Raw genomic sequence first — 57,671 nt, forward strand, 5'->3', positions numbered from 1 at the left:
CGGCGGCGTTCCTGGTGGCGTGGGTCGGCCACTACGTCTTCGCGCGGCTGAAGCGGGCGTTCGCCGATGTCATCTGATACCGCCATCCGCGTCAGCGGCCTGTCCAAGCGCCATCAGCTCTACAACCAGCCTCTGGACCGGTTGCGCCAGCGCTTCGCCCGCGACGGCGCGCGCCATTACAAGGAAGTCGTGGCGCTCGACGGCCTCGATTTCGAGGTGCGGCGCGGCGAGACCGTCGGGGTGGTCGGCCGCAACGGGTCGGGCAAATCGACGCTGCTGCAGATCCTCAGCGGCACCCTGCGCCCCACCGCCGGACGGGCCGAGATCCACGGCCGCGTCTCGGCGCTGCTGGAGCTGGGGGCCGGCTTCAACGGCGACTTCACCGGCCGCGAGAACGTCTACATGAACGCGGCGATCATCGGCCTGACGCGCGAGGAGATCGACGCGCGCATCGAGCGGATCATCGCCTTCGCCGACATCGGCGACTTCATCGACCAGCCCGTGCGCGTCTACTCCAGCGGCATGTACATCCGCCTGGCCTTCTCCCTGGCCATCAGCGTCGATCCCGACATCCTGATCGTCGACGAGGCGCTGGCGGTGGGCGACGAGGCGTTCCAGGCCAAGTGCTTCGCCCGCATCAAGGAGTTCCAGAAGCAGGGCGGCACGCTGCTGTTCGTCAGCCACGACGCCGGGGCGGTACTCCAGTTCTGCAATCGCGCCCTGCTGCTCGACAGCGGTCGCCTGATCCTGTCGGGCAAGCCCAAGACGGTGATCACCCAGTACCAGCGCCTCCTGTACGCGCCCATGGAGCAACGGGACGCCATGCTGCAGGAGATCGCTGAGATCCAGGCCATGGAGGACGCCTCCGCCGAGGGCACGGCGGCCGCGCAGCGGGCGGAGCCGGCGTCGGCCGAGCGGGCGGTCACGGTTGCCGCCGCCCCGGCCGAGGGCGCCGCCCTCTACGATCCCAACCTGGTCTCCAAGGGCCGGCTGGAGTATCCGCCCAACGGCGCGCGCATCCTGGACCCGCGCATCGAGACGCCCGAGGGCGAGCGGGTGAACGTGTTGCGCCGCGGGCGGGAGTACGTGTTCCGCTACGCCGTGGCGTTCGACGCCGACGCCGACCAGGTGCTGTGGCTGATGGTGTTCCGCACGCTGCAGGGCTATGCCCTGGGCGGCCAGGGATCGCACCGGCTGTCGCGGTACGAGCCGCACGTGCCCGCCGGCACGGTGGCCGAGGTGTCGTTCCGCTTCACCTGCCGCCTGTTCGGTGGCACCTATCTGACCAACTGCGGCGTCACCGCCAGCCATTACGGCGAGCGGCAGTACCTGCACCGCGTCATCGACGCCGTGATGTTCCGCGTCGAGGTGGAGCCGGACATGCCGTCCGGCGGCCATGTCGATTTCGGCCTGGAACCGGCCGTCACGTTCCGGCGCGCCGAGGTGGCGCGGGCGGGGTAGAGGCCAAATGGCGCATTAACGACCTGCTAGCCATTGCGACGTAGGCTGGACGGTCGAATCCTTTCGAATCCGTCGCCAGCCGAGGCCCGTCCCTTGCCCGCCACCAGCAACACCGCCTCCCTGTCGCAACGACTCGCCAGCGCGCCGGCCGATTGGCACCGCGACGCCCTGGCCGAACTGGACGGCGCTTCGGTGCTGGTCACCGGCGGCACCGGGTCGTTCGGACGGCGCTTCGTGGAGACGATCCTGACCGCCGCCCGGCCGCGCCGGGTCATCATCTTCTCCCGCGACGAGTTCAAGCAGTACGAGATGCAGCAGCATCTCGGCCCGGAATGGGGCAGCCGGCTGCGCTTCTTCATCGGCGACGTGCGCGACCGGGAGCGGCTGGAGATGGCGATGCGCGACGTGGACCTGTGCGTCCACGCCGCCGCCCTGAAGCACGTCCCGGCGGCCGAATACAACCCCATGGAGTGCATCCACACCAACGTCTACGGGGCGGAGAACGTGGTGCGCGCCGCCCTGAACACCGGCGTGCGCAAGGTCGTCGCCCTGTCCACCGACAAGGCCGCCAACCCCATCAATCTCTACGGCGCCTCCAAGCTGGCCTCGGACAAGATCTTCATCGCCGCCAACAACCTGACCGGGTCGCTGGGCACCCGCTTCTCGGTGGTGCGCTACGGCAACGTGGTGGGGTCGCGGGGGTCGGTCCTGCCGTTCTTCCGCAAGCTGATCGACGACGGGGCGCAGACGCTGCCGATCACCGACGCGCGCATGACCCGCTTCTGGATCACGCTTCAGCACGGGGTGGAGTTCGTCATCTCCAGCTTCGCCCTGATGCAGGGGGGGGAGATCTTCGTGCCCAAGATCCCCAGCATGCGGATCGTCGACATGGCCCGCGCCATGGCGCCGCACCTGCCGCACCGGGTGGTCGGCATCCGTCCCGGGGAGAAGCTGCACGAGGTGATGATCACCGAGGACGATTCCCGCCAGACCTTCGAACTGGCCGACCGCTACGTCATCGAGCCCGCCTTCACCTTCTGGAGCCACGAGTCCTACGAGAAGCTCGGCGCCCGCCCGGTGCCGGACGGCTTCCGCTATGCCTCCGACACCAACACCGACTGGCTGGACGCCGACCGGCTGACCGCGCTGCTGGCCGGGACGCCATGACCGCCGGTGCTCCCTTCCTGCCCTACGGCCGCCAGAGCATCGACGACGACGACATCGCCGCCGTCGTCGCCGTGCTGCGCAGCGACTACCTGACGCAGGGCCCGATGGTGGAGGCGTTCGAAACCGCGCTCGCCGCCCGGGTCGGCGCCTCCCGGGCGGTCGCCTGCGCCAACGGCACGGCGGCGCTGAATCTGGCCTACCGGGCGGCGGGGCTCGGCCCCGGCGACGCCGTGGTGGTGCCGGCCATCACCTTCCTGGCGACCGCCAGCGCCGCCCGCCTCGCCGGTGCGGAGGTGGCCTTCGCCGACGTGGATCCCGACAGCGGACTGATGGGTCCGGACCACGCCCTGGCCGCCATGGCGCGGGCCGAGGCCGCCGGCCTGCGGGTGCGCGCCATCGCCCCCGTCCACCTCGCCGGGCAGGTCGGCCCCCTGGCGGCGCTGCGCACGCTGGCCGCGGAACGCGGGCTGACGGTGGTGGAAGACGCCTGCCACGCCATCGGCACCGCCTGGACCGACGGGGCGGGGCGCACCGTCGCGGTCGGCGCGGACGCACCCGGCGTCATCACCGTCTTCTCCTTCCACCCCGTCAAGACCATCGCGGCGGGGGAGGGCGGGGCGGTCACCACCGGCGACGCTGCCCTGGCGGAGCGCCTGCGCCGGCTGCGCAACCATGGCATGGAACGCGACCCGGCACGGCTGACGGTCCGCGACCTGGCGTGCGACGCGGACGGCACGCCGAACCCCTGGGTCTACGAAATGGCGGAGCCCGCCTTCAACGACCGCCTCAACGATCTGCAATCGGCCCTGGCGCTCAGCCAGTTGGGCAAGCTCGACGTCTTCACTGCGCGGCGCGCGGCGCTGATGGACGCCTACGCGCGCCATCTGGCGCCGCTGGCGCCGCTGGTGCGCCCGCTCGCCCGCACCCCCGGCTGCCGGCCGGCCTGGCACCTCTGCGTGGCCCTGGTGGACTTCGCCCGCGCCGGACGCCGGCGCAACGCCGTGATGGCCGACCTGCGCGCCGCCGGCATCGGCACCCAGGTCCATTACATCCCCGTCCACCGGCAGCCCTATTACCACAGCCGCTACGGCGCCCTGGCGTTGCCGGGGGCCGAAGACTACTACGCCCGGGCACTCACCCTGCCGCTGTTTCCCGCCATGGCCGACGGCGATCCGGAGCGGGTCGTGACGGAGTTGGGACGGGCGCTGGCACCGGCGGGTTCCGTTTGAATTGGCTTCGGCCAACGTCTAATGTGCCCGCGCCCTCCCGGGGGTCCTGCTTCGACAGATTGGATCGGTGAGCGCCGCGAGATGCCCAAGACAGTCCTGATCACCGGCGGTGCCGGCTTCATCGGGTCGGCGGTGATCCGCCACCTCATCGCCGACACCGACGCCCGCGTCGTCAACGTCGACAAGCTGACCTATGCGGCCAACCCCGCGTCGGTCGCCCATCTCGCCGACCATCCCCGCTACGCGTTCGAGCAGGCGGACATCTGCGACCAGCACCGCATGGCCCACCTGCTGGAGCAGCACCGCCCCGACGCGGTCATGCATCTGGCGGCGGAATCCCATGTGGACCGCTCCATCGACGGGCCGGGCGCCTTCATCATGACCAACGTGGTCGGCACCTACGCCCTGCTGGACGCCTGCCTGGCCTACTGGCGCACGCTGGACGACGCGGCGCGGGCGGCCTTCCGCTTCCACCACATCTCCACGGACGAGGTGTTCGGCTCGCTGGGCGAGACCGGCCATTTCGTCGAGACCACGCCCTACGACCCGTCCTCGCCCTATTCGGCCAGCAAGGCGTCGTCCGACCATCTGGTGCGCGCCTGGCACCGCACCTACGGCCTGCCGGTGGTGGTGTCGAACTGCTCCAACAACTACGGCCCCTGCCAGTTTCCCGAGAAGCTGATCCCGCTGATCATCCTCAACGCGCTGGAGGGCAAGCCGCTGCCGGTCTACGGCCGGGGGACCAACGTGCGCGACTGGCTGTATGTGGAGGACCACGCGCGCGCCCTCTGGCTGATCCTCAGCCGCGGCGTGCCGGGGGAATCCTATAACGTCGGCGGCAACAACGAGATGCGCAACATCGACGTGGTGCGCGCCATCTGCGCCATCCTCGACGAGGTGGCGCCGCCGCTGGCCGTCGGCCCGCGCGAGGGGCTGATCACCCACGTCACCGACCGGCCCGGCCACGACCACCGCTATGCCATCGACGCCGCCAAGATCCGTCGCGACCTGGGCTGGGAACCGCGGGAGACCTTCGAAACCGGTCTGCGCCGCACGGTCGACTGGTACCTCGCCAACCGCGCCTGGTGGCAGCCGCTGCGCGACGGGGTGTATCACGGCAACCGGCTGGGCCTGGCGGGATGACGGGAACTCCTTCGGACGAATAGGACGGTTGCCGGGCACCGCCCGGCTCAAACGATAAGAACACGAGGATCGAGCATGAAGGGGATCATTCTGGCCGGCGGTCTCGGCACGCGCCTGTACCCCGTGACCCACGTCGTGACCAAGCAGCTCCTGCCGGTCTACGACAAGCCGATGATCTACTATCCCCTGTCGACGCTGATGATGGCGGGCATCCGGGACATCCTGGTCATCTCCACACCCCACGACCGGCCGCTGTTCGAACAGCTTCTCGGCGACGGCAACCGCTGGGGCCTGCGCCTCAGCTACGCCATCCAGCCGGAGCCGGCGGGCATCGCCCAGGCCTTCCTGATCGGCAAGGACTTCATCGCCGGTGAGCCCTGCGCCCTGATCCTCGGCGACAACATCTATTTCGGCCACGGCCTGCCGGCCATGCTGCAGGAGGCGGCGGCGCGGCGTGAGGGCGCCACGGTGTTCGGCTATTACGTCAGCGACCCGGAACGCTACGGCGTCGCCACCTTCGACGCCAGCGGCCGTGCCATCGACATCGAGGAGAAGCCGCAGCGGCCCAAGTCCAACTGGGCCGTCACCGGCATCTATTTCTACGACCACCACGTCACCGCCTACGCCGAGGCGCTGAAGCCCTCGCCGCGCGGTGAGCTGGAGATCACCGACCTCAACCGCATCTACCTGGAGCAGGGCACCCTGCGGGTGGAGCGCATGGGCCGCGGCTTCGCCTGGCTGGACACCGGCACCCATGACAGCCTGTTGCAGGCGGGTCAGTTCGTGCAGACGGTGGAGGCCCGCCAGGGCCTGAAGATCGCCTGCCCCGAAGAGGTCGCCTACCAGATGGGCTACATCGACGCCGACCAGCTCACCCGCCTTGCCGAGCCGCTGCGCAAGAGCGGCTATGGCCAGTACCTGCTGAGCCTGGTGGACCGCTTCCCCCGCTGACCCCGGTGCATGCCTCGGTCCTCATCCCCGCCAAGAACGGCGGGGCGCTGTTCCGCCGGGTGCTGGAGACGGTGCGCACCCAGGCGACGCCCTGGCCGTTCGAGGTGGTGGTGGTCGACAGCGGCTCGACCGACGGCACGGCCGAGGCATGCCTGGGGGTGGAGGGTGTGCGCCTGCACCGCATCCCGCCGGCCGAGTTCGGCCACGGCCGCACCCGCAACCTGGGCATCGGTCTGGCCCGCGGCCGTTTTGTCGCCCTGTTGACCCAGGACGCCCTGCCGGCGAACGAGCGCTGGCTTGCCGAACTGCTCGCCCCCTTTGCCGACGAGTCCGTGGCCGGGGTCTTCGGCCGGCACGAGGCCCACGCAAATGCCGACCCCTTCACGGCCCGCGACATCGCCGCCTTCTTCGACGGACTGGCGGCCGGGCCGGCGGTGGTGGCGGTGCGCCCCGACGAGCGGGAACGGTGGGACCGCGACACCGCCTGGCGCCGGCGGCTGGGCTATTTCTCCAACAACAACTCGGCCCTGCGCCGCACCGCATGGGAGCGGGTGCCCTTCCCCGACGTGGAGTTCGCCGAGGACCAGGCCTGGGCCGCCCGGGCGTTGGAGGCGGGCTTCGCCAAGGCCTACGCCGACCGCGCCGTCGTCCGCCATTCCCACGACTACGGCTTCATCGAGCGGCTGACCCGCTGCTTCGACGAGGCCGCTGCCCTGCGCGCGCTAGACGGCCGCAAGATCGTGCCGACGCCCCTGCACGCGCTGGCCGGGCTCGGCGGGCGCATCGCGCTGGACCAGGCGTACGCCCTGCGCAGCGGTCTCTACCGCCGGGACCCGCTGGCGGCGCTGGTGCGCCCCGCCGACACGCTGGCGCGCCAGATCGGCTATTTCCTGGGAAGCCACGCCCCGCTGCTGCCGCAGCGCTGGCGCACCGGCCTGTCGCGCGACGCCGCCCTGCGACGGGCGTAGCCGCCGGCGGCGGAGCGGCTTACACTGCCCGGCGATGCGACCGAAGGGGAGGCGAGGGCGATGGGTGACGGCTTCACCGTGCGGCCGGCGACGGCCGGCGAGGTGGACTGGATGATCGGCCGTGCCGCGGCCGAGGGCTGGAACCCCGGCCACGGCGATGCCGCCGCCTTCCGCGTGCAGGACCCCGAGGGTTTCCTGGTAGGGGTGGAGGAGGACGGGGAGCCGGTCTCCTGCATCTCCGTCGTGAACTATGGCGACGCCTTCGCCTTCCTCGGCCTCTACATCGTCCGCGCCGACCGGCGGGGACGCGGTCTGGGCATGGCCACCTGGCGGGCCGGCATGGCCCGGGCCGGCGGCCGCACGGTCGGGCTGGACGGGGTGGTGGAACGGCAGGACGATTACCGTGCGTCGGGCTTCGTGTACGCCCACCGCAACGTCCGCTTCGGCGGCCGGGTCACGCCGCCGCCCGCGGAACCGGCCGGGGTGGTGCCGCTGGGCGACGTGCCGTTCGCGGCGGTGGCCGCCCTGGACGCCGCCTGCTTCCCGGCGGAGCGGGACGCCTTCCTGCGCCATTGGATCGCAGCACCCGGACACCACGCCCGCGGCCTGCTGCGCGACGGCCGGCTGGCCGGCTTCGCCGTCGCGCGGCCCTCCGTCGAGGGGCACAAGATCGGCCCGCTGTTCGCCGACGACCGGGCAGCGGCGGAGGCGCTGTTCGACTCCCTGGCGGCGGCGACGGCCGATGGCGGACCGCTGTTCCTGGACGTGCCGGAACCCAACGCCGCCGCGGTGGCGCTGGCACAGGGGCGCGGCCTGATCCCGGCCTTCGAGACGGCGCGGATGCACACCGGCCCGGTCCGCCCGGTGGCACTGGACCGTGTGTTCGGCATCACCAGCTTCGAACTGGGCTGACGGAGCGGAGCCGGGGCGGTAGAGTGCGGCCCGCCATCCTCGCCCCGGCAGCCCGGACCCGCCCATGTCGTTCTCCGAGAACCTCGCCCGCCTGCGCCTGATCGCGCGCCAGTCCGGTCCGCTGGGCGCGCTGCGCTTCGGGCTGCGCCACCTCCGCGAACGGGTCTGGCACGTGGACGTGGCGGCACGGTACGGCTTCGTCATGGCGTCGCCGTTCGGCGAGGCCCCGGTTGCCGACGATGATGCCTTTCGGCGCACGGTCAACTGGATCGTGCCGGTGTTCTTCCCCGGATCGGGCGGCCATTACACCGCATTCCGGCTGGTGCGCCACATGGAGCGCCACGGCTTCACCTGCCGGATCGCCATCAACGCCGACATGGGCTTCACCGACCGCGCCGCCGCCGCCGCGGCGATCGCCCGCCATTTCCTGCCGCTGGATGCCGAGGTGTACCTGCGCCCGGAGGACCTGCCGCCGGCGCAGACCACCGTCGCCACCGGCTGGCACACCGCGTACACGCTGCGGCGCTTCCGCGGCACGCGGCACAAGGTCTACATGGTGCAGGACTACGAGCCGTACTTCTATCCGCCCGGCAGCGAGTACGCGCTGGCCGAAGCCACGTACGGCTTCGGTTTCACCGGCATCACCGCCGGCGGCTGGCTGGCGGAGAAGCTGAACCGCGAACACGGCATGCGCACCCACGCTTTCGGTTTCTCGGCCGACCCCACCCTGTACCGCCCCGATGGGCCGGCCCCGGGGCGCCGCAACGGCGTGCGGCGGGTGCTGTTCTATGCCCGCCCCATCACGCCGCGCCGCGGCTTCGAACTGGGACTGCTGGCGCTGGCCGCCCTGTGCGCGCGCCGGCCGGATGTTGAGGTGGTGTTCGCCGGCTGGGACCTGAAGCGCTACCGAATCCCCTTCCGCCACGTCGACGCCGGCGTGGTGACCATGGACCGCTTGCCGGCCCTGTACCGGAGCTGCGACGCGGCGCTGGTCCTGTCCTTCACCAACCTGTCGCTGCTGCCGCTGGAGCTGATGGCCTGCGGCGTGCCCGTGGTGTCGAACCGCGGGCCGCAGGTGGAATGGCTGCTCGACCCCGCCAACGCCGCGCTGGCCCCGCCGACGGTGGAGGGGCTGGCCGATGCGGTGCAACGGGTGCTGGACGATCCCGAACACCGCGACGCCCTGGTCCTCGGCGGCCTCGCCCGCGCCGCCCGGGCCGAAGCGTCGGCCGAAGCGGAACTGGTGGCCGAAGTGCTGCGGGAGTTTGCCGGGACGGAGTGATGACCGCCACTTCGCACTTGAAATCGCCCGGGCGCTGCCCCTAAACACCGGCGTCGACGCCGCGGCGGGCCGGGCGGAGCGCCGTGACCGCCCCGACCTCCATTCGCCCCGACGGGAGCCACTCATGATCGATCTCGCCAAGGCCAGGATCCTCGTCACCGGAGCCGACGGCTTCATCGGCTCACACCTCGTGGAGGCGCTGGTGGCGGCGGGCAGCAACGTGCGCGCTTTCGTCCAGTACAACTCCTTCGGCCATTGGGGCTGGCTGGACCAGGCGCCGGAATCCGTCCGCTCCGCCATCGAGGTGGTCGCGGGCGATGTGCGCGACCCGACCTGCGTGCTCGACGCCATGCGGGGGTGCAACGTCGTCCTGCATCTCGCCGCCCTGATCGCCATCCCCTATTCCTATCGGGCGCCGGGCAGCTACGTGGACACCAACGTCACCGGCACGCTGAACGTGCTGGAGGCGGCGCGCGCGCTCGGTGTGGAACGGGTCGTTCACACCTCGACCAGCGAAGTGTACGGCACCGCCCGCTATGTTCCGATCGACGAGGAGCACCCGCTCCAGGCCCAGTCTCCCTACGCGGCATCCAAGATCGGGGCCGACCAGCTGGCGCTGTCGTATCAACGATCCTTCGACGTGCCGGTGGCGGTGATCCGGCCCTTCAACACCTATGGACCGCGTCAGTCGGCCCGCGCCGTGATCCCCACGATCATCACCCAGATCGCCGCCGGCGCCACGGTGATCCGCCTGGGCGCCCTGCACCCGACGCGGGACTTCTCGTTCGTGGCCGACACCGCCTCCGGTTTCATGGCGGTCGCCCGCGCCGATGCCGCCATCGGCCAGGTGACCAACATCGGCAGCGGCTTCGAGATCACGGTCGGCGACACCGCCCGCCTGATCGCCGAGTTGATGGACCGCGAGGTCCGCATCGAGCACGAGGATGCCCGCCTGCGCCCCGCCGCCAGCGAGGTCGAGCGGCTGTTCGCCGACATCCGCAGGGCCGGGGAAACGCTGGGCTGGACACCGGCGTACGGTGGTGCCGAAGGGTTCCGCCGCGGCCTGCAGCATACCATTGCCTGGTTCTCCGACCCGGCGAACCTGATGCGCTACCGTCAGGGTTACCAGGTCTGAAGGCGCCCGACGACGCACACTGCCGTGAAAGGCCCGCAACGCTCATGACGCAGTTCGATCCGGCCCCCGTCGTCGCCGCCCTCCGGTCCGTGACCTCACCGACCCGGCCGCTTCCCCTGCATGAACCGGTGTTCGCCGGCCGTGAGTGGGACTACGTGAAGGACTGCCTCGACACGGGATGGGTGTCCTCGGTCGGTGCCTACGTCGACCGTTTCGAGCGGATGCTGTCGCAGCGGGCCGGCGACGCCCACGCCGTGGCCGTGGTCAACGGTACGGCGGCGCTTCATGTGGCGCTGATGCTGGCCGGGGTGCGCACCGGTGACGAGGTGCTGGTGCCGGCCCTGACCTTCGTCGCCACGGCGAACGCCGTCGCCTATTGCGGCGCGCTGCCCCACTTCGTCGACAGCGGCCCGGCGACGCTCGGGCTCGATCCCGAGGCGCTCGCCGCCTGGCTGGACGAGACCGCGGAACGGCGTGACGGCGCCTGCGTCAACCGCCGCACCGGCCGGCGCATCGCCGCCGTGGTGCCGATGCACGTGTTCGGTCATCCCGTCGACATGGATGGGCTGGCCGCGGTCGCCGGCCCCCGCGGCATCCCGATTGTCGAGGACGCCGCCGAGTCCCTGGGCAGCCTCTGCCGCGGGCGGCCCACCGGCGGGCTGGGCACCATCGGCACGTTCAGTTTCAACGGCAACAAGATCATCACCGCCGGCGGCGGTGGCGCCATCATCACGGCCGATGCCGATCTGGCCCGCCGGGCCCGGCACCTGACCACCACCGCCAAGACGGCGCACCCCTGGGCGTACGAGCACGACTGCGTCGGTTTCAACTACCGCCTTCCCAACCTCAACGCGGCGCTGGGGTGCGCCCAGCTCGAACAGCTCGACGGCTTCATCGCCGCCAAGCGGTCGCTCGCCGCCGCCTACCGCGAGGCCCTGGCCGGCATCCCCGGCGTCACCTTCGTGGACGAGCCGGAAGGCTGCCGCAGCATCTACTGGCTGAACGCAGTGCTGGTCCCCGATGCGGCGGCCCGCGACGCGCTGCTGGCGGCGACCCACGCCGAAGGTCTGCTGACCCGTCCGGCCTGGGGCCTGATGCACCGCCAGCCCATGTACGACGGCTGCCCGCGGGCGCCGCTGCCGGTCGCGGAATCCCTGGCCGACCGCCTGGTCTGCCTGCCCAGCGGGGTGACCGCCGGCTCCGGGAGGAGCGCGTGAGTCCGCCCGTACGCCTCTGCGCCGTCAGCGGCAGCCGCGCCGATTTCGGCCTATACCGGTGGGTGCTGCACGAGCTTCACGAGGACCCCCGCTTCGCCGTCGAGGTGGCGGTCACCGGCATGCACCTGTCGCCCGAATTCGGCATGACCGTCCGCGACGTGGAGGCGAGCGGCATTCCCGTCGCCGCGCGGGTGGAAACCCTGCTGTCGAGCGACAGCGGCGTCGGCGTCGCCAAGGCGGTGGGGTTGGGGGTTCTGGGCTTCGCCGAATCCTGGCAACGTCACCGGCCCGACCTGGTGATGGTGCTGGGCGACCGGTTCGAGATGTTCGCCGCGGCCCAGACCGCCTTTCTGATGCGCATCCCCATCGTCCACCTGTGCGGCGGCGACGTCACCGAGGGCGCCTTCGACGATGCGATGCGGCATGCCATCTCAAAGATGGCGGCGGTGCATTTCACCACCAACGCCGAGGCCGGCGCACGGCTGGTGCGCATGGGGGAACCGCCGGAACGCGTGTTCACGGTGGGCAGTCCCGGCCTGGACCACCTCCACCGGACGCCGCGCCTTGACCGGGCCGCACTGGAAGAGGCGCTGGGCTTTGCGCTGCGGCCCCGCAACCTCCTGGTGACCTTCCACCCCGTGACGCTCGACCGGGTATCGTCGGCGCGACAGATGGAGGCGCTGCTCGACGCGTTGGACCGGCTGAGTCCCGAGGTCGGCCTGATCATCACGCTGCCGAACGCCGACACCGAGGGACGGGCACTGATCGCGCAGATCGAGGCATTCACCGTCGGGCGCGCGAACGCCATCGCCCGGCCCTCGCTGGGCTCTCGCACCTACCTGAGTGCGCTGGCGCTGGTGGACGCCGTCGTCGGCAACTCGTCAAGCGGCCTCTACGAAGCGCCGAGCTTCGGCACGCCGACCGTCAACATCGGCGATCGCCAGAAGGGCCGGCTCAAGGCCACCTCCGTCATCGACTGCCCGGCTGACCGCGACGCCATTGCCGCAGCCATCGGGGAAGCGTTGGCGCGGGGGCGCAGACCAACCGAAAACCCGTACGGTGATGGCCACACGGCACGGCGCATCCGCACCATCCTGGGCGACCTGATCGACCGCGGCGCCGATTCCGCACACCTCATCCGCAAGGGCCTCCATGATGGCTGAACGCATCCTGCTCCTGGGCGGCGGCGGACATGCGCGGGTCGTCGCCGACACCGCCCGCGCGATGGGTCTGGCGGTGGAAGGGATCGTCGCCCCGCATCCACCGAACCTCGACGGAGTGCCCTGGCTGGGCCCGGATTCCGTCGTGGACGCCTGTGCGCCCGACAGCGTCCTGCTGATCAACGGTGTCGGCGGCGTGCGCGCCCTGACGCCCGACTGTCCGCGGCGGCTCCTGTACCGGACCTACGCCGCCCGTGGCTTCCGCTTCGTCACGCTGGTCCACCCGTCCGCCGTCGTGGCACCCGGCGTGGTGCTGGAGGACGGCGCCCAGGTGTTCGCCGGCGCGGTGATCCAGCCCGGCTGCCGGATCGGTGCGAACGTTCTCATCAACACGCGGGCGGGCGTCGACCACGACTGCACCATCGCCGCCCACGCCCACATCGCCCCCGGTGCTACGCTGTGCGGCGGCGTGCGGGTGGAAGAGGGGGCGCTGGTCGGCGCGGGAGCCACACTCCTCCCCGGCGTCACCATCGGCACCGAGGCGATGGTGGCCGGCGGATCCGTGGTCACCCGGCCGGTCCGCGACGGCGCCACCGTTCACGGCGCGCCGGCGCGCGACTCCAAGGGGATCTGGCTGTGAGCGTCGTCGTCATCGCCGAAGCCGGCGTCAACCACAACGGCTCACCCGCCCGCGCGCTGGCGCTGGTGGAGGCGGCGGCGGACGCCGGGGCGGACGCCGTGAAGTTCCAGACCTTCCGCGCCGCGAAGCTGGCACGCCGGGGTGCTCCGAAGGCCGGCTACCAGACCGCGAACGGAGCCGCCGGCGACGACCAACTCGCCATGCTGACCGCGCTGGAATTGGACGCCGCCGCCCACCATGCCGTCGCGCGGCACTGCACGGCACTGGGGATCACCTTCCTGTCCAGCCCGTTCGACGAGGACAGCCTGCGCTTCCTCGTGGAAGACCTCGGCGTCGACCGGCTGAAGTTCGGGTCGGGGGAACTGACCAACGGCCCTCTGCTGCTGGCTGCGGCGCGGACCGGACGGCCGATGATCCTGTCCACCGGCATGGCCACGCTGGGGGAGGTGGAAGACGCCCTGGCGCTGCTCGCCTTCGGTTACGCGGCCCCGGCCGGCGCCGGGCCGGGCCGGGCGGCCTTTGCCGAGGCGTGGAACGATCCGGCGGCACGCGGGCTCCTGGCCGACCGGGTGACGCTCCTCCACTGCACCACCGAATACCCTTCGCCGCCGGACGATGCGAACCTGCGCGCCATGGACACTCTGCGCACCGCCTTCGGCTTGCCGGTCGGTTTCTCCGATCACACCGAGGGGACCGTGGTAGCCGCCGCCGCCGTCGCCCGCGGCGCCGTGATGGTGGAGAAGCACTTCACCCTCGACCGCACGCTGCCCGGCCCCGACCACAAGGCGTCTCTGGAACCCCCGGAATTGGCCGCCCTGGTTTCGGCGATCCGCACGGTGGAGCGTGCCCTCGGCGACGGCATCAAGACGCCGCGGCCGTCGGAACGCGCCAATATCCCGGTCGCCCGCAAGAGCCTGGTGGCGGCCCGCCCGATCGCCGCCGGCGAGATCCTCACCGGCGATGCGCTGACCGCCAAACGGCCGGGGACGGGCCGATCGCCCATGGACCTGTGGGATGCGCTGGGACGTCCCGCGGCGCGCGACTACGCCACGGACGATCCCCTGGAGTGACCGGCGGGCATCTCCGGCAAAGGTCATTGGCATGGCACCGGCCGGCCTGCTAATTAGGGCGCACCTAGCACCGACCGGCCGCCCCGCGGCCCCTGTCCGGCGGACCACTCACGTTCCATGACCGACATCACGGCTCTTCTGATCCCGGCCACGGCCAGCATTCTCGACGCGATCCGCTGCATCGACGGCGGCAGCCTCCAGATCGCCCTCGTCACCGACGGGGAACGGCGTCTGACAGGCACCGTCACCGACGGCGATGTCCGGCGCGCCATCCTGCGCGGCCTGCCGCTGACGGCGCCCGTCACGGAAGTGATGAACCGCACACCCCACAAGGCGCTGGCGGGCACCCGCGACACCGACCTGCTGCGCCTCATGCGCACCCACGAGATCCATCAGCTTCCGCTGGTGGACGGGGAGGGGAGGGTGTTGGGCATCCACACTCTCGACCAGATCCTCCAGAAGCCGCAGCACTCCAACCGGGTGGTGCTGATGGCCGGCGGACTGGGCAAGCGTCTGCACCCGCTGACCGAAAACCTGCCCAAGCCGATGATCGCCGTCGGCGGCAAGCCGCTTCTGGAAACGATCGTCGAGAACTTCGTCGAGCAGGGCTTCCACCGCTTCATCATCTCGCTGAACTACCGCGGTGACATGATCCGCGATTATTTCGGCAGCGGTCAGAAATGGGGCGTCGAGATCGAGTACGTCTACGAGGAACAGCGCATGGGCACCGCCGGCAGCCTCGCCCTGCTGCCGGAGCAGCCGGACGCACCGCTGATCGTCATGAACGGCGACATCCTCACCTCGATCAACTTCGTCCAGCTTCTGCGCTTCCACGAGAATTCGGCGGCGACCGCGACCATGGCGGTGTACGAACACAGCGTGCAGATCCCCTACGGCGTCGTCGAAGTGGACGGCCACCGCCTGGTGCGCATCACCGAGAAGCCGGAGTACCGGGCGTTCATCAACGCGGGCATCTATGTGCTCGACCCCGCCGCCCTCGACCACATCCCGCGTGCCACCTTCTTCGACATGCCATCCCTGTTCGAGACCCTGGGCACGGTGGGGCACGCCACGGCGGCGTTCCCGATCCGCGAATACTGGCTCGACATCGGCAACCCGCGCGACCTCGCCCGGGCGGAGGTGGAGTTCGACACCGTCTTCAGTTCCGTGGCCAGGGGCGGGGTATGACCGCCTGCTGCCTGGTCGTCGGGCAGGGGTCGATCGGCCGGCGCCACCGCAGCGTGCTGACGCGTCTGGGCTGCGCGGTCGAGGCGGTCAGCCGCCGCGGCGGCGCGGACTGCCATCCCGACCTGACGACCGGCCTGCGCGCCGCCACGCCTGACTGCGTGGTGGTGGCGACGGAAACCGCCGACCATGCCGCGACGCTGGGCGCCCTGGCCGTGGGGGGCTTCGCCGGCCGCGTGCTGGTGGAAAAGCCGCTGTTCGCGGTCCCCGCCGCCGTTCCCGTCAACCGCTTCGCCGCGCTGGCCGTCGCCTATCAGCTCCGCTTCCATCCCGTGCTGCAGCGCCTGCGCGACCGACTGGGCGGGGCACCGGTCCTGTCGGCGCAGTTCTACGTCGGCCAGCACCTGCCCGACTGGCGCCCCGGCCGTGATCACCGGGACAGCTACTCGGCGCGCGCGGCGCTGGGCGGCGGCGCCCTGCGCGACCTCAGCCACGAACTGGATCTGGCCGACTGGCTGTTCGGCCCGTGGCGTCGGGTGGCGGCGCTGGGGGGCACCTGGGGGGCGCTGGGCATCGACAGCGACGACACCTTCTCCCTGCTGGCCGAATTCGCGGGATGCCGCGCCGCGACGTTCCAGCTCAACTATCTCGACCGCCGCACCCGGCGCGAGATCGTGCTGAACACGGCGGAGCACACCCTGTGCGCCGACCTGATCGCCGGAACGGTGGCCGTCGACCGCGAGCCGCCGGAACGGATGACCGTCGACCGGGACGATGCCTACGCCGCCATGCACCGTGCCCTGCTGGAGGGGACCGGCGCGGCGGACCTGTGCGACGTCGCCTCCGCCCTGCGGACGGTCGCGCTGGTGGATGCCGCGGAGCGGGCGGCGCACAGCGGCGTGTGGGTGGCCAACGGGTGAGGTGAAGGCATGAAGCGGCTGTGTACCATCTGCGCCCGCGGCGGGTCCAAAGGCGTGCCCGGCAAGAACATCCGGCCGCTGGCCGGCCGTCCCCTGCTCGCCCACTCCCTCGTACAGGCGCGGGAGTCCGGCCTGTTCGACCGGATCGCCGTCAGCAGCGACGACCCCGCCATTCTGGAGGTCGCCCGGGAGTGGGGTGCCGACCAGCTCATCGAGCGGCCGGCCGACATGGCGACGGACACCGCCGGCAAGCTGCCGGCGATCCGCCACGCCGTGCTGGCGGCCGAAGCGGCCGCGGGCGGGCCGTTCGACACGCTGGTCGACCTGGACGCCACATCGCCGCTGCGCCTGCCCGAGGACATCCGGGGTGCGGTGGCGCTGCTGGAGGGCGGCGACGCCGACTGCGTGATCACCGCCGCGCCGGCCCGCCGCTCGCCCTATTTCAACCTGGTCGAAATCGACGGCGCCGGCATCGTCCGCCTGTCCAAGCCGCTGCCCGGCGAGGTCCTGCGGCGCCAGGACGCGCCGGCGTGCTTCGACATGAACGCCTCGATCTACGTCTGGCGCCGCGACCCGTTCGTCGACCGGCCGGCGATCTTCGGCGAGACCACGCGCCTTTTCGTGATGCCGCCCGAACGTTCGGTCGACATCGACGAACCCCTCGACTTCGACATCGTCGAACTGCTGATGCGCCGACGCGCGGAGCACCGGACATGACCACGCACGAGCCCCTTCCCGACTACCGCAACCTGTTCGACCTGACCGGCAAGACCGCCCTGGTGACCGGCGCCTGCGGCATTCTGGGCCGGCATTTCTGCGCCGGGCTCGCCGCCCACGGGGCCGGGGTGGCGGTCGTGGACCTGGACCGGGCGGCCTGCGACGGGCTGGCGGAGGCGCTGACCCGCCAGTTCGGTGTCCGGGCCGCGGGCTTCGCCTGCGACGTCGCCGATCCCGGCGCCGTCGCCGCGATGGTCGAGGCCGCCGTCGGCACCTTCGGCCGGATCGATGTGCTGCACAACAACGCCGCCTCGAAATCCGCCGACCTCGAAGCGTTCTTCGCCCCGATCGACCGCTTCTCGCTGGACACCTGGCGGGAGATCATGGCCGTCAACCTGGACGGCGCCTTCCTGGTCGCCCGCTCCGTCGGCAGCCACATGGCGCGCGCCGGCGGCGGCAGCATCATCCAGACCGCGTCCATCTACGGCGTCGTCGGGCCCGACCAGCGGATTTACGAAGGCTCCGAATACATGGGCCGCGCCATCAACACGCCGGCCGTCTACAGCGCGTCCAAGGCCGGCGTCATCGGCCTGACCCGCCACCTGGCCGCCCTGTGGGGGGCCGACGGTGTCCGCGTCAACACCCTGACGCCGGGCGGTGTGGAAAGCGGGCAGAACGAGACGTTCAAACAGCGCTACGGCGCCCGCATCCCGCTCGGCCGCATGGCGCGCGCCGCCGAAATGGTCGGTGCCCTGGTGTGGCTCGCCTCCGACGCCTCCGCCTACGTCACGGGACAGAACATCATCGTGGATGGTGGGCTCACGGCGTGGTAAAGGCACGCTGATGCAATCGTAGGACCGATCATGTTCAAGTTTCCCCGCCACAAGCCGATCGACCTCGCCCCCTTCGCCCCCGATGCCGCGGCGACGGACCCGAAGTATGGCCTGCCGCAGGAGATCCGGTTCTGCTCGCGCTGTGTCATTTCCAACCAGCGGCCGAATTCGGAGGTCGAATTCCGGCACACCGAGCAGACACGGAAAAAGACGATCCGGTTCGACGACGAGGGCGTGTGCGACGCTTGCCGGGTCGCCGAACGCAAGCATGACGAGATCGACTGGGAAGCCCGCGAGGCGGAACTGCGCGAACTGTGCGACCGCCACCGCAGCAAGGATGGCCGCTATGATTGCCTGGTGCCCGGGTCGGGCGGCAAGGACAGCTTCTATGCCGCGCATGTCCTGAAGTACAAGTACGGCATGCATCCGCTGACGGTGACCTGGGCACCGCACATCTACACGGAATGGGGCTGGAAGAATTTCCACGCCTGGATACACGCCGGCTTCGACAATTATCTGTGCACGCCCAACGGGCGCGTGCACCGGCTGCTCACCCGCCTTGCCGTGGAAAAGCTGTTCCACCCGTTCCAACCGTTCATCCTCGGCCAGAAGCAGCTTGCCCCCAAGATGGCGGCCCGCTTCGGCATCAGCCTTGTCTTCTACGGCGAGAACGAAGCGGAGTACGGCAATCCCATCGAGGATACCGCCTCGGCCCTGCGCAGTTCCGCCTACTACGCGGCGACCAACCGCGACGAGATCCACCTGGCGGGAACCAGCCTGAAGGAGCTGAAAGAGGATTTCGGCCTGGAGGACCAGGACTTCATCCCCTATCTGCCGGCCGACCCGGCCGAGGTGGAGGCCCTGAACATGCAGGTCCACTACCTTGGCTACTACTTGAAGTGGCATCCGCAGAGCTGCTACTATTATGCGGTCGAGCACGGCGGCTTCCAGGCTTCGCCGGAGCGGACGCCGGGTACCTACAGCAAGTACAACAGCATCGACGACCGCATCGACGATCTGCACTACTTCACCACCCATGTGAAGTTCGGCATCGGCCGCGCCACCTACGACGCTGCCCAGGAAATCCGGTCCCGCGACATCACCCGCGACGAGGGCGTCGCCCTGGTCCGCCGTTTCGACGGGGAGTATCCGGCGCGATTCGAGGATGACAACTTCGGCTTCATGAGCCTGCCGCCGGAGGAGTTCCCCGTGGCGTCGAAGAACTTCGAGCAGCCGATCATGGACAAGGAGTACTTCCTGCACCTGGCCGACCGTTTCCGCTCACCGCACCTGTGGCAGTGGGACGGCGGGCAGTGGAGCCTGCGCCGGACCGTCTGGAACGCCAACGCCCCCGGCCTCTGAAAGCAGGCGACGCCGTGCCCACCGTGCGACTCATCCCCCGTCTGGACATCAAGGCGCCCAATCTGATCAAGGGCATCCATCTGGAGGGCCTGCGCGTCATCGGCGACCCGCAGGCCTATGCCCGGCGCTATTACGAGGCCGGCGCGGACGAACTTCTGTACATCGACATCGTCGCCAGCCTGTATGGCCGCAACAATCTGGCGGACATCGTCCGCCAGACGGCACGGGACGTCTTCGTGCCGATCACCGTGGGCGGCGGCATCCGCTCGGTTGAGGATGCCCGCGCGCTGCTGCGGGCCGGGGCGGACAAGGTGGCGGTCAACACCGCCGCCGTCGCCCGGCCGGAGCTGCTGACCGACATCGCCCGCCAGTTCGGCAGCCAGGCGGTGGTGCTGTCCATCGAGGCCAAGCAGGACGGCAAAGGCGGCTGGGAAGCCTACACGGACAACGGGCGCGAGCACACGGGCCTGGACGCCGTTGCCTGGGCGCGCCGGGGCCAGGAATTGGGTGCGGGCGAGATCCTGGTCACGTCGGTCGACCGGGAAGGCACCCGCAAGGGTTACGACGTCGCCCTGACGCGGGCCGTATCGGCCGCCGTCACCATTCCTGTGATCGCTTCGGGTGGGATGGGGTCGGTGGATCACATGGTAGACGTGGTCCGGCAGGGACACGCCGATGCGGTGGCGATGGCCGATGTCCTCCATTACAACCGCATGACCCTGCCGGACATCCGGACCGCCGCCATCGACCGCGGCCTTGCCGTGCGTCGGACCTGAGGGGAGCCGCCCGCCATGAGCAGCGCAACGGTGACCGTCTTCGATTACGGGCTCGGCAACCTCTACAGCGTTTGCCGGGCGCTGGAGCATGTGGGAGCCGACGTCCGTCTCGTCGACTCGCCGCCGGCTGCCGGAACGGTGGAACGGCTGGTGGTGCCCGGCGTCGGTGCGTTCGGCGACTGCGTGGCCGGCCTGCGCCGGCGCGGCATGTTCGATGCCGTTCGCGAGCATGCGGCCACCGGCCGGCCCTTCCTCGGCATCTGCGTGGGCATGCAGATGCTGTTTGAGGTGGGGGAGGAGTTCGGCGAGCACGAGGGTCTCGGCCTTATTCCCGGCCGCGTCGCGGCCATTTCCGCCACCGGTGCCGACGGCACGCCGCACCGGCTTCCCCACATCGGCTGGGCTCCCCTGGTCCGTCCCGGCGGCGCGTCCTGGGAGGGCACGCCCCTGGCGGCGGTGGAGCCGGGCGAGTCCGTCTACTTCGTCCACTCCTTCCAGGCACTGCCGACCCATCCGGACCATTGCGCCGCCGTCTACGATTACGACGGTCTGCCGGTCACGGCCGCGGTGCGCAACGGTGCCGTCTTCGGAACCCAGTTCCACCCGGAACGCAGCGGCCCCGTCGGACTGCGCATCCTCAGCCGTTTCCTGGAGCTTTGAATTCCGGGGCGAACCGACGGCGCCCGTTTCCGACACAGCGAGTTCCCCACCATGACGTCCGCCAAGCCGACCCTCTACCTGCCGATCGAAGTTGCCGCCCGCGAACTGGACGCCCGGTTGTTGCTGGCGCATCGTGCGCTCGGCGCAGGCTATCGTGTCGTCATCGGTCAGCAATGGCTGCTCATCGCCAACCTGGCGAACGTCGTTCCCGGCGTCGTCTTCTTCAAAGGCATGAACCGCATCCAGAAGAACTGGATGGTTCACGCCAAACGCCACGGCCATACCATCGCCGCCATCGACGAGGAGGTCACGGCGATCGCCGCACCCGACTTCATCGTCAAGGAGGTCACCGAGGACGCGATCCGTCTCATCGACGCGATCTTCATGCAGGGCCCCCTTCAGAGCCGGGTCTATGGCGAGCGCTTCCCCGCCCACACCGAACGCTTCAAGATCACCGGGAATCCCCGATGGGATCTCCTGCGTCCGGAGTTCAGCGGCTTCTTTACCGGGGAAGCGGCGCGCATCCGCGCCACCCACGGCGACTTCATCCTGCTGAACACCAATCTCGGGTTCGTCAATTCAAGTTGGGGATCACCGCAGAAGTACATCAACGTCTGCATCAACGTCGGCTACATCGATCCCAAGAACCCGGCCGACCTGGAATGGCTCAAGGACCAGTTCGAGTTCGAAAAGCAGAGCTTCCACGCGTTCCGGGCGCTGGCCGTCCGGCTGCGCGACCGTTATCCCGGCCGCAGAATCGTGCTGCGCCCGCACCCCGCCGAGAACCTGGACACCTGGCGCAAGGCCCTGGCCAACCAATCCGATGTCCTCGTGCTGGCGGAAGGGTCGGCCATCCCCTGGATCGTGGCGTCCGGGGCGTTGATCCACAACACCTGCACCACCGGAATCGAGGGAACGCTCCTGTCGAAGCCGACCATCGCCTATGCGCCCTTCACCAACTGGTGCGAGTCCATCTTCATCAGCAATCAGGTTACGCCCCGCTTCGCCGACTTCGACGCTTTGGGCGGGGCCCTCGATCAGGCGCTGGCGGATCCGGAATCCTTCGTGGCGGAGAGTCGGTCCCGGCACGCCGGCTCCTTGAACGACCATTTCGCCGCCGTCGACAGCACCCTGGCCACCGACGCGATCTTCGACGAGGTCACCGCGCTCACGGAGCACCTGTCCCACGGCCGCACCGACAGCCTGCTGCGCCCCGGCCGCTCCCTGACGACGGACGCGCAGCGTAACGAATACCAGGTCCAGAAGATCTCCATCACCGATGCCGCGCTGACCGCGCGCTTCCACGAGATTGCCGGGGCGCTGGGCCGCCCGGTGTCCGTCTCCACCCGCAGCCTGGGTGATTCCCTGGTCATGATGGAAGCGGATTGAGGCAAACCGGCACAGACCGGCCGGCGGCGCCCCGGAACGCGAAGGAGCAATCGCATGCGCAAACCAGCGGTCATCGTCGGCGTGAAGCACTGGTCGTTCGGCTTCCCCTACGTCATCGCTTCCGACTTCCTCACCGGATTCCGCGCCCGGGGGATCGCTGCCTTCCATGCGCCGATCGCCGGTCGCGGCACGTTCTATGAGGACCTGTCGCAATCGCACCGGGTGCTGTTCACCGTCCTGATGAACTTCACCCACGAGTCGGCCCGCCTGACCTGGCAGGGGAAGGTCCTGACCTGGCAGCAGGACAACCCCTATGTCATGATGGATCGCGTTCGTTCCGCGTATCCCGATCAGCATTGGCTGTGCGCCGATCGCGACGGGGTGGAGAACGCCGCCTTCTATTTCGGCGCCCGGCACCCCGCCATGCATCTGCCCCACTGGGCAACCCGGTTCGACGGCGACGCCGGCCCGATGCCGGACAGCCGCCGCGACTGGGAACGGCAGCGCCCTTTCGATCTGCTGTTCGTGGGCAGCATCCGCGAGCAGGAGATCGACGAAACACGACGCCGCATCGATGCGGCACCGCCCCCCGTTCGGGTCTTCGCGCGGCGCCTTCTCGAGCGCATCCATTCCCATCCGCGCGACACCGTGACGCAATCGGCCTTCGCCCTGGAGGCGGAACTGGGGCTGGACCTGTCCCGGTCCAACTTCACCGCCTTCCGCCAGATCCTCGGCCAGGTGGATTTCCTCGTCCGGGCGATCAACCGCGTGGAACTGTTCAAGCGCCTGAAGGGCCTGCGCATCACCGTCGTGTCGAACGACGTCTCGACCATCGAGCGGTACGCCGGACCGGTGCAGACCATCAGCCCCAGCGACTTCGTCACCGGCCTGGTCGCCATGAAACAGGCCAAGCTGATGATCAACAACCTCCCGATCTACCGCTACGGGGCGACGGAGCGCCTGTTCAACGCCCAGTACCGCGGGGCGGCCGTGCTGTCGGAACGCAACGCCTACCTGGAAGAGACGTTCGGCGACGGCGCCGGAATCTTCCTCTACGATCCGGAGCGGCCGGACGGGATCGGCGACCGCATCGCGGCGATCCTCGCTGACCGGGACACGCTGTTCGCGGTCGCCCGCGAAGGGCACCGCCGCACCCACGCCCACCACACGATCGACAACCGCGTCGACGCCATCCTCCAGGCCCACGGAACGGAATAACGGCCCCATGCCCCGGCACTCTCCGAACCTGCACATCGGCTGCGGCAGCACGATCCTCCCGGACCACGTCAACCTGGACATCGTCGCCGGTCCCGGCGTCGACGTGGCGTTCGATCTGGACCGCTGCCGCGACACGCCGCTGCCCTTCCCCGACGATCACTTCGACACCATGCGCATGGCGCATGTGCTGGAGCACCTCAACGAGCCGCTCGCCGTGATGCAGGAGCTGTACCGGGTCGCCCGCCCCGGATGCCGGCTGTTCATCGAAGTGCCGCACGGCGGCCACGACGACGCCTGGGTCGACCCCACCCACCGCCGCGCCTATTTCCCCAAGAGCTTCGAATACTTCTCCCAGCCGAAGTACTACGGCTTCGACTATGGCTATCAGGGCGACTGGTCGCTGGTGAGCTGCGATCTGTTCGTGAACGCCACCCTGTTCAGCCGGCACAAGGTCGAGCGGCTGCGCGAACTGATCGAGTTCAATCGCAACATCGCCAAGGTCATGCGCGCGAACCTGGTGGCGGTGAAGCCGGGGCGGCCGCGGGAGCGCCGGCTCATGGACCGCGTGGTGCCGTCCATCCATCCGCTGTGACGGGGCGCCCGAGCACCCCCCGCCAGAACGCCAGCAGTTCCGCCTCCTCGCGCTGCGGGGTGTAACGGGCGGCGGTCGCCCGGCCGGCGGCGATCCGCGGCGCGGCGGTGCCGTCCCGCACCGCCGCGAGGCACGCCGCCAGTTGGCGGACCGCATCCTCGCAATCCTCGTCGCGGGCCCACCAGCCGTTGTCCGGCGTGGCGAACTCCCGCCCGCCGTCGCCGAGGAAGCCGGTCACGGCGCAGCCGCACGCCATCGCCTCCAGCCCGGTCAGGCCCACCCCCTCCAGCCGCGCCAGCGACAGGAAAACGGCGCTCTCGGCCATCACGTGCGCCACCTGGTCCTCGCGGGCGTTCTCCAGCACCACCCAGCGGATGGCGCACAGGTCGGGGTGTTCGTGGCGCAGGAGGTCGCGGATGTAGCGGAACTCGTGCGGCCGCTTGCGCGGGATCACGGCGACCTGCAGCGCCTTGGCCGGGGCCGGCCGGTACAGCGCCGGGTCGATGGCCAGATGCACGGTGGCGACGGGAAGCCCCGGCAGGCGCCGCCGGATGAAGGCGGTGATGACGTCACCGCTCGTCACCACCGCCTCCACCCCGAACCGGCGCAGGTCCGGCGCGCCGTGCAGTCCGCCGGCAAGATAGAAATGGTTCTGGCAGAAGACCACCTTGCGCGCCGGCCCGATGGCCGGGTGGCGCAGGCTGTGGCGCGCGTCCTCGGCCAGGACGACGACATCGTCGGCCGTGAAGCTCAACCCGGCAACGGCCAGGACCGGCACGTCGGGAACGGGAAACCAGGCCGGCCGCTCCGCCCTGGCGTGCACCACGACGGCGTCGATCCCGTGACGGCGCAACGTCGCCACATGCCGGTACGCGACCTTGATGCCGCCGGCGATCCGCCCCTGTTCGACGAAATAATAGACACGCCCCATGTGTGACCTTTTGGCGATGCCGGCGGTCGGCGTCAACCCGCTTCAGCGCGGCGGCGCATGCCGTATTGACAGGGGGGCGGCGCTCTTGCAACACCCCTGGCTGGATCCCCTTCGTGACCGGACCCCGATGACCCCGTCCCCCCCGGCCGCCACCACCGTTGCCGACGCTGCCGACCCCGCTCCCGATGCCGCGGATGCCACGCCGGACGATCTCTTCCGCCGGGCCGTCGCGCTGGCCCGCGCCGGACGCGCGACGGACGCCAGGGTGCTGCTGGAAACCGTGGTCACGCGCACGCCCGGTGACGCGCGGCCGGCCTTCAGCCTCGGCCTGATGGCGCAGGCCGGCGGCGATCCGGCAACGGCGGAGCGCTGGTTCCGCGAAGCGCTGCGGCGCGACCGCCATCACGCCACCGCCTGGTTCACCCTGGGCGCCCTGCTGGCCGGCCAGCGGCGCAACCGCGAAGCGGCGGTGTGCTTCCGCAACGTGCTGCGCCGGGTGCCCGAACACGCCGACAGCCACGCCAACCTGGCCACCGTCCTCAGCCGCCTGAAGAAGGACGAGGACGCGCTCTACCATTACCACCGCGCGGTGGAGCTGAAGCCGGACGACCCCGGCCGGCGCTACCAGTTCGCCATCGCCCTGCACCGGTTGCACCGGCTGGACGAGGCGGCGGTCCAGTTCCGCGCCGTGCTCGACCGGCGGCCGGACGACCTGGACGCGCTCTACAACCTGGGGGTCACGCTGCCGCCCCTGCGCCGCGAGGCGGAGGCCGCCGCCTGCTTCGAGCGCATCCTGCAGCGCGATCCGCTGAACACCGGGGCCAGCTACCAGCTCGGCCGGCTGGAGATCGCCCGCGGCCGCGTCGCCGCGGCCGTCACCCTGCTGCGCCGCGCCCATGTGCTGGAGCCCGACCACGCGGAGGCTCTGCGCCACCTGGTGCGCGCCATGCTCCTGGACGGCGGGGCGGATGCCGAAGAGACGCTCCTGCGCCGCATCGCCGCCATCGACCCGGAGGACGGCAGCGTGCTGCGGCGCCTCGGCGAGCTGGCTCTGGCCGGCGGCCGCGACGAAGAGGCGCTGGAGCGCTATCTGGCCGCGCTGGACGCCGACCCTGACCGCGAGGGCTCGCTCGGCGCCATCCGCCCCATCCTGGACCGCCTGGGCCGCGGCGGCGACTACGCCGCCATCGCGTTGGCCAAACGCTCCAACTACCAGCTCTGGCTGGACGAGCATCACACGCTCGACGACGGCGACCGCCGGGCCATCGCGGCGCGCATCGCCGCCATGACCGCGCCGCCGCGCTTCTCGGTGATCATGCCGGTCTACAACCCGCCGGCCGAATACCTCGACGCCGCCATCCGCTCGGTGCGCGACCAGCTCTACCCGCACTGGGAGCTGTGCATCGCCGACGACGCCTCCACCGACCCGGAGATCCGCCGGGTGCTGGAGGCGCACGCCGCCGCGGAGCCGCGCGTCAGGGTGGTCTTCCGCCCGGTCAACGGCCACATCGCCGCCGCCAGCAACAGCGCCCTGGCGCTGGCCACCGGCAGCCACGTGGCCTTCCTCGATCACGACGACCTGTTCACCGAGGATGCGCTGTACCACATGGCGGAGGCGCTGATCCGTCACCCCGACGCCGAGCTGATCTACAGCGACAACGACACGGTGGACGAACACGGCATCCGGTTCCGCCCCCATTTCAAAGGCGGCTGGGACCCCGATCTGTTCTACGCCCAGAATTACGTCACCCACCTGTCGGTCTACCGGCTGGACCGCGTGCGCGCCGTCGGCGGCCTGCGCGAGGGCTACGAGGGCAGCCAGGACTGGGACCTGACGCTGCGCGTCGTCGAGGGGATCCGGCCCGATCGGATCCACCACGTGCCGTTTCTGCTCTACCACTGGCGCGCCATCGCCGGGTCCACGGCGGCGGGGGCGGAAGCCAAGCCCTACTGCGTCGATGCCGCCGTGCGCGCCATGACCGACCACTTCGCCCGCACCGGCCAGGCGGTGACGCGGGTGGAGCCGACCACCTGGGGCTACCGCGTCGTGCGGCCGCTGCCCGATCCGGCGCCGCGCGTCAGCGTCATCGTGCCGACCCGCGACCGCATGGATTTCCTCGGCCCGTGCGTGGAGGGCGTGCTGTCGGGCACCGACTATCCCGACGTGGAGCTGATCGTCATCGACAACGGCAGCCGCGAGCCGGAGACGCTGGCGTTCCTGGCCGACCTGGAGCGGACGGGGCGCGGCCGCGTCCTGCGCGACGACGGCCCGTTCAACTACGCCGCCCTCAACAACGCCGCGGCGGCGCTGGCCACCGGCACGGTGCTGTGCTTCCTCAACAACGACACCGAGCCGGCCGGCCGCGGCTGGCTGGCCGAGATGGTCAGCCAGGCGGTGCGGCCGGAGATCGGCGCCGTCGGCGCCAAGCTGCTGTACCGCGACCGCACGGTGCAGCACGTGGGCGTGCTCACCGGCATCTGGGGCATCGCCGCCCACTACAACGTCGGCCTGCCGCGCGAGCATCCCGGCTATTTCTGCCGCTCCCAGCTCATCCACGCGGCATCGGCGGTGACCGGCGCCTGCCTGGTGACGCGCAAGGCGGTGTTCGATGCGGTCGGCGGCTTCGACGCGGAGAATTTCCACGTCAACTACAACGACGTCGACCTCTGCCTGACGATCGGCGCCGCCGGTTACCGCGTCCTGATGAACCCCTACGCCGAGCTGTTCCATTACGAATCCGCGTCGCGCGGCATCTTCCTGACGCCGGCCAAGAAGGCGCTGCTGGAGGAGGAGGGGGAGCGGCTGCTCGCCAAGTGGGGCGACCGGCTGGCCAACGATCCCTATTACAACCCCAACCAGTCCATGCGCGTCCCCTTCGCCCGGGCCGAGGAGCCGCGGTTGGTCCGGCCGTGGCGCGCGCCCCCGACCCGGGAGGCGTCCGTGGGGTGAGCGACTACTACGCCCACGGCAGCTTCAGCCTGGCCTTCTACGACCTGCTGACGGCGCTGTCGGCGGTCCACCTGGCGGGTGACGTGGATTTCTACGCCGCCCTGGCCGGCCCGCCGCCGCGGACGGTGCTGGAGATCGGCGCCGGTACCGGGCGCGTCGCCAACACCCTCGCCGCACGCGGCTACGACGTGGTCGGGCTCGACCGGGCGGCCGGCATGCTGGCGGCAGCCACCCGGTCGGGCGGCGGAGCCCGGTTCGTCTGCGCCGACATGACGCGCTTCGCGCTCACCCGCCGGTTCGATCTGGTGATCGCCCCGTTCTACACCTTCAGCCACCTGGACAGCGACCGGGCCCGCCGCCTGGCGCTCGGCTGCCTGCGCGAACACCTGGCGGAAGGTGGACGGATCGCCCTGCATCTGGTGCGCGCCGAGGTGCTGGACACCGACATCCCGGCCGAACAGTTGGCGGCACAGCAGATCATCGTGCGCCTGGACGGCGCGGGCCTGACGCTGCGGGTGCGGATCGTCGACCGCATCGTCGACCGGCTCCGGCAGGTGTGCGACCAGCGGGTGGAGTATGCGGTGTCCGACGCAGCCGGTGCCGTGATCGGGCACAGCGTCGAAACCCTGCGCTACGGCTGGATGTCCGAGGGTGAGCGGGACCGCCTGCTGGGCACCGCCGGGCTGCGGCTCCTGGAGCGCCGCAGCGCCTTCGGCCCGGAGCCCGGCGGCGAGGACATCCTGGTGCTGGGTGTCTGAACCCGGCGGCCGGCGTCAGGCCACGGCGTCGGCCTCCTCCAGGCCGTAGAGGACGCGGTGGAGGCGCGCCGACTCCGCGATGCTGACGGTCGGCGGGACGGCGGCGGACAGACGCTCCCACAGTCCCGGCTCGTCGAGGGCGCGCGCCATGGCCGCGGCCAGGTCCTGCGACGATGCGGCGGCGAAGTGCAGGCCGTTCACACCGTGCGCCACCCGCTCGGCCATGCCGCCGATGCCGGTGCACAGGACGGGGCGGTTGTGGGCGAAGGCCTCCTCGATCACCAGCGGCGCGTTCTCCCACCAGATGGACGGCATCACCACCCAGTCGGTCCCGGCGATCAGGCCCGGCAGGTCGCCGGTGTCATAGGGGCCGTACCAGGTGACCACGCCGGCAAGCCGGTCCAGCTTCTCCCGAAAGGCGACCCGGAATTCGTCGGTCTGGTAGAGCATGCCCCCGTGCAGATGCACGGCGAAATCGCGCCGCCCCGCCCGCACCAGGTGCCCGGCGGCGTCCAGCAGCACGTTGGCGCCCTTGAACAGGTTGATGTGGCCGAAGAAGCCGAAGGCGTTGCGGTGGCCGCCCGGCGGCAGCGGCCGGTGGGGGGCCGGCGCCACGGGATGGCGGCCGTTGGGCACCACGGTGATCCGCTCCGCCTCCAGCCCCCAGGCGACGTAACGCTCCTTGAGGAAACGGCTGGGCGCCACGAACCGGTCGACCACCGAGAACAGCGTCTTCAGGTGCCGCTCCCGCAGGGAGAACTGCCAGGGGTCGATGCGGGGAAAGCACTTGTGGCAGTCGTCGTGGGACGCCCGGTGGCACAGGGTGTCGTCGGTCGCCTTCAGCATCTGCCCCTCGCGGTGGCAGATCGGATAATAGTCGTGCAGCGTGAAGATGATCCGCGCCCGGGGCAGCAGGCGGCGGACCAGGAACAGCATCTCCACCCCGATCATCAGGGCGTGGTGGACGTGCACCACGTCGGGCCGCCAATCCGTCAGCAGCGCCCTGAGGTCCGCCACCACCCCGCCCAGGTCGAGCTGCGACAGGAAGAAGCGATCGACGTGGCCGGTCCACAGCAGCACCTCGTCGGCCGACCGACCGACCGTCTGGAAGGAGGTGCCCGGCTTGCGCTCCCGGTGCAGGCCGTTGGTGCACGCGAGGTAGAGCGCCTCCATCCGGCCGGAGTCCCGCATCTCCCGGAACAGGTCGCGGGACACGATCTCGGTGCCGCCGGGATGCAGGGCGGGATGGTTGTGGACGATGTAAAGGACGCGCGGTTTGGCCATGATCGCTTCCCTTACGGCACGGCGGCGGGCCGGGGCGGCGGCGGCGCGGCGGCCATCACCGCTTCCATCAGATCGCTCCAGCGGCTGGCGTGAAGCCATTGATTGTACAGGCCGGCCGCGGTGCGGGTGTAGCCGGCGTGATGCTCGATCGAACGGCGCTCGTAATGGTACAGCTCCGCCCGGGGCACGTAGGCGATCTCGTGACCGACCGACCGCAGCTTCAGGCACAGGTCGGAATCCTCGAAATCGCCGACCACATAATCCTCGCTGAAGCCGCCCACGTCCTCGAACGCGCCCCGGCGGATCATCAGCGTCGCCGCGGTCACGCCGGGCACCGTCCGTGCCACCCCGGCCGCCGGGTAGTCGCGCGGCAGGCCCTTGAAGTAATGGTGGTTGTACCAGCGCCCCTGATAGTCCCGGTCGAAATAGAGCCCGGCGTGCTGGAGCGAGTCGTCGTCGAACAGCAGCTTCGGCCCGGCGGCGGCCACCTCCGGCCGGGCCGCCAGAACCGCCTGCAAAGGCACCGTCCAGCCCGGCGCCACGGGCAGCACGTCGGAGTTGACGAACACCAGCGTGCCGCCGCGCGCCACCACCGCGCCGGTGTTGCAGGCGGACGCGAAGCCGAAGTTCCCGCTCATCACGGCGAGACGGCAGGGCAGGCCGTAAAGCTGCTCCAGGCAGCGCAGGAAATGCTCCAGATCGCCCCTCTGTTCCGGCGAATCCAGGACGAACACCAGATCCACCCCCGCCATGGCCGGATCCGGGGCGAACGCCGCGTACTGGAAACGCAGATAGTCCAGGTTGCGGTACAGCGGGATGATGATCGACAGGTCCGGTGCGGCGGGCGGTGTGCCGAAGGCGACCACCTCCGGCGGACGCCAGGCGTCCTGTCGGGCGCGGTGCAGGGCGGCGACCGGCGACGCCAGCAGGCCGGCGATGGCCGGAAAGCTCAGCCGGTCTGCGGGCACCGCCGCCAGCACCGCGTCGCGCGCCGATCGGGCGTCAACAGGGGCAAGGGGCGGCACCGGGTGCAGAACGCCGCCCGAATGCAGCACCACCTCGACCCCGTACTGATGCACGGGAAAGCCGGCCCCCCCATCGGGCATGAAGACCGCGAAGCCCAACTCGCCCGACTCCACCGGGTGCGGGCTGTCGGCGTAGGCCGGCTCCACGTCCGGACGGGGAAAGGTCACCCGGTAACCGTCCAGCGCCCGCCGCGACCCGTCGGGGGCCACCATGACGATCCGGTCCACCGCGCCATAGGGATCGCGCAGCCATCCCTTGACGAACAGGCCGCCGGCGCCGTCGCCGACCGCCAGGTCGATGCCGACTCCGACGGGGTCGGCGGGGTTGCGCAGATCCCGCGCGGCGACCGCGGCGTAGAGCTGGGCGTCGCGCAGCAGCCCGGCGGCGGCCGGGTTGCCGGGCGCATCGGCCGCGAGGGTGCGGAACACATAGTCCCGCATGGCTCCGGACAGGGCGCCCGCGCGGTCCGTCAGCCCGTCCAGCAGCCGTTTCGGCGCGGACGGCGCAATGCGGCGGCAGCACACGCCGTGTTCGCCGAAGAACAGGAGCGCACGGGGCGGGCGGCCGGTGTCCCGGATGCCGACCATCAGGTCGAAGCGCTGCCCGCCACGGGACGGCCGCAGCATCGGGTCGAAGGGGTTGCGCCGGACGCGGCTGCCGCACACCGCGACGACCGCACGCACGGTCCCCACCGCCGCCGGCAGCTCACCCTGGCACAGCACCAGCCCCGGCGCCGCGAAGGGCATCGCGGCGGTCAGGCCGGGCGGCGGGAACACCCTGTCGAGCAGGGCGAGCAGTGCCCCGAGCAGGTCGGCGTCCTGCTGCACCCGAAGCATCGCCGGCCCCGAATCGAACAGGAGCTGCAGGGCCCGGGTGAGTTCACTCGGCGCCAGTCCCGCCAGCAGGCGGATCAGACCGGACAGGTCACCGGCGGGTGGCGCATCCACCCGTTCGGCCAACAGGTCCACCCCGTCGGCCCCGCGCAGCACAAGCGCGCCGCCGCCGGCCAGCAGGTCCGGTGCGCGCAGGAGGGCAAGCCGGCAATCCCCGCCGTCGGCGGTCGCAAGCCGCGTGACCAGCAGCGGGCGGGCCGGCGCCCGGCCATCCACCAGGATGCCGAGCGGACCGGCCGTACCCTCCGGGAGGATGGCAACCAGCGCGGCCAGGTCCGGTGACAGGCGGATGACATCGGTCCGGCACGCGGCGTGCCCCTGCGCAGCCGGCGACTCGGCGGAATCGGGCATTGATCGAAACACCATGACTGGTACGGCCGGCATGACAACGGAGAAGGGCCGTTCCCTCGTTCAAGGGAACGGCCCATCCGCCGCACAGCTCAGGAAACCGGCCGTGAGGACGGTTAGCCGATCTGGAAGTAGGTGTTCGGGTTGGCCCGCAGTTCGTCGATGGTCAGCCCGCCCTTCAGCGTCATGGTGACGCTGTCGGTGCCCAGGTTGAGAACGACGTTGCCGCTGGCGTCGGTGGACAGGCGCGACACCAGATCCGACACCTGGGTGATGTTCAGGCCGTTGATGTTCTGGGCGATCTGGACGCGGTCGCCGGCCGAGAAGTCGAGGATGAAGTCGTTGCCGCCGTTCGACGCGATCACGAAGGTGTCGTTGCCCAGGCCGCCGTACAGGTAGTCGTTGCCGCGCTGGCCGTGGATGACGTCGTTGCCCTGGCCACCGAAGACGGTGTCGCTGCCCTGGCCGCCGAACACGGTGTCGTCACCCTGGTTGCCGTACACCAGGTCGTTGCCGGCCTCGCCGTACAGCGCGTCGTTGCCGACCTGGCCGTAGAGCTGGTCGAAGCCGCCGCCACCGAAGATGCGGTCGGAGCCCTGGCCGCCGAACAGAACGTCGTCGCCACCCGCGGAATCGCCCTGCGCGCCGGGCAGGCCCGTGGTGCGGCTGTCGCCGTACAGCACGTCATCGCCGGACTCGCCGTAGACGAGGTCGTTGCCGACGCCCCCCTCGACCACGTCGTTGCCGACGCCGCCGTAGTTCAGGTCGTCACCCTCGCCGCCGTACAGCATGTCGTTGCCGGCGCCGCCGAACTGCGAGTCGTTGCCGGCGCCGCCCGTGATCATGTCCGTGCCGATGCCGCCGACCACCAGGTCGTCACCGGTGGAGCCGGCCACCGTGACCGTGTCGTTGGCAGTGGACTGGATCACCACCTTGTTGTTGGTCGGGGACAGTGTAACCGTCTGAGTCGGCGTCGTGATGGCCACCTTGGTCAACGACGTTTCCGAAAGGCTCCGCTGCGTCAGGATCGCCGAGATGACGTCCTTGTTGACCTGCGAGATGCTGGTGCTCGTGTCGATGATACCGCCCGGTACGGTGGCCATGGGATACTCCTTAAGCGCCGACGAATTTGTCTTGGTTCTACCCCATTCGGCGATAGCTGAAAAGTGGTAAGGCGGACGCGCCGGCGTGTTTTCCCTTTCCCAATCCTTCGGATGTGGCGGGGTTTCCACAGTTTTGCGGCAAGTGGTGACGCTCTTCGGGTGGCGGTGCTGTCTTCAGCGGTTGTTTACCGGCGCAGGGTTATGAGGGCCCGCCGAATCAGACCGTGACGGGGAGCGGAGAGGATGCCGACCACCAGCGTAGCCAACATTGCCGCCGTGGCGACCGGCACTCCGGCGGATCCGGATCTGATCATCAACGCCGGCACGATCGCCGCGCAGACGCTGGCGGCGGTAAACGGCTATTCCAGCCTGCGGGTGGACTCCAACGCTGCCCACGTCATCACGCTGCCGGCGGCCATCACGGCTCCCGGCAGCGTGTTCACGCTGACGGTGAACAGCACCATCGGCACCACCGTGACCGCCGCCGCCTTCACCAGCACCAACATCCGGCTGTTCGCGACCCTGGGAAGCGGCGACGATTCGGTGATGGGCGGCCCCGCCGACGACACCCTGATCGGCGGTGCCGGGCGGGACACGCTGGACGGCGGCAGCGGGGCAGGGGCCGATCTCCTCGACGGCGGCGCCGACAACGACATTCTGTTGGGCGGCACCGGCAATGACACGCTCTACGGCGGGCAGGGTGCCGACGTGCTGCACGGAAATCGCGGCCGTGACCTGCTGTACGGAGACGACGATTCCGACACGCTCTATGGCGGGCAGGGGGACGACACCCTGTGGGGCGGTGCCGGCAACGACCTCCTCTACGGGCTGGCGGACAACGACGTCCTCTATGGTGGAAGCGGGGCCGACACGCTGTACGGCGGGCTCGGCGTCGACGTGCTGTACGGTGGCGACGACCGCGACGTGCTGTGGGGCGAGATGGATTTCGACACGCTCTACGGCGGCGGCGGCGACGACGTTCTCTTCGGCAACCAGGCCAACGACGTGCTGTTCGGCGAGGAGGGGAACGACACTCTGTTCGGCGGGCAGGACAGCGATACGCTGGACGGCGGCGACGGCGAGGATGTGCTGTACGGCAACCGCGGCAACGATGTGCTGGTCGGCGCGGCGGGCAACGACACGCTGTTCGGCGGGCAGGGGGACGACGTCCTGTGGGGCGGGGCGGGCAACGACCTGCTGCAGGGCGGCATGGGCAACGACACGATCGCCGGCGGCGACGGCGCCGACCGCTTCGTGGTCGGCCGCGGTCATGGTGATGACACCATCCTCGACTTCAATGCGGCCCAGGGCGATCGCCTGCTGGTGGCGGCCGGAACCCTCCACACCGTCGAAGCGGTGGCCGGCGGCGCCGTCGTGCGCTTCTTCGGCGGCGGCTCCGTGACGCTGACCGGCGCCGCGCCCTCGGCGGTCGACACCGGCTGGTTCAGCTACTTCTGAAGCGGGGTCGCGCCGCCCGCCAGGGCGGCGGCCTCGTCGAGCAGCCGACGGTAGGCCACCTGCACCGCAAGATGGGGGTCATGGTCGGCCGCCATGCGCCGGCACTCGGCGCGGGCCTCGGCTTCGCGCCCCAGCCGCACCAGCGAACGGGCCAGCACCACGGCGGCTTCCACGTCGCCGGGATTGCAGCGCCGGGCGTCGCGCGCATGGACGTAGGCCTCGTCCGGCCGGCCGGTGTCCAGCAGCGCCCGCGCCATGGCCACCCGGTGGTAGGCAAGGTCCGCCCCCTCGGGCACGCCGGAATCGGCGCCGGCCAGGATGTCCAGCGCCTCGGCGGGGCCGGCGGCGATGGACGCGGCGTACAGCGCCTCGACCAGGCCGGGACGGTCGATCAGCGTTCCCGCGACGGGGCCGCCGACCCCGAAGGCGGGTTCGGCCATGACGGCCTCCAGGAACGGGCGCAGGCCGAACCGGGCGTGGACGAACGGCGCGATGGTGTGGAAGGCGTTGCGCACGCCCACCGTCACGGTGCGCGGGCGATGGCGCACGGCGGCAGCGCAGACCATGTCGGCCAGGAACTTCTCGCCGGCCCACAGCACGGTCGGGGTGGCGGTGGCGGCCAGCACCTCGGTGAGGAGGGGCCCGTCGACCGGCCGGTTCTCGCGGGTGCGCATCAGCGCCCCGTCGGCAATGTTCAGGATCGTCTCGGTGGCCAGCCCGATGGCAAGGTCGGCCTCCATCAGGCAGCCGTAGAGGACGGCCGCATAGGCCCCCATGGAGTTGCCGTAGGACACCACGCGCCCGCCGCGGCGGCGGTAGCGGGTGGCCAGGTCCCGGAAGAAGCCGGCGCTCTCCCGCCAGTGCGCCCCGACGCCCGGCACCTCGGAAACGTAGTACCCGTTGTCGGGGCAGTTGACGAAGGCGATCGAGAACGCGATCCCCTCCAGCACCTGGAACCCGTCGAAGCGGCCGGGTTCGGTGTTGGCCCCGCAGAACAGGACCAGCAGGTCGTCCGTATCGGGGTTCTCGCGCAGGTGAAAGAAGGACCCTTCGGTGCTCATCGGCGGCGGTCAGCCCGCCGTTCGGACCGGGCGCAGCAGCACCTGGTGCTTGTTGGAGGGCACGGCGGGGGGCGACGGGCGCAGCACCAGCCCCTTGGCGGTGGGCTCGACGTTGGCGTCGGGATAGACCGACAGCACGTCCTTCAGCGCCTCCTTCAGGCGGAAGGCGAGGACCCGGTGCTCGCTGACCGAGCCGAAATGCTGCGACAGGGCGTGCCAGGGCACTACGGTCTGCTTGTCCAGCCGGTGCAGGCGGTGGACCAGCCAGACATAGGCGTCCAGCGCCAGGGCGGAGTTCTTCAGCTTGGCGATGGCGTGCTCGTCCAGGGGAACGGCGTGCTCCATCAGGTGGTCGAAGAAGCTCTGGGTCAGGCGGACGTAGCGGGCCCATTCGCCGCCGGTGCGGAACAGGTCGGGCGCATCATGGTCGTCGCGCCACAGCTTGATGCCGTCGATCAGGCGCTGGTCGGAGATCTCGGCGGTGGAGCTGCCGGTGGTGGTGCGCAGGGTGAACTCGCACCGCGCGATGCGCATGACCTGCTCGCGCACGGGCTTGTAGTTGCCCCGCTCGCCGCCGGTCGGCGCCAGACCCAGGCGGCGCAGCCAGGCGCTCATGCTCGGGCCCAGGTCGATGGCGGGCTTGCGCGTCTTGCGCGCCTCGGTCTGCAGGTAGATCATGATCAGGCGCGCCTTGGCGCCGTAGGGCACCCCCACCTCAACCACGGTTCCGTCGCGCAACGGCAGGATGCCGGGCCGGACCACGAGCTGGTACTTGCCGTTGTTGCGCACCCAGGGCGCGGTCTCGTCCTTGGGCTTGCGGTGGGGAAGCGACGCCTGGCAGAAGCCGGCGTGCAGATAGCCGATGGCGTCGACCTCGCTGCTCAACGCCTCGTGCGCCATGATCACCCGACGCCGTTCCTTGGGGTCGCTGGTGCGCGCCATGACGGCGTCCAGGCCCTCCAGGGTCAGCTGCTCGTGGATCTTGGCCATCGCCACCTCCGTCGCGGAACCGTCATCGTTCATTCGACAGCTAGAACACAAAATATGGCGCGGTGGCCAGGGGCAACCACACCATACTTCGCTGAGTTTGCAACATCCGCTGCGGATTCCGTTGCAACTTCAGCGACCGCGCCGGGCTGTCGCCGCCGGGCCGCCCCGATCCCGGCCCCGGAGCGTTGCGATTTCAGCGTGGCATCGCCGCCGGACCTGCCGATGTATCAACTTCAGCGCCCCGTCGCGGCCGCACGGCACCGCCCGACGCACCGGTCCGTTGCGGATCCACAGCCGGTCCGGCTTATCCACGCAGATTCCGCAACAATCGCGAATCAGGTCGCGCTGATGTTGCAACAGGGGGAACGCTGAATTGGAAACGCGGCAAGTCCAATTCACGCTGAAGTCGCAACCGAAATGCCACTTATCCACGCTGAACTTGAATCCATTTCCTATATGAATCCCGATATAACTACCGAATAGATTCGGCGCGGGTGTTCGCGACCCCTGCCGACTCGCCTTCACCTGCTGCCGCCGCAACGGTGACCATCACCGGTTTGACGGCCGGAACGGCGACACTACGCTGATTTTGATACAGACCGCCCTGCGAATGGCGCAAACCATGGCTCCGCGCCGGTCCCTCGACGCCCCCGGAACGCTGAAGTTGATACGGCTGTAAGCCGCGGTCCCGACTCGCGGCACCACGCTGATTTTGAAACATCGGGCGACTCGGCACCGGTTCCGGCCGACTCCCTGGACTCCTGCGGACTCGGGACGCTGATTTTGAAACATCCCCGCCACCGTGCGACTCGCGGGCGACCGGCAAAGCCGGCGTTACCAATTCAGCGTGACCGACTCGGCCATGTCCGTGTCAGCGGCGGCCCACCCATGTCGGCTCCCGCACCGCGTCCGGTCGCGCCAGCCAATTGCCGAGATAGCGGTTGTTGCGATGCCGGATCTCCAGGAATCCCGCCGAGTCGGGAGCCGGCTTGTAGATGCGGAAGGTCTTCAGCATGCCCAGCGTCGCCGCACTCTCCAGCGGCCCGGCGAACGAGGTGTCGCGGTCGAGGAAATGGGGCTGCTCCGCCCACCGCCGCATCTGCGCCTCGCTGAGAATGAAACAGCCGGCATGCGGGTTGTTGGGACGCCATAGGGTGACCGGCGCCCCCATGACCCGCCCCGTCAGGCGGGACCGGTCCCGCACGTCCTGCCAGCGGCCGGCGAAGGCGGGATCAACGTGACCGTCGATGTAGAGCTTCTCCGGACTGTCGGGCAGCACCTCGAACCGGTTAGGCAGCAACAGTGCCTCCGGCCCGACCAGGCCGAGGAACCAGGCCAGCTTGACGAGGAAGGCCGCATCCTCGACGACCAGATCATCCTCCAGATAGGCGAACCAGTCGTACGCGCCGATCCCTTCCGCCAGCGCGGCGTGGCATTCGAAGCCCAGCGCCAGCGGCTCGACCGTGGTCGCCCGCCGCCGCCAGGTGTCCGGCGGCAACCGCAGCCGTGCGAGGTCGTGATGCTCCCCGGTGGTGACGACGACCACGTCCAGCACCGAGTCATCCGCCCGATTCGTCCGGATGCGCACGTTGGCCCGGCGGTTCAGCAGCAGCGACTGCCGCGGCCCCAGGCAGCGGTGCAGGGCTGCGATGGTCTCCTGCAACGCCGCGCCGCGTTCGGTGCCGTCAGTGCCGGCGGCGGTGGACCCGTAATAGCCGGAGCCCGGCCGGACGTAATGGGGAATGGCGACGAGAATGCGCATGTCCGTCCTCTCCGTTCAGTCCAGCCGGACCAGGCCTCGGCCGTCGACCCGCTCGCGGTAGGCAGCGACCACCGAATCGTCGAAGCGCGGTGCCGGCTCCCAGTCGTCGTACGCGTACACCGGGCGCCCGAACGGGCGCAGCGTCGCCAGGAACTCCTCCCAGCTCTGGCCACCGCGAAAGCGTACGCGGGGGTGCGTCACCGCCACGTCGGGGCGCAGGAAGAACACCTCCGGACGGCCGAAGCCGAAGATGTAGACGCTGCCCTCCGGCAGCGCCGCAAAGCGCTCGGCCAGGGCGGCGCGGACCACCGGATAGGGCGTGCCCCCGGCCCGCACGAAGTCGGCGGTGGGCAGGGCCACGTTGTGCAGCCACGACAGGATGCCCAGCCCCAGCGCCGCGCCGGTCAGCACCCGGGCGGCCCGTCCCTGCCGGCGCAGCACCCGCCAGAACAGCCACAGGGCGATGGGGACCAGACCGGTGGCCAGGAAACGCAGGTCGAACGCCTCGAAGTACTGGCGTGCCCGCAGCCCGTACAGGGCGGCCAGATAGACCAGTCCGGACACCGCCGCCCAACCGGTGAAGCGGTCGACGAAGGGGTCCAGCACCGGCCATTCCCGGCGGTCGCGCCGCCCGGCGACCACCACCGCCAGCACCGGCACGCCGACAAACAGCAGGGTCAGGAGCACGCCCCGCAGGCTCTCCGGCCCGGCGGTCTGCATCACCGGGTTGACCACCACCCAGACGCTGCGGGCCATGGCCAGGGCCAGATCCTCCGGCGGGACCCGGTTGGGAACGCGCAGGGTGCCGGTCCACAGACCGGTCTGCACCTGATTGTGCCACAGGTAGAGCAGGGCCAGTCCCCCCGCCACCGCGAAGCAGACGGTGAGAGCCGCGGCGATCCGCCGGCGCCCCCACCAGGTGGCGCGCAGCACGGCCAGACCGCCGATCAGGAAGGCGTAGGCGCCGATGTAGCGCAGCAGGAACAGGGCCAGCGCGGCGGCGGCGGCGGCGGCGGCGAGCCGCCACGGCCGGTCGCTGTCGTCCAGCGCCGCCAGCAGGGCGAAGAACAGGAACTGCACCGGCAGGAACGGCGCCTCGGCCAGGCTCCAGGCGTGCATGCTCCACACCGTGGCGAACAGGTAGAGCGCGGCGGGCGCCACGGCGTGGCGGCCGAACACCCGGTGCAGCATGAGCAGGCCGGCGGCGATGGCGGCGATGTTGACCAGCTTGGACGCCCAGAACACGTCGGCCGGTGTCAGAGCCGACACCGCGGCGATCAGCACGGGATAACCGACGGGCCACACGGCGAAATAGGGGAACGGCGTGTCGCCGCGGTCGATGGCGCTCTTGAACACGCCGGCGCCGAAGCCGCGCCCCTCCTCCAGGAAGGCGGCCAGGCGCAGGTACAGGGTGCTGTCGATGTTCAGCAGGCCGATCGGGCTGGTCCAGCTCGCCGCCAGCACCCCCGCGGCGGCCAGCACGAAGATGGCGGCCAGCACGGCGATGACGAGCGGGGAGGATGGCTGCGGGTTGGCGGGACGGGGCATGCGGGCGGGTCCGGGTCGCGGGGGTCCCGCCCTACATGCCCGAACCTACGCTGATTTCGCAACACCGCGACCACCCAAAGACGTTGCGCCGGCCGCGCCGCCTCTGGCATCAATATCCATCTTTGGAACGCAGTACAGACGGGATTTCACACGGTGATCCGACCTTCCGCATTGTTGCTGCCCACGTCCTTCGGGCAATGCGTCGCCCATGCCCTGGGCCGTGACGGGCTCTGCCGTCCCGTGGTGATCGGCGCCACCGGCGGGTCCGGAACGCGGGCGGTGCGCGCCGTGCTGGAGCGGGCGGGCGTGTTCATGGGGGCCAACGTCAACAACGTCGGCGACGCCATGGATTATGAACCGCTGCTCGACGACCTGATCAACCGGATCCTGGAGGAGTCCCACGCCACCGATTACGAGGTGGGCCGCCTGTCGCCGCGCCTGCGGGAACCGGCGATCCGCCGGCTGGCCGCGCAGATCCGCGTGTACCTGAAGGACCGTCCGCGGGCGGCCGGGCGGTGGGGGTGGAAGAACCCGCGCTCCATGTACATCCTGCCGCTGATCCACGCGGTGTTCCCGCAGATGCACTTCGTCCACGTGGTGCGTGACGGCCGCGACATGGCGGTGTCGACCAACCAGTGGCAGTTCCGCAAGCACTACCATGCCATGTTCCGGCGCACCGCAGCGGAGGACGAGGTGCCGGTGGCCTCGTGCGCCCTGTGGGGCCGCGCCAACCTGGGCGTGGCCGACTGGGGCGAGCGGGTGATGGGGCGGCGCTACATCCGCATCCGCCTGGAGGATCTCTGCGCCCGGCCGCTGGAGACGGTGACCGGTCTGCTGGACGGGCTCGGCCTCGACACGGCGGCGGCCGGTCCGGCCAGTGCCCTGGTGGAATCCCCGCCCTCCCTGTACCGCTGGCAGCGCCTGCTCGACGACGCCACCGTGCGGGCGCTGGAGGAGGTCAGCGGCGACGCCCTGCGCCGCTTCGGCTATCTCGGCACCGAAGCGCCGGCCGCCGCGGCGTGACCACGGCGGCCAAGCCCCCGGCGAACCGGGCCCTGGTGGTGCTGGGCATGCACCGCAGCGGCACCTCGGCGCTGGCCGGCACCTTCCACAAGCTGGGGCTCGACTTCGGCAGCAACCTGATGCCGCCGGAGGAAGGCTCGAACGAGCTGGGCTTCTGGGAGCACAACTCCATCGTGCCCATCCACGAGCGCATCCTGCGCGCGCTGGGGTCCCACTGGAGCGACCCGGCGCCGCTGCCGGAAGGGTGGACCGACCGGCCGGAGGTGCGGGGCCTGGCGCGCGAGATCGTCGCGGTGCTGCGCCACGATTTCGACCGGCCCGGCGACTGGGGCATGAAGGACCCCCGCATGTGCCGGCTGCTGCCGCTGTGGATGCCGCTGTTCGCCGAGGTCGGGGCCCGGCCGGTCTTCGTCTTCATCGGCCGCCATCCCTACGAGGTGGCGCAGTCGCTGAGCCGGCGCGACGGCTTGCCGCTGGACCGGTCGTACGAGCTGTGGTACCGCCACATGGCCGAGGCGGACGCGGTCACCCGCGGTTTCCCGCGCGTCTTCCTGCGCTACGCGGACCTGCTGGCCGACTGGCGCGGCTGCGTCGGCGGGGCGCTGGACCGGCTCGGCTTCGCGTCGCTGCGCGCCGCCATGGACGGCCCGGCGGGGGCGGAGGTGGACGCCTTCCTGACGCCGGACCTGCGCCACAACGCAGCCGACGAGGCGCGTTTCCGGGCCGAGGCGCCGGCCCCCGTGCAGGCGATGCACGACCGGCTGTCGGCACCCGGCTTCGCGGCCGGCCGCGGCAGCGGGGGATGGCTCGCCCGCCTGAAGTCCGTTCTGCGCCGCGCCTGACCGGCGGCGGCGAACCCGTCCGTTCGCAATTCAGCGTGGAGTCCCGATGGAACCGGCCCGCACCCTGCTCGTCCTCGCCGCATCGCCGGCCGATGCCGTCGGCCTGGAGGCGCTTGCCGCCGAGGCGCGCCCCGGCATTCCCTGGAACACGCTGCACCTGACCGCAACGCCATCGGCGGAGGCCGTGCGGCGGGCCGACCTGGCCGTTCTGGTCCCCGGGTTCGCTGAAGACGCAACGCCGGCGGCGGCGAAGCTGTTGCGCGCCGACGCGGCGCTGCCGCCGGCGGCGCTTTACCGGCCGCTGCCGGAGGCGCCGAGCCGCCGGCTGGACCGCATCCTGGTGGTGGCCGGCGAGGCCCTGCCGGACCTCGGCGCGGCGGCCGCCCGCGCCCTGGCGGGGCGGGCACCGGTGACGCTGGCGGCGCCGACCGCGGCGCTGTTCCTGGCCCTGCCCGACCCGGAGGGCATCACCGTGCGCGTCGCAGCGGGCGATGCCGCGTGGCTGGACCTGGTGGCGCAGCACGACCTGGTGGTCACGGCGGACGCTGAAGTCGCAACGCTGGCCAACGCCATGCTGAAGCCGGCGGTTCTGGCGGGGGGGCGCGGCGACGGCGGGCCCTTCGTGTTCGCGGCCGAACCGGACGCCGTGGCCGACGTGGTGGCGCGTTACGATGCGGCCGCGTCCCTGCCCGATCTGGTGAACTGGAAGCGCGCCGGCCGGGCCGACTGGGTGGCGGCGCTGGACGGCGCGCTGACGGCGCGGGGGCTGTGAGGCGATGCTGACGATCCTCTCCACGCGGGGAACCGCGCCCGACGGTGCGCGCAGCGCCGTTCACAGCGGCAACATGGGCGATGTGCTGTACGCGCTGCCGGCCCTGGCGGCGGCCGGCGTGGAGCGGGTGATCCTCAACGTCTGCAGCGATCCCGGCATCGGCGGCCGGGTGATGAGCGCGGCCATGGCGGAGTTCCTGGCACCGCTGCTGCTGGCCCAGCCGGGCATACGCCGCGTCGACGTGGCGGAGGTGCCGGTGCGCCTCGCCCCCGGATTCGGCGAGCGGGCGCGCCGCGAGGTGCTGAGCCGCGGTCTGCCGCTGGAGCATGTGCCGGCGGAGGCGCTGGGCGTCGACCTGGTGCTCGACCGTTTCCGCCTGGAGCCCCTGGAGCGCCTGCACCTGGTGGAGGCGCACGCCCGCGCCGCCGGCGTGCGGGCCGATGGCGCACGTCCGTTCGTGCATCTGCCGGATGCGGTGGACGAACCGGGGCGTGATGCACCGATCGTGCTGTCCCTGACGCCGCGCTACCGCCACCAGCCGGCTGAGTTCTTCGCCGACCTGCTGCGGGGCCTGGGCCCGGTGGTCATGGTGGGATTGCCCGATGACGCCCCCGTCTACGCCGGCATCGAGGGCACGATGGTCACCGCCGCGGACGGGCTGGAGCTGGCGCGGCTGATCGCCGGGGCGCGCGCCTTCGTCGGTGCCCCGTCCATGCCCTATGCCCTGGCGGAGGGGCTGAAGGTGCCGCGGCTGGTGGACGTTCCGGGTTTCCCCGCCAACGCCTTTCCCCTGGGGCCGCGCGGCTGGGTGCTGCCGGCCCGGCCCCGGGCGGCACGCCGCCTGCTGGAGGCGGTGCTGGAGGGCGACGGGGCGGCGGTCGCCGTGGCGCGGGGTGCGGCGGCCGGCGTGCACCTGGCGCCGCAGGCTCCCGGACAGGATCGGGTCAAGACGTACGTACGCGTCGGCGATGCGTACGCCGAGCCGCCGGCGGCGGTGTCCGCGCTGGCCCTGTCGCCGGCACCGCAGCGGATTGACCTGGCGTTGCCGCCGCTGTCCGCGGCGCCGCGCGGCGTGCGTTTCGACTTCGGCGAACGGCCGGGCGTGCTGGACGTGGTGTCCCTGCGCATCCTCGACGGGGCCGGGCGCGAGGTGTGGCGGCTGGCGGCGGACCGGGCGACCCTGGAACGGCAGCCGCGCGGTGCGCTGCACCTGCTGGAGGGGCCGGCGGGCCGGCTGGCCTGGCTGAACGTGGACGGGCAGGGATGGATCGAGCTGCCGCTGGATGAAGCGGCCCTGATGCCGTTGCGCGGTGGCGGGCGGATCATCGCCGATCTGCGCGTGTACACGCCTGATGAGGCCGTGCGCTTCAGCGCCCGGGCATCCGCCACGGCCGCGCAGATGATCGAAGGAGCGCGTCACGCCGTGGCCGCGGCCGAGGAGGTGCGCGACCGGGCGATGGCGGATGCCGACACCGCACGGGCCGCTTTTGCCGCCACCCTGGCGGAGCGGGACGCGGCGTTGAGCGAACTGCATCGGCGGACCGGAGAGCGCGACGCCCTGCGGGCAGCCCTGGACGGGGTCTACGCATCCACCTCCTGGCGGGCATCCGCGCCCCTGCGCCTGGCCAGCCGGTTGTTGCGGCGCGGGCGTTAGCGCCTAATCTCTTTTCGTCGGCGTCCGTTCGCGGTAAATCAGGAGCGCCGAACCTTTTCGAGGACGAGAATCATGGCTGAAGGTACCGTGGACTACTACGCGATGGTCGAAGAGGCGTGGCAGCTCAGCGACACCGCCAGGGACTACGTGAAGAACGCCGGGCGCGACGTCGACAATGCCGAGCTGTGGGAGAAGATCTTCGCCCCCTCGCCGCTGGTGGATCACGAGCGCACCCAGCGCGAAGGTGGCCAGCCCATGCAGAAGATCTTCTTCAAGAACCCTTACGGACTCTACTACCGTCCCGACCACAAGGATTGGATCCCCTTCCGCCACGGCCAGCTCGACCCGGCCTATCTCCAGGCGGTATGAGTCCCGTTGGGCTGAGCCTCCCGGCCGGCGGGGGGCTCAGCCCGCCAGAATCCATCCGTCCGAAACCTGGACGGGGGCGATGCCCTGAAGGGTGACGGAATGGCCGCCCGGCAGCGCCAGCACGGCGTTGCCGCGCCCGTCGGCAACCACGGACCAGCCGACCCCCGGTGACAGCACGATCCGGTCGCCCTCGAAGGGGTTGAAGTCGGCGATCACGTCGCGGCCGGCTCCGCCGCCGATGACGAACCGGTCGGCACCGGCGCCGCCCCACAGGGTGTCGTCGCCGCGGTTGCCGTGCAGTTCGTCATTGCCGATGCCACCGTACAGCACGTCGGCGTTCAGCCCCCCGAACAGGGTGTCGTCGCCGGCGCCGCCGAACAGGGTGTCCGACCCGCGATTGCCGTACAGCACGTCGTGGTCCAGGTTGCCGTACAGCGCATCGTCGCCGGATCCGCCGAACAGCGTGTCGTTGCCGCGGTTGCCCATCAGCCGGTCGCCATCGGCGTTGCCGTAGAGCACGTCGTCGCCGGCCCCGCCGGAAAGCTGATCGCGGCCATAGCCGCCGTACATCGTGTCGTTGCCGGTGTTGCCGAACATGGTGTCGGCGCCGTCCTCGCCCCACAGCACGTTGTCGGCGCCGTCGCCGTACACCCGGTCGCCGTGGTAGGTGCCGACGGCGTTGCGCGCGTAGGGGATCGACTGCACGGCTCCCGCCGCGTTGGCGACCGTCTGCGCCCCGAGGTTGATCACCACCCCTTCCGGCGCCGCGGCACCGCCGCGTGCCCACGCCTGAGCGATGTCACCGGCCATGGCCGCCCGCGCGCTGTCGGAGCCGAGATTGAAATCCAGGGCGGTCAGGGCGTAACTGCCGGCGATCCCCGTCAGCTCGATGGCGAAGTCGGCGTCGGGATTGTTGTCGACGTTGCCTTCGATGACGATGTTGTTGCCCTCTTCGACCCAGCGGACCTGGCCCGCGGCGGTGAACGGCGCCTGGCCGATGAAGACGAACCCCTGCTTGCCGGGGGTGAGCACCTGTGCGTCGATCTCCGACAGGTCGATGATGTCGCGCTGGGTGTGGGCGGCGGCGCCGCGGAAATCGACGACCTGTTGGCCGGGGATGAGCTGCGCGGTCGCCCCGCCGACCGACGAGAAGAGCACCGTGTGGGTGCCGTTCTCGAACCGCTCCTGCAGGTTGCCGCGGAAATCGGTGATGCGGTCGCGCGCGTCCGGCCGCGACTCCGCGATGTCGGCGATGGAGAACGTGTCCGATCCGGTGCCGCCGGTGAGCACGTCGGGACCGGCGCCTCCGGCGATCCAGTCGTTTCCGGCGCCGCCGTCGATGATGTCCGCGTGGGTGCCGTCGCGGGCCAGCGCGGCGTTGGCGCCGGAGCGGTAACGGTCGGTGTAGTAGTCGCCGAACAGGACGTCGTCGCCGGCCCCGCCCAGGATGACGTCGGCGCCGAGCGAGCCCAGGATGGTGTCGCGCCCCGCGCCGCCGTCCAGATGGTCGTCGCCGCCGCCGCCGTCCATGTAGTCGTTGCCGGTGCCGCCCATGAGGATGTCGGGGTTGGCCGCCCCGATGGGGTCGCCCGACAGCACGTCGTCGCCGGCCCCGCCCACCAGCACGTCCGCCCCGCCGCCGCCCCACAGGGTGTCGTTGCCGTCGCCGCCGTTCATGTTGTCGGGCAGCGCGGTGCCGACCAGGCTGTCGTTGCCGGGGGTGCCTGTGGTGGTGAGGGCCAGGTCGTTCAGCCCGAGGTCGCGCAGGATGGCGATGTCGAGGGCGGTGAGGTCGAGGCGGGTGCCCGTCTGCGCCGCCGCACTGAACAACCCGCCGAGCGACCCGATGTCGGCCCGGTAATGGTAGATGTTGCCGTCGACCAGCGGGATGGGCTGGCCGTACACCATGGTGGCGGCCGGACCGATGAAATAGGGCAGCGGGTTGGGCTGTGCGCCGTCGTAGAGGGTCCAGCGGTCGAACACGCTCATGGTGCGGTCGATGGCGCCGGTGAGCGGATCCCGCCACCCCGTCAGCCCGAGGCCGTGCGCCAGCTCGTGCCGGGCCACGTCGAAGAAGTCGTACAGGTCGTCCGGAACCAGCGGTTCGTAGATGGGGTTGCGGTCGCGGGGTGCGGGGTCGAAGTAGAACCACCCGCCGGCGATGGCCTGCGTGTTGATGGTGATGATGATGTCCGGTTCGGTGCCGTTTGCGTCCACCCCGGTGGTGATCTCGTAGGCGGCGGTCGCCTGATGGACGTTGTAGACGGTGCCCGCCGCCTGCTTCAGCCAGGTGGCCGGGTCGGCGGGCGGGACCGGGCCGTTTTTCAGCAGCATGTCGCGAAGCTGCGTGTACTGGCGGACCATCACCGTGCCGCCGGGCCCGCCCTCGGCAAGGACGGTTTCCCCGAGATCCTCGGCCTTGACCAGGATATCGAGCGTGGCGTTCGTCACGTAGAAGCGGCCCAGGCTCTCCACCGCCGCCTTCAGCCCGATCTCGATGTTCGGCAGCGCCGCCGCGATGGCGGCGGTGGAGTCGTCGAAGGTGATGGTGCTCTGCAACGCCATGGGGCCTTTCCCGCCCCGCGCCGCCGGCGGCTGGCCGGGGGCGCGGGTTCCTATCCGATGGTGGTGCGGACAGCCTTACTGCGGGAAGGTTGACGTTCGGCTAATGGCAGTCCGGCTTACGGCGAATCAAGCCGCTGCGGGCGCCAGAGCCGGCTTCTGTGCCGGTTCCTGCTCCGGTTCCCCGGCCGGCGCCGGGGTGGCTTCGCCGATGAACTGCCGGTTGGATTTGCGCACCTCGGCCTTGCGGTCGTCGTAGAGGAAGGTCAGGAACACCATCCGGCGGCCCGACCGCACCGGGCGGACTTCGTGCAGCAGCGAGCAGGAGAAGACCACCGCGCCGCCCACCGGCGGACGGTAGAGGGCCGGCCCGTACTCCGGAAACCAGACCTCGCCGCCTTCGTAACGATCGTCCAGCCCGACGGACACGGCGAACTGGCGGTGCGCGGTGCCCTTGGTGGTGTTGTCGCGGTGGGCCCGGAAATGGCCTCCGTTCTCACCGTTGTAGCAGGCGACGATGTAACGCTCGATGCGCGACATGCGGATCTGGTGGACCCGCTGGATCTCCGGCACCAGCCGGCGGCTGATCTGGTCGACGATGGCGGCGCGCAGCTGCGGATCCTCGATACCGGTGTCGCGGCGCCGCTTCATGGCCGGGTTGAGGACGGGAACGGTCCGCCCGTCCCGCTCCACCATGTATCCGGACTCACCACCGCCGTCGGTCTCGTAGGCGGTGACCAGCTCCTGGCACAGCTCGGGGTCGAACACGTGCGGCACCACCAGCACGGGGGCATGGCGCGGGGCCGGGAAGGGGGCGGGCAGCGGCGGCAACGATTCCAGAACGTCGGCCAGCCATTGCGCATGCTCCTCGGGATCCCGCATGGGGCGGGCGGCGATCACCCGCAGGCCGGGGTCGAGGACGTAGGTGGCGGGTGCGTAGGCCTTCGCCTGGCCGGATCCGCCGGTGTTCTCCGTCACCACGCCGTACAGTGTGCTGATACGCATGTCCGTGTCGAAGAAGAAGCGGATGCCCCGGGGCCGGTTGCGCAGCCGGCCGGTGGCTTCGTCCTGCGGATCGATGGTCACGCCGAAGAAAGAGCAAACGTCGTCATCGAACCGCTTCGCCATGGCGTCCACCCGCTGCAGGAAGCGGCTGCCGAAATCCATTGCGGACGAGACGAAGAAGCTCACCACCAGGTAACGGCCGGCCATGGAATCGAAATGAAAATCCGGCTTCGAGGGCGTCCGGCCACAGAAGTGCGGGGCGGGATCGCCAATGGAAAGCAGCGGCATGAAGGAATGTCCGGTGTGATGGGAACGTTTCCGGCATATTCGCCGGTGCTCGCGCATCCAATCCCCCGAACGATGTGATTATTTTGGGGACCGCTTTGCGGGTACTGCGCCGGTGCGGGCGACCGAACGGGGGTCATAGCACCGTTCGGCCGTCGTCAGCATCCACACCAGCCCGAACAGGGCGGACGCCGGCAGCACGAGCAGCCGGCGGGCGAGGCCGGCGGCGGTCATCCCGTCGACTCGGCCATCTGCCGGGCGACCCGCGGGAGATCGTCGTCGGTGTCCGCGCCACCCACGGTGTAGGAGGTGCGGCCGGACTGCCAATAGACCAGGCGCAGCCCGTCCTGCTCGAACTCGCGGGGTTCGGTCGTCGCCTCCTCAAGCGCGGTTGCGACGAACAGCGTCAGCAGTTCACCGTCCGCCTCCCGGTAGAGGACCTGCAGCGCCGTCCCTTCATCCCACGGCACGAGCGTGGCGCCGAGATAGCGGAGGTCGTCGGACGGTGCCGGCAGGGCCAGGTCGCTGCCGGCGTGGGTCGTCAGAAACTCCGCCATGCGGACCGGTGCGTCCGGATCGTCCGCCACCGTCCAGACGGTCCCCCCCTCCATATGCGCCAGCAGGGTCGCGGTGCGGTGGGCTTCCGCCGCCTCGTTGGCGTACAGCGGCAGACCGTCCGCGGCCATATCGGCTTCCGGCGGCACCATCCAGTCCCGCAGCCCCCAGCCGCCGGCCAGCAGCAGCGAGGCGGCCATGGCGGTGCCGACCCGCCGCAGGGCGATGCGCCATGCCAGATTGCGGAACAGGCGCTGTTCCAGGGCTGCGGTCGCCGGGGGCGGGGCGGCGGCGAGCTGCTCCAGCCCGGCGCGGATCTGGCGGTTCAGGCGGTGATAGTCGCGCAACCGTGCGGCTTCGGCCGGGTTGTCGGCCAACCAGCCCTCCACCTCGTGCAACCGCTCCGGATCGATCAGGCCGTCCACGTAGGCCTGCAGGTCCTCTTCGCTGGGAATCCGTGACATGGCGTTACCTCACCACGCGCAGCGCCGGTGAACCCGATGATCGTCCCGTTGCGGTGCGCAGGGCCTCGCGGCCGCGCGCCAGACGCGACATCAGGGTACCGACGGGAATATGAAGCATGTCGGCGGCCTCCTGGTAGGTGAGCCCCTCAAGGGCGACCAGGACCAGGGCCTGGCGTTGTTCCTCGGGAAGGGCGTAGAGGGCTTCCATGGTGCGCTGCAACTCGATCTGATCGGGCTGCGGCGCCGGCACCGCCTCGTCGGCGTAGTCTTCCAGCATGGCGGCCGCGCGGGCCCGCACCTGATAGCGCCGGGCGCTGGACGCGTGCACATGGTGCAGGATGCCGAACAGCCACCGCCGCAGGTCGGCGCCGGCACGGAAGCCTCCGGCACCGGCAATGGCCCGCATCAGGGTTTCCTGCACCAGGTCTTCCGCCTCGTCGCGGTTGCGGACCAGGGCCAGCGCGTACCGGCGCAGGTTCCGAAGCTGGTCCGACAGATCGCTTCGCAGGTTGAACATCGCGCGCTTGCGCTCCTCCGGGGACTGGCGGCGCCGGACACTCCGTACCGCCGCCTTGCACCCATGTTCGCCCCGCCGCTCCCGGATAATCCAGCGGTCCCGCAAAATGTCCCGGGGCGGGCGCTAACCCCTTGTCGCCATGGCCCTGCGCCAGCTCTCCTCGTACTGACCGGCGATGGTGGCGGTGGCGAAGCGGTCGCGCACGCCGGGGGCGGCGGCACGGGCCGCGGCGGTGTAGGCGGGGAGGTCCGCCAGCCAGCGGGCGAACCCTTCGGCCAGCGCCTCCGCGTCGTCGGGCGGCACGGTGAAGCCGCTGCCGCAATCCTCCAGCACCGGGCGGATGTCGCCGACGTCGGTGGCGAACACCGGAACGCCCATGGCCATGGCCTCCAGCATGGCGATCGGCAGCCCTTCGTAGCGGGACGACACCACCAGCCCGGCCAGCAGCGGATACACCAGGGTGAGATCGTTGCAGAAGGGGATGCGCTGCACGGTGTCCGGGCAGTGCGCGGCGATGAAGGCTTCGCAGTCCCCCGCCAGTTCGCCGTCGCCGATCAGCACGAAGCGGTCGCCGGATCCGGCGGCGGCGGAACGGCGGGCCAGTTCCAGGAAGTTCAGCGGCGCTTTCTGGTCGGTCAGGCGGCCGATGAAGGCGAAGCAGCGGCGGTCGGCGGGGATGCCGGTGAGCCCCGACAGACGCGCCCGTTCCGCCGCGTCCGCCTCCGGCCGGTCGAAGCGGGGAGCGTCGATGGCGGAGTAGATCAGGTCTATCCGGGCCGGGTCCATGCCCAGACGTCCGGTGAAGACGTCGCGGATGCGCCGGTTGATGGCGATGAAGCGGTCGAAGGATTGGATGCCGGGATCGGGGTAGTGCTCGATCCAGCCCCGCTCGGTGTCGTAGACCTGCTGGTCGACGATGCCGGCGTCGGCGAACAGGCTGCGCAGCGCCGCGGCGTGATGCACCAGCCAGGGGGAGCCGTTGCAGATCCACACCACCCGCGGCCGGTGGGTGCGCGCCACCGCCGCCATCAGGATGAAATGCTCCGCGTTCTCGGCCACCTCGGCCAGGTCGTAGACCGGGGCCAGGGGGGCCGCCTGGTGGTGCAGGCTGCCCTGGCGCGCCGCCAGGCGCTCGCTGGTGACCATCACGAAGTCCCAGCGGGGGCGCAGGGTGCGCACGATCTCCACGGTGTTGCGCTCGACCCCGCCGACCGCCAGGAAGATCGGCAGCACCAGCACGGTGGGCTGCCCGGTCTCCGTCACCGCCAGCGGCAGGGCCGTGCCGGCGGTGGCGCGCGGCGGCGGCACCGCGGGGGGACCGCCCAGGCCGATCCAGGCCCCCTGCCACCGGGGTGCGGCGAACCCCAGCACGGCCTCCAGGGTCGTCGGCGTCGAGCCCGCCGGGCCGGGCGGCAGACGCAGCAGACGGCCGGTGAGCGGTCGTGCCGGCGCGCAACCCTCCAGGAACACCGGTGCGGCATCGAGGGCGAACACCGTCTGGTCGCGCAGAGCTCCGGCGAGGGCCAGGGCCGGAGCCTCCTCCAGCGACCGGCTGATCAACAGGAAGTCCAGGTCGCGGTGCATCACCGCCAGGACGAGGGTGTGCAGGTCCCGATCGTTCGCGGCTGCGGCGCCCGACAGGGGGGCGAAGAGATAGCGACATCCCCGCACCGCCGCCTCCCCCGGGCCGGAAACCGGCACCAGCAGCGCCGGTGCCGCCGCCGCCAGCCGGGCGGCCAGGCCCGGCGCGTCGGGCGGCGCCACGATGCCGATCACCGGCAACGGCCCGGCCGATCCCGCGGTCGGGTCGGGCAGGGCGGGAGCGGGGCTGAGCCGGCGGTAAAGGCGGCGCAGGAAGCGTTCCGCCGCGGCGCCGCCCGGCATCCCGGCCAGGATACGGCGGACGAGCGGCTTCAGGTGCTCGATCATGCGGACGAAAACGGTGGTTGGGGAGGGTGGGCGGATTCGAACGATCTTAATAGACCGCCGGGGGAGCGGACTGGTAGAGGAGATTGCCCCGGCGGTCACCATGCCGCGCGAGCGGAGGGAAGGAGCATGCGGTCAACGAAGTGCGTCGTCCTGGGCGGCGGCGGGTTCATCGGCACCAACCTGTGCCGGTACCTGCTGGGCCGCGTCGCGGAACTGCGCGCCTTCGGGTACGGCCCGTCGTTCCCCGACGCCGTGCGGGGCGTGGTGTGGCACGAGGGCGGCTTCGACGACGCCGGCCGTCTGGCCGCCGCGGTGGACGGCTGCGATACGGTCTTCCACCTCATCAGTTCGGCGACCCCGGCCTCACCCGTCGGTGACACGGTGGCGGACCTGACGGCGACCCTGCGGCTGCTGGAGCTGTGCCGGGCCGGCGCGGTGGGGCGCATCGTTTTCGTCTCGTCCGGCGGCACCGTCTACGGCGTGCCGGCCACGGTGCCGACGCCGGAGGACGCCCCCACCGATCCCATCACCGCCTACGGCATCGCCAAGCTGGCGATCGAGAAGCACCTGGCCCTGTATCGGCACCTGCACGGGCTCGACTACCGCATCCTGCGCGTCGCCAACCCGTTCGGCCCGTTCCAGACCGCGGGCAAGGGGCAGGGGGTGATCGCCGCCTTCCTGCGCCGGGCCCTGGCCGGCCAGCCCGTGGAGATCTGGGGCACGGGGGACGTGGTGCGCGACTATGTGTACGTCGACGACGTGGTGGAGGCGCTGGTCCTCGCCGCCACCCATGCGGGCGACGAACGCCTGTTCAACATCGGCAGCGGCGTCGGGCGGAGCCTGGCGGCGATCGTCGACGATCTCGGCGCGGTGCTCGGCCGCCCACCGGAGATCGTGCACCGCGAGGGGCGCGCCGTCGACGTTCCGCGCAGCGTGCTCGACATCACGCGGGCCCGGCACGATCTCGGCTGGGAGCCGCGCACCGACTGGCACGACGGCCTGCGCCGGACCCGGGACTGGATCGCCGCCGCCGGGCTCGGCTGACGGCCGGGGGCGCCCTCCGGCTTCGGGAGGGCGCCCTCCGGTCAGGCGAAGAAACGCTTGCGGAAATAGGCGATGGTGCGCTCCAGCCCGTCGTCGAGGGGGACGCGGGGCTCCCAGTCCAGCAGGGCCTTCGCCCTGGTGATGTCCGGCCGGCGCTGTTTGGGATCGTCCTGCGGCAGTTCCCGATGGACGAGGGTGGACGAGGATCCGGTCAGGCGCAGGATCTTCTCGGCCAGTTCCAGCATGGTGAACTCGCCGGGGTTGCCCAGGTTCAGCGGTCCGGTGTGCTCCGGGGCCGTGTCCATGAACCGGATGAACCCCTCGATCAAATCGTCGACGTAGCAGAAGGAGCGGGTCTGCGAGCCGTCGCCGTAGATGGTGATGGGCTCTCCCCGCAGCGCCTGCATGATGAAGTTGGACACGACGCGGCCGTCGTTGGGGTGCATGCGCGGCCCGTAGGTGTTGAAGATGCGCACCACCTTGATGGACAGCCGGTGCTGGCGGTGATAGTCGAAGAACAGCGTCTCGGCGCAGCGCTTGCCTTCGTCGTAGCAGGCGCGCGGACCGATGGGGTTGACGTTGCCCCAGTACTCCTCGGGCTGCGGATGGACCGACGGATCGCCGTACACCTCCGACGTGGAGGCCTGGAGGATGCGGGCGTTCAGGCGCTTGGCCAGGCCCAGGACGTTGATGGCGCCGTGCACCGACGTCTTCGTCGTCTGGACCGGGTCGTGCTGGTAATGAACCGGTGAGGCGGGGCAGGCGAGGTTGTAGATCTCGTCCACCTCGACATAGAGCGGGAACGTCACGTCGTGCCGGATCACCTCGAACCGGCGGTCATCCAGCAGGTGAGCGATGTTTTCGCGCGAACCGGTGAAGTAGTTGTCGATGCACAGCACCTCGCACCCGCGGGCGAGGAGGCGTTCACAGAGGTGGGAACCGAGGAAGCCGGCCCCGCCGGTCACCATGATGCGCTTGTTGTACCCGCGTAGCGTGGTCATGCCGTCTCCGATGCACTCGATCCCGGCGTCAGGCGGCCGGGGCGCCGGCGCCCGGGAGGGGGCGCCCGATCGAGGTGTAGATGAAGCCGGCCGCCGCCATCTCGGCCGGATTGTAGACGTTGCGCAGATCGACCATGACCGGAGCCCTGAGCAGCGCCTTGACGCGCTTCAGGTCGAGCGCGCGGAACTCGTTCCATTCCGTGACGATGGCGACGCAGTCGGCGCCGTCAAGGGCAGCGTAGGAATCGGCGCACCAGGTGACGCCGGGCAGCAGTTTCTCCGCCTCGTGCATGCCGGCGGGGTCGAAGGCCCGCACGGTGGCGCCGGCCGCCTGCAGGGCCGGCACGATGTCCAGCGCCGGGGCGTCGCGCATGTCGTCGGTGTTGGGCTTGAAGGTCACGCCCAGGACGGCCACCGTCTTGCCCGCCACCGTGCCGCCGCAGGCGTCGACGATGCGCCCGGCCATCGCCTTCTTGCGCCGGTCGTTGATGTCGACGACGGTTTCGACGATGCGCACGGGGCTTTCGTTCTGCTGGGCGGTGCGCACCAGCGCCAGCGTGTCCTTGGGGAAGCAGGAGCCGCCGTAGCCGGGGCCGGCGTGCAGGAACTTGCGGCCGATGCGACCGTCCAGCCCCATGCCGCGGGCGACGTCATGGACGTTGGCGCCCACCTTCTCGCAAAGGTCGGCGATCTCGTTGATGAAGGTGATCTTGACCGCCAGGAAGGCGTTGGCGGCGTACTTGATCAGCTCCGCCGTTTCCAGCTCGGTCATGACGATCGGCGTCTCGATCAGGTAGAGCGGCCGGTACAGCGCCCGCATCACCTCCTGTGCGCGCGGCGAGGAGGTGCCGATCACCACCCGGTCGGGACGCATGAAATCGCCGATGGCCGAGCCTTCGCGCAGGAACTCGGGGTTGGAGGCGACGTCGAAATCGGCGTCCGGCCGGTTCTCGCGAATGATCCGCGCCACCTCGCGCCCGGTGCCGACCGGCACGGTGGACTTGGTCACCACCACCGTGTAGCGGTCGATGCAGGCGGCGATCTCCGCCGCCGCGCCATAGACGTAGGACAGGTCGGCGTGGCCGTCCCCCCGGCGCGACGGCGTGCCGACGGCGATGAACACGGCGTCGACGCCCTGCATCGCCTCCCTCAGGTCGGTGGTGAAGGACAGGCGGCCGGCGGCGACGTTGCGTGCCACCAGATCTTCCAGTCCGGGCTCGTAGATCGGGATCTCACCGCGCTTCAGCCGCTCGATCTTGCCGACGTCCTTGTCGACGCAGCAGACGTCGACGCCGAACTCGGAAAAGCAGGCGCCGGACACCAGTCCGACATAGCCGGTGCCGATCATCGCGATGCGCATGAAAACCTCAATGTTGCAGCTGCCGCCCGGGGGCTGTGCCGGTGGCGGGGATCAGAGAAATCGGTGGGCCATCCACGGAAGAGCGCGCGCCACGGGCAGAACGTCGCCGATTATTTCGGCGCGCAGCGAGCGTTGCACATGCCGTGAAAAGCGCTCCAGGATCAAGCGATACGCCTGCGTCAGATTGGCCTGCGCCGTCGCCCGCGCGCCGATGAACGCTTGCAGGTACGCCAGTTCGAAGACACCGCGCACCACGTCGTCATGCCAGTGCTGCGAGCCGATGCGGTGCTCCGCCTCGAGAAGCCGGGCCCACGCCTTGAGCCCCTCGGCGACGGACATCAGGTCGGCGAGATCGCGGTCGTCATCGCCGTCCGGCGGGCTTTCCAGCGCGCGCACCAGCGGTCCCAGACCGATCAGCTCCGCCACTTCGGGGTGCTGGTCGACGAACACCTTGGCCATGGCACCGCAATTGGCCTGCCGGCCCATGAAACCGGCAACGGTATAGGGATGGTGGTGGGTGCCGCACGAGATGGGGGTGTAGAAGATCTTCATGCCGTGCGGGCGTTTGGACATGCGGTAGGCGAACTCGATGTCCTCGAACGCCGCCAGGGTGTAGGCGTCGCTGAAGCCATCCCGCTGCCAGTCCGTCACGACGTTGCGCTTCACGGAGATGTTGCAGGTGTAGAAAAAGCGGAAATCGAGCATGGTGAAGGGTGTGAAATCGGCGTAGCCGAACTGCTCCCCTCCCTTGCCCTGGATGTGGGCCATGACGAAGTTGACATCGGCGTCGGGCCGGTCGGGCCACACCACCTTGCCCAGAACGGCGAAACCCGGATCGGGGTTGGCGGCGTGCAGTTCGGCATGGGCGCGCAGGAAATCGCCGTTGAGCGGCTGGATGTCGTCGCCCAGGAACAGCACCACCGGATGGCGTGCCATCGCCGCCCCCAGGTTGCGGGCCTGGCCGGGGCCGCCGTTGGGAATGCTCTTCCACGTCAGGTTGGGCAGGCGCCCGGCCAGATCCGCCAGCAGGGCGGGAGTGTGATCGGACGACCCGTCGTCGATGATGACGAACTCGTGCTCCAGCCCCTCGGCGGTGCGGGCCACCGCCTCCAGCGTCTCCACCAGCAGGTCGCCCCGGTTGAAGGTGGGGACGACGATGGACAGCGGCGCCAGCCGACTCCCGCCGTGCGGTTCGGTTTCGGGCTGGCCGGCCGGTCGGACGTCGAGAGGCATCGGTGGACAACGGGTTCCGTGACTGGGCGCGCGGATGCTATCGCCCGCCCCCGGCCAAGGCAAGCGGCCATTGGTCCCGTCCGGTGTGCGGTGCCGTACACCCCCTCATACGGTCGGCAATGGATCACTTCCATCAATTGCCGACCGTAAAGCCCGGCAGATCAATGCCTTGGCATTGATCGAGAGGGTGATACCGGCGGCATCCTTCAGATGCCGCCGGTATCAGTACACGGTGGATACCCAGTGCTGCTTGGATTTGCGAGGGCGTTTGTAGCCGTCGTCGCTCTGGCGCGGCGGCAGTTCCATCTCCACCGGGGCCAGGTCCTTGTAGGGAACCTGGTGCAGCAGGTGCCAGATGCAGTTCAGCCGCGCCCGCTTCTTGTCGTCGGCATCGACGATGTACCAGGGGGTCAGAGGGCGGTCGGTGTGGGCCAGCATGATGTCCTTGGCCTTGGAATACTCCACCCAGTGCTTACGCGATTCCATGTCCATCGGGCTGAGCTTCCAGCGCTTGATGGGGTTGCGCATGCGCTCGGCAAAGCGCTTCTCCTGCTCCTCGTCGCTGACGGAAAACCAGTACTTGATCAGGATGATGCCCGATCGCACCAGCATCTCCTCGAACAGAGGGCAGGCGCGCAGGAACTCGTGGTATTCCTCGTCGGTGCAGAATCCCATCACCCGTTCGACGCCGGCCCGGTTGTACCAGGACCGGTCGAACAGCACGATCTCCCCCGGTGCCGGCAACTGGGCGACGTAGCGCTGGAAATACCACTGGCCGCGCTCCTTCTCGGTGGGCGTGCCGAGCGCCACCACCCGACAGACGCGCGGGTTCAGGCTTTCCGTGATGCGCTTGATGACGCCGCCCTTGCCGGCGGCATCGCGTCCCTCGAAGATCACCACCACCTTCAGGCCCTGGATGCGCACCCACTCCTGCAGCTTGATCAGCTCGAACTGCAG

At 70.4% G+C, this 57,671-nt stretch carries 50 protein-coding genes (2 of these 50 cut by a window edge); 33 read left to right on the forward strand and 17 right to left on the reverse strand.

Annotation, left to right across the window (positions count from 1 at the left end):
- From G472_RS0109770 to G472_RS0109885, 24 genes are all read left to right on the forward strand, one after another.
- A protein-coding gene (locus G472_RS0109770) for an ABC transporter permease (RefSeq protein WP_051340637.1) crosses the window boundary here: on the forward strand, positions 1–77 show its 3' portion. The gene continues 790 nt to the left of window position 1, outside the view; the window shows 77 of its 867 coding nt (coding positions 791–867); its start codon lies beyond the left edge, outside the window; its stop codon occupies positions 75–77.
- Positions 67–1,461, forward strand: a complete 1,395-nt coding sequence (locus G472_RS40545) for an ABC transporter ATP-binding protein (protein ID WP_029008244.1) — start codon at positions 67–69, stop codon at positions 1,459–1,461. The genes G472_RS0109770 and G472_RS40545 overlap by 11 nt, the downstream gene beginning before the upstream one ends.
- A 120-nt stretch (positions 1,462–1,581) precedes the next feature.
- Positions 1,582–2,628 carry a UDP-N-acetylglucosamine 4,6-dehydratase (inverting) gene (pseB, locus tag G472_RS0109780; RefSeq protein ID WP_084536567.1) on the forward strand — a complete coding sequence of 349 codons (1,047 nt, stop codon included), beginning with the start codon at positions 1,582–1,584 and terminating at the stop codon, positions 2,626–2,628.
- Positions 2,625–3,857 (forward strand): UDP-4-amino-4,6-dideoxy-N-acetyl-beta-L-altrosamine transaminase, encoded by a 1,233-nt coding sequence (gene pseC, locus G472_RS0109785; RefSeq protein WP_029008246.1) that lies wholly within the window; start codon positions 2,625–2,627, stop codon positions 3,855–3,857. The genes pseB and pseC overlap by 4 nt, the downstream gene beginning before the upstream one ends.
- Positions 3,858–3,938: 81 nt before the next feature.
- The gene (gene rfbB / locus G472_RS0109790; protein ID WP_029008247.1) at positions 3,939–5,000 is read left to right on the forward strand and encodes a dTDP-glucose 4,6-dehydratase; all 1,062 of its coding nucleotides are present in this window, start codon (positions 3,939–3,941) and stop codon (positions 4,998–5,000) included.
- Between the two features lie 75 nt (positions 5,001–5,075).
- A complete protein-coding gene (gene rfbA, locus G472_RS0109795) occupies positions 5,076–5,951 on the forward strand; it encodes a glucose-1-phosphate thymidylyltransferase RfbA (protein ID WP_029008248.1) in 876 nt (291 codons plus the stop codon).
- Positions 5,952–5,956: 5 nt separating this feature from the next.
- Positions 5,957–6,919 (forward strand): glycosyltransferase family 2 protein, encoded by a 963-nt coding sequence (locus tag G472_RS32240; RefSeq protein WP_035691798.1) that lies wholly within the window; start codon positions 5,957–5,959, stop codon positions 6,917–6,919.
- 60 nt (positions 6,920–6,979) lie between these two features.
- Complete coding sequence (locus tag G472_RS0109805; protein ID WP_029008249.1) at positions 6,980–7,831, forward strand: GNAT family N-acetyltransferase; 852 nt, start codon at positions 6,980–6,982, stop codon at positions 7,829–7,831.
- Between the two features lie 64 nt (positions 7,832–7,895).
- Complete coding sequence (locus G472_RS32245) at positions 7,896–9,113, forward strand: glycosyltransferase family 4 protein (protein WP_035691799.1); 1,218 nt, start codon at positions 7,896–7,898, stop codon at positions 9,111–9,113.
- Positions 9,114–9,237: 124 nt separating this feature from the next.
- A complete protein-coding gene (locus tag G472_RS0109815; protein WP_035691802.1) occupies positions 9,238–10,248 on the forward strand; it encodes an NAD-dependent 4,6-dehydratase LegB in 1,011 nt (336 codons plus the stop codon).
- A 44-nt stretch (positions 10,249–10,292) separates the two neighbouring features.
- Positions 10,293–11,465 carry a LegC family aminotransferase gene (locus tag G472_RS0109820; protein WP_029008251.1) on the forward strand — a complete coding sequence of 391 codons (1,173 nt, stop codon included), beginning with the start codon at positions 10,293–10,295 and terminating at the stop codon, positions 11,463–11,465.
- The gene (gene neuC / locus G472_RS0109825) at positions 11,462–12,628 is read left to right on the forward strand and encodes a UDP-N-acetylglucosamine 2-epimerase (protein ID WP_029008252.1); all 1,167 of its coding nucleotides are present in this window, start codon (positions 11,462–11,464) and stop codon (positions 12,626–12,628) included. Before G472_RS0109820 ends, neuC begins: the two co-directional genes overlap by 4 nt.
- Positions 12,621–13,265 carry an acetyltransferase gene (locus G472_RS0109830; protein WP_035691874.1) on the forward strand — a complete coding sequence of 215 codons (645 nt, stop codon included), beginning with the start codon at positions 12,621–12,623 and terminating at the stop codon, positions 13,263–13,265. Before neuC ends, G472_RS0109830 begins: the two co-directional genes overlap by 8 nt.
- A complete protein-coding gene (neuB, locus tag G472_RS0109835) occupies positions 13,262–14,335 on the forward strand; it encodes an N-acetylneuraminate synthase (RefSeq protein ID WP_029008254.1) in 1,074 nt (357 codons plus the stop codon). The genes G472_RS0109830 and neuB overlap by 4 nt, the downstream gene beginning before the upstream one ends.
- Positions 14,336–14,452: 117 nt before the next feature.
- The gene (locus tag G472_RS0109840) at positions 14,453–15,523 is read left to right on the forward strand and encodes a nucleotidyltransferase family protein (protein ID WP_029008255.1); all 1,071 of its coding nucleotides are present in this window, start codon (positions 14,453–14,455) and stop codon (positions 15,521–15,523) included.
- Positions 15,520–16,440 carry a Gfo/Idh/MocA family protein gene (locus tag G472_RS0109845; protein ID WP_029008256.1) on the forward strand — a complete coding sequence of 307 codons (921 nt, stop codon included), beginning with the start codon at positions 15,520–15,522 and terminating at the stop codon, positions 16,438–16,440. The genes G472_RS0109840 and G472_RS0109845 overlap by 4 nt, the downstream gene beginning before the upstream one ends.
- A gap of 9 nt (positions 16,441–16,449) precedes the next feature.
- Positions 16,450–17,157, forward strand: coding sequence for an acylneuraminate cytidylyltransferase family protein (locus G472_RS0109850; protein ID WP_029008257.1), 708 nt, complete (start codon positions 16,450–16,452; stop codon positions 17,155–17,157).
- Positions 17,154–17,990, forward strand: coding sequence for an SDR family oxidoreductase (locus G472_RS0109855; protein ID WP_029008258.1), 837 nt, complete (start codon positions 17,154–17,156; stop codon positions 17,988–17,990). Before G472_RS0109850 ends, G472_RS0109855 begins: the two co-directional genes overlap by 4 nt.
- Positions 17,991–18,020: 30 nt before the next feature.
- The gene (locus tag G472_RS0109860) at positions 18,021–19,352 is read left to right on the forward strand and encodes an N-acetyl sugar amidotransferase (protein ID WP_029008259.1); all 1,332 of its coding nucleotides are present in this window, start codon (positions 18,021–18,023) and stop codon (positions 19,350–19,352) included.
- A 14-nt stretch (positions 19,353–19,366) separates the two neighbouring features.
- Positions 19,367–20,128, forward strand: a complete 762-nt coding sequence (gene hisF / locus G472_RS0109865; protein WP_035691804.1) for an imidazole glycerol phosphate synthase subunit HisF — start codon at positions 19,367–19,369, stop codon at positions 20,126–20,128.
- A 15-nt stretch (positions 20,129–20,143) separates the two neighbouring features.
- Positions 20,144–20,788 (forward strand): imidazole glycerol phosphate synthase subunit HisH, encoded by a 645-nt coding sequence (gene hisH, locus G472_RS0109870; protein WP_029008261.1) that lies wholly within the window; start codon positions 20,144–20,146, stop codon positions 20,786–20,788.
- Between the two features lie 51 nt (positions 20,789–20,839).
- The gene (locus G472_RS0109875; protein ID WP_029008262.1) at positions 20,840–22,177 is read left to right on the forward strand and encodes a surface carbohydrate biosynthesis protein; all 1,338 of its coding nucleotides are present in this window, start codon (positions 20,840–20,842) and stop codon (positions 22,175–22,177) included.
- Between the two features lie 54 nt (positions 22,178–22,231).
- Complete coding sequence (locus G472_RS0109880) at positions 22,232–23,395, forward strand: glycosyltransferase (RefSeq protein WP_029008263.1); 1,164 nt, start codon at positions 22,232–22,234, stop codon at positions 23,393–23,395.
- A 7-nt stretch (positions 23,396–23,402) separates the two neighbouring features.
- Complete coding sequence (locus G472_RS0109885; RefSeq protein WP_029008264.1) at positions 23,403–23,987, forward strand: class I SAM-dependent methyltransferase; 585 nt, start codon at positions 23,403–23,405, stop codon at positions 23,985–23,987.
- Here G472_RS0109885 and G472_RS36950 read toward each other — a convergent pair.
- A complete protein-coding gene (locus G472_RS36950; RefSeq protein ID WP_029008265.1) occupies positions 23,950–24,918 on the reverse strand; it encodes a glycosyltransferase in 969 nt (322 codons plus the stop codon). The genes G472_RS0109885 and G472_RS36950 overlap by 38 nt on opposite strands.
- 127 nt (positions 24,919–25,045) lie before the next feature.
- Here G472_RS36950 and G472_RS36955 point away from each other — a divergent pair, with 127 nt between their 5' ends.
- Both G472_RS36955 and G472_RS36960 read left to right on the forward strand, forming a co-directional pair.
- Positions 25,046–27,868 carry a glycosyltransferase gene (locus G472_RS36955; RefSeq protein WP_051340639.1) on the forward strand — a complete coding sequence of 941 codons (2,823 nt, stop codon included), beginning with the start codon at positions 25,046–25,048 and terminating at the stop codon, positions 27,866–27,868.
- On the forward strand, positions 27,865–28,626 hold the full coding sequence (locus G472_RS36960; protein ID WP_156927058.1) for a class I SAM-dependent methyltransferase: 762 nt from the start codon (positions 27,865–27,867) through the stop codon (positions 28,624–28,626). Before G472_RS36955 ends, G472_RS36960 begins: the two co-directional genes overlap by 4 nt.
- A gap of 15 nt (positions 28,627–28,641) precedes the next feature.
- Here G472_RS36960 and G472_RS0109905 read toward each other — a convergent pair whose 3' ends face one another.
- From G472_RS0109905 to G472_RS0109915, 3 genes are all read right to left on the reverse strand, one after another.
- Positions 28,642–29,910, reverse strand: coding sequence for a glycosyltransferase family 4 protein (locus tag G472_RS0109905; protein WP_029008266.1), 1,269 nt, complete (start codon positions 29,908–29,910; stop codon positions 28,642–28,644).
- Between the two features lie 11 nt (positions 29,911–29,921).
- On the reverse strand, positions 29,922–32,180 hold the full coding sequence (locus G472_RS36965) for a glycosyltransferase family protein (RefSeq protein ID WP_051340641.1): 2,259 nt from the start codon (positions 32,178–32,180) through the stop codon (positions 29,922–29,924).
- A gap of 113 nt (positions 32,181–32,293) precedes the next feature.
- Entirely contained in the window at positions 32,294–33,280 is a 987-nt protein-coding gene (locus G472_RS0109915) for a calcium-binding protein (RefSeq protein ID WP_051340642.1), read from the reverse strand.
- Positions 33,281–33,523: 243 nt separating this feature from the next.
- Here G472_RS0109915 and G472_RS36970 point away from each other — a divergent pair, with 243 nt between their 5' ends.
- Positions 33,524–34,738 (forward strand): calcium-binding protein, encoded by a 1,215-nt coding sequence (locus G472_RS36970; protein ID WP_051340643.1) that lies wholly within the window; start codon positions 33,524–33,526, stop codon positions 34,736–34,738.
- On the opposite strand, the gene G472_RS0109925 is transcribed toward G472_RS36970, so the two are convergent.
- The 4 genes from G472_RS0109925 to G472_RS0109940 form a co-directional block, all read right to left on the reverse strand.
- Positions 34,729–35,799 (reverse strand): tetratricopeptide repeat protein, encoded by a 1,071-nt coding sequence (locus tag G472_RS0109925; protein ID WP_029008268.1) that lies wholly within the window; start codon positions 35,797–35,799, stop codon positions 34,729–34,731. The genes G472_RS36970 and G472_RS0109925 overlap by 10 nt on opposite strands.
- Positions 35,800–35,808: 9 nt before the next feature.
- Positions 35,809–36,789: a replication protein RepA gene (locus G472_RS0109930; protein WP_029008269.1), complete on the reverse strand. Its 981-nt coding sequence runs from the start codon at positions 36,787–36,789 to the stop codon at positions 35,809–35,811.
- 871 nt (positions 36,790–37,660) lie between these two features.
- Entirely contained in the window at positions 37,661–38,551 is an 891-nt protein-coding gene (locus G472_RS0109935) for a hypothetical protein (RefSeq protein ID WP_029008270.1), read from the reverse strand.
- A gap of 15 nt (positions 38,552–38,566) precedes the next feature.
- Positions 38,567–40,099, reverse strand: a complete 1,533-nt coding sequence (locus tag G472_RS0109940) for a hypothetical protein (protein WP_029008271.1) — start codon at positions 40,097–40,099, stop codon at positions 38,567–38,569.
- Between the two features lie 153 nt (positions 40,100–40,252).
- Between G472_RS0109940 and G472_RS0109945 the strand changes: the two genes are divergently transcribed.
- The 5 genes from G472_RS0109945 (at position 40,253) to G472_RS0109965 (ending at position 44,759) form a co-directional block, all read left to right on the forward strand.
- Positions 40,253–41,122, forward strand: a complete 870-nt coding sequence (locus G472_RS0109945; protein WP_169732799.1) for a sulfotransferase family protein — start codon at positions 40,253–40,255, stop codon at positions 41,120–41,122.
- Complete coding sequence (locus G472_RS32275; RefSeq protein WP_051340644.1) at positions 41,119–41,964, forward strand: sulfotransferase family protein; 846 nt, start codon at positions 41,119–41,121, stop codon at positions 41,962–41,964. The genes G472_RS0109945 and G472_RS32275 overlap by 4 nt, the downstream gene beginning before the upstream one ends.
- A gap of 46 nt (positions 41,965–42,010) precedes the next feature.
- Positions 42,011–42,736, forward strand: coding sequence for a hypothetical protein (locus G472_RS0109955; protein WP_029008273.1), 726 nt, complete (start codon positions 42,011–42,013; stop codon positions 42,734–42,736).
- 4 nt (positions 42,737–42,740) lie between these two features.
- Positions 42,741–44,390, forward strand: a complete 1,650-nt coding sequence (locus G472_RS0109960; protein ID WP_029008274.1) for a glycosyltransferase family 9 protein — start codon at positions 42,741–42,743, stop codon at positions 44,388–44,390.
- Between the two features lie 72 nt (positions 44,391–44,462).
- Entirely contained in the window at positions 44,463–44,759 is a 297-nt protein-coding gene (locus G472_RS0109965; protein ID WP_029008275.1) for a hypothetical protein, read from the forward strand.
- A gap of 36 nt (positions 44,760–44,795) precedes the next feature.
- Here the strand turns inward: G472_RS0109965 and G472_RS40550 are convergent, their stop codons facing one another.
- The 5 genes from G472_RS40550 to G472_RS36975 form a co-directional block, all read right to left on the reverse strand.
- Entirely contained in the window at positions 44,796–47,324 is a 2,529-nt protein-coding gene (locus tag G472_RS40550; protein WP_029008276.1) for a calcium-binding protein, read from the reverse strand.
- A 126-nt stretch (positions 47,325–47,450) separates the two neighbouring features.
- The gene (locus G472_RS0109975; protein WP_051340645.1) at positions 47,451–48,614 is read right to left on the reverse strand and encodes a 2OG-Fe(II) oxygenase; all 1,164 of its coding nucleotides are present in this window, start codon (positions 48,612–48,614) and stop codon (positions 47,451–47,453) included.
- Positions 48,615–48,841: 227 nt separating this feature from the next.
- Positions 48,842–49,630 carry an anti-sigma factor family protein gene (locus G472_RS0109985; RefSeq protein WP_029008278.1) on the reverse strand — a complete coding sequence of 263 codons (789 nt, stop codon included), beginning with the start codon at positions 49,628–49,630 and terminating at the stop codon, positions 48,842–48,844.
- 4 nt (positions 49,631–49,634) lie between these two features.
- Positions 49,635–50,147 carry a sigma-70 family RNA polymerase sigma factor gene (locus G472_RS0109990; protein ID WP_029008279.1) on the reverse strand — a complete coding sequence of 171 codons (513 nt, stop codon included), beginning with the start codon at positions 50,145–50,147 and terminating at the stop codon, positions 49,635–49,637.
- Between the two features lie 123 nt (positions 50,148–50,270).
- Positions 50,271–52,076, reverse strand: coding sequence for a glycosyltransferase family 4 protein (locus G472_RS36975; RefSeq protein ID WP_029008280.1), 1,806 nt, complete (start codon positions 52,074–52,076; stop codon positions 50,271–50,273).
- Between the two features lie 126 nt (positions 52,077–52,202).
- Here G472_RS36975 and G472_RS0110000 point away from each other — a divergent pair, with 126 nt between their 5' ends.
- Positions 52,203–53,120: an NAD-dependent epimerase/dehydratase family protein gene (locus G472_RS0110000; RefSeq protein WP_029008281.1), complete on the forward strand. Its 918-nt coding sequence runs from the start codon at positions 52,203–52,205 to the stop codon at positions 53,118–53,120.
- Positions 53,121–53,161: 41 nt separating this feature from the next.
- Here the strand turns inward: G472_RS0110000 and G472_RS0110005 are convergent, their stop codons facing one another.
- The 4 genes from G472_RS0110005 to ppk2 form a co-directional block, all read right to left on the reverse strand.
- The gene (locus G472_RS0110005; RefSeq protein ID WP_029008282.1) at positions 53,162–54,121 is read right to left on the reverse strand and encodes a UDP-glucuronic acid decarboxylase family protein; all 960 of its coding nucleotides are present in this window, start codon (positions 54,119–54,121) and stop codon (positions 53,162–53,164) included.
- A gap of 28 nt (positions 54,122–54,149) precedes the next feature.
- Entirely contained in the window at positions 54,150–55,481 is a 1,332-nt protein-coding gene (locus G472_RS0110010) for a UDP-glucose dehydrogenase family protein (RefSeq protein WP_029008283.1), read from the reverse strand.
- A gap of 51 nt (positions 55,482–55,532) precedes the next feature.
- Positions 55,533–56,714, reverse strand: a complete 1,182-nt coding sequence (locus G472_RS0110015; protein ID WP_029008284.1) for a glycosyltransferase family 2 protein — start codon at positions 56,712–56,714, stop codon at positions 55,533–55,535.
- 222 nt (positions 56,715–56,936) lie between these two features.
- Positions 56,937–57,671, reverse strand: the 3' portion of a protein-coding gene (ppk2, locus tag G472_RS0110020) for a polyphosphate kinase 2 (RefSeq protein WP_029008285.1). Its footprint extends 222 nt past the window's final position; 735 of the gene's 957 nt are visible here — the last part of the coding sequence; its start codon lies off the right edge, out of view — the gene reads right to left on this strand; it ends in the stop codon at positions 56,937–56,939.

Source organism: Azospirillum halopraeferens DSM 3675 (genome assembly GCF_000429625.1).
Classification (GTDB): Bacteria; Pseudomonadota; Alphaproteobacteria; order Azospirillales; family Azospirillaceae; genus Azospirillum; species Azospirillum halopraeferens.

Bases quoted from the DNA above. Each gene is read 5' to 3' on its own strand.
- G472_RS0109815 (WP_035691802.1), top strand. From the start codon at position 9,238: ATGATCGATCTCGCCAAGGCCAGGATCCTCGTCACCGGAGCCGACGGC.
- G472_RS0109830 (WP_035691874.1), top strand. From the start codon at position 12,621: ATGGCTGAACGCATCCTGCTCCTGGGCGGCGGCGGACATGCGCGGGTC.
- G472_RS0109880 (WP_029008263.1), top strand. From the start codon at position 22,232: ATGCGCAAACCAGCGGTCATCGTCGGCGTGAAGCACTGGTCGTTCGGC.
- G472_RS0110010 (WP_029008283.1), bottom strand. From the start codon at position 55,481: ATGCGCATCGCGATGATCGGCACCGGCTATGTCGGACTGGTGTCCGGC.
- G472_RS36965 (WP_051340641.1), bottom strand. From the start codon at position 32,180: ATGCCCGATTCCGCCGAGTCGCCGGCTGCGCAGGGGCACGCCGCGTGC.
- G472_RS0109975 (WP_051340645.1), bottom strand. From the start codon at position 48,614: ATGCCGCTGCTTTCCATTGGCGATCCCGCCCCGCACTTCTGTGGCCGG.
- G472_RS0109960 (WP_029008274.1), top strand. From the start codon at position 42,741: ATGCTGACGATCCTCTCCACGCGGGGAACCGCGCCCGACGGTGCGCGC.
- G472_RS36975 (WP_029008280.1), bottom strand. From the start codon at position 52,076: ATGATCGAGCACCTGAAGCCGCTCGTCCGCCGTATCCTGGCCGGGATG.
- G472_RS0109820 (WP_029008251.1), top strand. From the start codon at position 10,293: ATGACGCAGTTCGATCCGGCCCCCGTCGTCGCCGCCCTCCGGTCCGTG.
- G472_RS0109860 (WP_029008259.1), top strand. From the start codon at position 18,021: ATGTTCAAGTTTCCCCGCCACAAGCCGATCGACCTCGCCCCCTTCGCC.
- G472_RS0109930 (WP_029008269.1), bottom strand. From the start codon at position 36,789: ATGGCCAAGATCCACGAGCAGCTGACCCTGGAGGGCCTGGACGCCGTC.
- G472_RS0109915 (WP_051340642.1), bottom strand. From the start codon at position 33,280: ATGGCCACCGTACCGGGCGGTATCATCGACACGAGCACCAGCATCTCG.
- G472_RS0109905 (WP_029008266.1), bottom strand. From the start codon at position 29,910: ATGGCCAAACCGCGCGTCCTTTACATCGTCCACAACCATCCCGCCCTG.
- pseC (WP_029008246.1), top strand. From the start codon at position 2,625: ATGACCGCCGGTGCTCCCTTCCTGCCCTACGGCCGCCAGAGCATCGAC.
- hisH (WP_029008261.1), top strand. From the start codon at position 20,144: ATGAGCAGCGCAACGGTGACCGTCTTCGATTACGGGCTCGGCAACCTC.
- G472_RS40545 (WP_029008244.1), top strand. From the start codon at position 67: ATGTCATCTGATACCGCCATCCGCGTCAGCGGCCTGTCCAAGCGCCAT.
- G472_RS40550 (WP_029008276.1), bottom strand. From the start codon at position 47,324: ATGGCGTTGCAGAGCACCATCACCTTCGACGACTCCACCGCCGCCATC.
- G472_RS0110005 (WP_029008282.1), bottom strand. From the start codon at position 54,121: ATGACCACGCTACGCGGGTACAACAAGCGCATCATGGTGACCGGCGGG.
- rfbB (WP_029008247.1), top strand. From the start codon at position 3,939: ATGCCCAAGACAGTCCTGATCACCGGCGGTGCCGGCTTCATCGGGTCG.
- G472_RS0109955 (WP_029008273.1), top strand. From the start codon at position 42,011: ATGGAACCGGCCCGCACCCTGCTCGTCCTCGCCGCATCGCCGGCCGAT.
- G472_RS0109855 (WP_029008258.1), top strand. From the start codon at position 17,154: ATGACCACGCACGAGCCCCTTCCCGACTACCGCAACCTGTTCGACCTG.
- G472_RS0109965 (WP_029008275.1), top strand. From the start codon at position 44,463: ATGGCTGAAGGTACCGTGGACTACTACGCGATGGTCGAAGAGGCGTGG.
- G472_RS36955 (WP_051340639.1), top strand. From the start codon at position 25,046: ATGACCCCGTCCCCCCCGGCCGCCACCACCGTTGCCGACGCTGCCGAC.
- G472_RS0109990 (WP_029008279.1), bottom strand. From the start codon at position 50,147: ATGTTCAACCTGCGAAGCGATCTGTCGGACCAGCTTCGGAACCTGCGC.
- G472_RS0109840 (WP_029008255.1), top strand. From the start codon at position 14,453: ATGACCGACATCACGGCTCTTCTGATCCCGGCCACGGCCAGCATTCTC.
- G472_RS0109875 (WP_029008262.1), top strand. From the start codon at position 20,840: ATGACGTCCGCCAAGCCGACCCTCTACCTGCCGATCGAAGTTGCCGCC.
- G472_RS36950 (WP_029008265.1), bottom strand. From the start codon at position 24,918: ATGGGGCGTGTCTATTATTTCGTCGAACAGGGGCGGATCGCCGGCGGC.
- rfbA (WP_029008248.1), top strand. From the start codon at position 5,076: ATGAAGGGGATCATTCTGGCCGGCGGTCTCGGCACGCGCCTGTACCCC.
- G472_RS0109845 (WP_029008256.1), top strand. From the start codon at position 15,520: ATGACCGCCTGCTGCCTGGTCGTCGGGCAGGGGTCGATCGGCCGGCGC.
- G472_RS0109850 (WP_029008257.1), top strand. From the start codon at position 16,450: ATGAAGCGGCTGTGTACCATCTGCGCCCGCGGCGGGTCCAAAGGCGTG.
- G472_RS0109925 (WP_029008268.1), bottom strand. From the start codon at position 35,799: ATGAGCACCGAAGGGTCCTTCTTTCACCTGCGCGAGAACCCCGATACG.
- G472_RS0109805 (WP_029008249.1), top strand. From the start codon at position 6,980: ATGGGTGACGGCTTCACCGTGCGGCCGGCGACGGCCGGCGAGGTGGAC.
- G472_RS0109935 (WP_029008270.1), bottom strand. From the start codon at position 38,551: ATGCGCATTCTCGTCGCCATTCCCCATTACGTCCGGCCGGGCTCCGGC.
- G472_RS0110015 (WP_029008284.1), bottom strand. From the start codon at position 56,714: ATGCCTCTCGACGTCCGACCGGCCGGCCAGCCCGAAACCGAACCGCAC.
- G472_RS0109885 (WP_029008264.1), top strand. From the start codon at position 23,403: ATGCCCCGGCACTCTCCGAACCTGCACATCGGCTGCGGCAGCACGATC.
- G472_RS0110000 (WP_029008281.1), top strand. From the start codon at position 52,203: ATGCGGTCAACGAAGTGCGTCGTCCTGGGCGGCGGCGGGTTCATCGGC.
- G472_RS0109940 (WP_029008271.1), bottom strand. From the start codon at position 40,099: ATGCCCCGTCCCGCCAACCCGCAGCCATCCTCCCCGCTCGTCATCGCC.
- G472_RS36970 (WP_051340643.1), top strand. From the start codon at position 33,524: ATGCCGACCACCAGCGTAGCCAACATTGCCGCCGTGGCGACCGGCACT.
- G472_RS0109985 (WP_029008278.1), bottom strand. From the start codon at position 49,630: ATGTCACGGATTCCCAGCGAAGAGGACCTGCAGGCCTACGTGGACGGC.
- G472_RS32245 (WP_035691799.1), top strand. From the start codon at position 7,896: ATGTCGTTCTCCGAGAACCTCGCCCGCCTGCGCCTGATCGCGCGCCAG.